General features: G+C 61.7%; 58 protein-coding genes, 1 other RNA gene and 1 pseudogene (1 of these 60 only partly in view). 19 read left to right on the forward strand and 41 right to left on the reverse strand.

Annotated elements, in window-relative coordinates:
• Nucleotides 1-268: group II intron maturase-specific domain-containing protein (locus BMZ43_RS20570; protein WP_305881736.1), on the forward strand; the 268-nt coding region annotated here is incomplete at its 5' end.
• Between the two features lie 1,240 nt (nt 269-1,508).
• Here the strand turns inward: BMZ43_RS20570 and BMZ43_RS20575 are convergent.
• The 20 genes from BMZ43_RS20575 to BMZ43_RS20650 form a co-directional block, all read right to left on the reverse strand.
• Entirely contained in the window at nt 1,509-2,219 is a 711-nt protein-coding gene (locus BMZ43_RS20575) for a recombinase family protein (RefSeq protein WP_093256180.1), read from the reverse strand.
• A gap of 997 nt (nt 2,220-3,216) precedes the next feature.
• Nucleotides 3,217-3,666, reverse strand: a complete 450-nt coding sequence (locus BMZ43_RS20580; protein ID WP_093256183.1) for a hypothetical protein — start codon at nt 3,664-3,666, stop codon at nt 3,217-3,219.
• The gene (locus BMZ43_RS26200; protein ID WP_143075300.1) at nt 3,663-4,394 is read right to left on the reverse strand and encodes a Gp138 family membrane-puncturing spike protein; all 732 of its coding nucleotides are present in this window, start codon (nt 4,392-4,394) and stop codon (nt 3,663-3,665) included. Before BMZ43_RS26200 ends, BMZ43_RS20580 begins: the two co-directional genes overlap by 4 nt.
• On the reverse strand, nt 4,394-4,747 hold the full coding sequence (locus tag BMZ43_RS20585) for a hypothetical protein (protein WP_093256185.1): 354 nt from the start codon (nt 4,745-4,747) through the stop codon (nt 4,394-4,396). The genes BMZ43_RS26200 and BMZ43_RS20585 overlap by 1 nt, the downstream gene beginning before the upstream one ends.
• A gap of 32 nt (nt 4,748-4,779) precedes the next feature.
• Nucleotides 4,780-5,712: a hypothetical protein gene (locus tag BMZ43_RS20590; RefSeq protein ID WP_093256188.1), complete on the reverse strand. Its 933-nt coding sequence runs from the start codon at nt 5,710-5,712 to the stop codon at nt 4,780-4,782.
• Nucleotides 5,712-6,098 (reverse strand): phage baseplate plug family protein, encoded by a 387-nt coding sequence (locus BMZ43_RS20595; RefSeq protein WP_093256191.1) that lies wholly within the window; start codon nt 6,096-6,098, stop codon nt 5,712-5,714. Before BMZ43_RS20595 ends, BMZ43_RS20590 begins: the two co-directional genes overlap by 1 nt.
• Nucleotides 6,099-6,108: 10 nt before the next feature.
• Nucleotides 6,109-6,912, reverse strand: a complete 804-nt coding sequence (locus BMZ43_RS20600) for a phage baseplate protein (RefSeq protein WP_093256194.1) — start codon at nt 6,910-6,912, stop codon at nt 6,109-6,111.
• Between the two features lie 205 nt (nt 6,913-7,117).
• Nucleotides 7,118-9,334 (reverse strand): tape measure protein, encoded by a 2,217-nt coding sequence (locus BMZ43_RS20605; protein ID WP_093256197.1) that lies wholly within the window; start codon nt 9,332-9,334, stop codon nt 7,118-7,120.
• 5 nt (nt 9,335-9,339) lie between these two features.
• The gene (locus BMZ43_RS20610) at nt 9,340-9,774 is read right to left on the reverse strand and encodes a hypothetical protein (RefSeq protein ID WP_093256201.1); all 435 of its coding nucleotides are present in this window, start codon (nt 9,772-9,774) and stop codon (nt 9,340-9,342) included.
• A gap of 32 nt (nt 9,775-9,806) precedes the next feature.
• Nucleotides 9,807-9,983: a hypothetical protein gene (locus BMZ43_RS26585; protein WP_177344839.1), complete on the reverse strand. Its 177-nt coding sequence runs from the start codon at nt 9,981-9,983 to the stop codon at nt 9,807-9,809.
• Nucleotides 9,980-10,480 carry a hypothetical protein gene (locus tag BMZ43_RS20615; protein WP_143075301.1) on the reverse strand — a complete coding sequence of 167 codons (501 nt, stop codon included), beginning with the start codon at nt 10,478-10,480 and terminating at the stop codon, nt 9,980-9,982. Before BMZ43_RS20615 ends, BMZ43_RS26585 begins: the two co-directional genes overlap by 4 nt.
• A gap of 345 nt (nt 10,481-10,825) precedes the next feature.
• Nucleotides 10,826-11,254: a hypothetical protein gene (locus tag BMZ43_RS26205; protein WP_143075302.1), complete on the reverse strand. Its 429-nt coding sequence runs from the start codon at nt 11,252-11,254 to the stop codon at nt 10,826-10,828.
• The gene (locus tag BMZ43_RS20620) at nt 11,255-11,749 is read right to left on the reverse strand and encodes a hypothetical protein (protein WP_093256207.1); all 495 of its coding nucleotides are present in this window, start codon (nt 11,747-11,749) and stop codon (nt 11,255-11,257) included.
• Nucleotides 11,746-11,940: a hypothetical protein gene (locus BMZ43_RS20625; protein ID WP_093256209.1), complete on the reverse strand. Its 195-nt coding sequence runs from the start codon at nt 11,938-11,940 to the stop codon at nt 11,746-11,748. The genes BMZ43_RS20620 and BMZ43_RS20625 overlap by 4 nt, the downstream gene beginning before the upstream one ends.
• A complete protein-coding gene (locus tag BMZ43_RS26210) occupies nt 11,937-12,278 on the reverse strand; it encodes a hypothetical protein (RefSeq protein ID WP_143075303.1) in 342 nt (113 codons plus the stop codon). The genes BMZ43_RS20625 and BMZ43_RS26210 overlap by 4 nt, the downstream gene beginning before the upstream one ends.
• 11 nt (nt 12,279-12,289) lie before the next feature.
• On the reverse strand, nt 12,290-12,799 hold the full coding sequence (locus BMZ43_RS20630) for a hypothetical protein (protein ID WP_093256211.1): 510 nt from the start codon (nt 12,797-12,799) through the stop codon (nt 12,290-12,292).
• A gap of 11 nt (nt 12,800-12,810) precedes the next feature.
• On the reverse strand, nt 12,811-13,119 hold the full coding sequence (locus tag BMZ43_RS20635) for a hypothetical protein (RefSeq protein WP_093256213.1): 309 nt from the start codon (nt 13,117-13,119) through the stop codon (nt 12,811-12,813).
• A 180-nt stretch (nt 13,120-13,299) separates the two neighbouring features.
• Nucleotides 13,300-13,653, reverse strand: a complete 354-nt coding sequence (locus tag BMZ43_RS20640; RefSeq protein ID WP_093256215.1) for a hypothetical protein — start codon at nt 13,651-13,653, stop codon at nt 13,300-13,302.
• 845 nt (nt 13,654-14,498) lie between these two features.
• The gene (locus tag BMZ43_RS20645; RefSeq protein WP_093256218.1) at nt 14,499-16,001 is read right to left on the reverse strand and encodes a tyrosine-type recombinase/integrase; all 1,503 of its coding nucleotides are present in this window, start codon (nt 15,999-16,001) and stop codon (nt 14,499-14,501) included.
• A gap of 88 nt (nt 16,002-16,089) precedes the next feature.
• Nucleotides 16,090-16,629 (reverse strand): type 1 glutamine amidotransferase domain-containing protein, encoded by a 540-nt coding sequence (locus tag BMZ43_RS20650; protein WP_017640748.1) that lies wholly within the window; start codon nt 16,627-16,629, stop codon nt 16,090-16,092.
• 220 nt (nt 16,630-16,849) lie between these two features.
• On the opposite strand from BMZ43_RS20650, the gene BMZ43_RS20655 reads away from it, so the two are divergent.
• Genes BMZ43_RS20655 through BMZ43_RS20665 form a run of 3 tightly spaced genes read left to right on the forward strand, consistent with a single transcriptional unit; the run spans nt 16,850 to nt 18,884 of the window.
• On the forward strand, nt 16,850-17,674 hold the full coding sequence (locus BMZ43_RS20655; protein ID WP_177344841.1) for an HDOD domain-containing protein: 825 nt from the start codon (nt 16,850-16,852) through the stop codon (nt 17,672-17,674).
• A gap of 26 nt (nt 17,675-17,700) precedes the next feature.
• Entirely contained in the window at nt 17,701-18,513 is an 813-nt protein-coding gene (mutM, locus tag BMZ43_RS20660; RefSeq protein WP_093256224.1) for a bifunctional DNA-formamidopyrimidine glycosylase/DNA-(apurinic or apyrimidinic site) lyase, read from the forward strand.
• Nucleotides 18,510-18,884, forward strand: coding sequence for a c-type cytochrome (locus tag BMZ43_RS20665; RefSeq protein ID WP_017640745.1), 375 nt, complete (start codon nt 18,510-18,512; stop codon nt 18,882-18,884). The genes mutM and BMZ43_RS20665 overlap by 4 nt, the downstream gene beginning before the upstream one ends.
• Nucleotides 18,885-18,892: 8 nt before the next feature.
• Here the strand turns inward: BMZ43_RS20665 and BMZ43_RS20670 are convergent, their stop codons facing one another.
• Genes BMZ43_RS20670 through BMZ43_RS20685 form a run of 4 tightly spaced genes read right to left on the reverse strand, consistent with a single transcriptional unit; the run spans nt 18,893 to nt 23,630 of the window.
• Complete coding sequence (locus BMZ43_RS20670; protein ID WP_093256226.1) at nt 18,893-20,419, reverse strand: DHA2 family efflux MFS transporter permease subunit; 1,527 nt, start codon at nt 20,417-20,419, stop codon at nt 18,893-18,895.
• 54 nt (nt 20,420-20,473) lie between these two features.
• Entirely contained in the window at nt 20,474-21,685 is a 1,212-nt protein-coding gene (locus tag BMZ43_RS20675) for an HlyD/EmrA/EmrK family protein (RefSeq protein WP_093256228.1), read from the reverse strand.
• A 16-nt stretch (nt 21,686-21,701) separates the two neighbouring features.
• Nucleotides 21,702-23,156, reverse strand: coding sequence for an efflux transporter outer membrane subunit (locus BMZ43_RS20680; RefSeq protein ID WP_093256231.1), 1,455 nt, complete (start codon nt 23,154-23,156; stop codon nt 21,702-21,704).
• Nucleotides 23,157-23,159: 3 nt separating this feature from the next.
• A complete protein-coding gene (locus BMZ43_RS20685; protein ID WP_017640741.1) occupies nt 23,160-23,630 on the reverse strand; it encodes a MarR family transcriptional regulator in 471 nt (156 codons plus the stop codon).
• Between the two features lie 182 nt (nt 23,631-23,812).
• On the opposite strand from BMZ43_RS20685, the gene BMZ43_RS20690 reads away from it, so the two are divergent.
• The gene (locus tag BMZ43_RS20690; RefSeq protein WP_017640740.1) at nt 23,813-24,751 is read left to right on the forward strand and encodes a phospholipase BipL; all 939 of its coding nucleotides are present in this window, start codon (nt 23,813-23,815) and stop codon (nt 24,749-24,751) included.
• Between the two features lie 6 nt (nt 24,752-24,757).
• Here BMZ43_RS20690 and BMZ43_RS20695 read toward each other — a convergent pair whose 3' ends face one another.
• Entirely contained in the window at nt 24,758-25,495 is a 738-nt protein-coding gene (locus tag BMZ43_RS20695) for a DUF2059 domain-containing protein (RefSeq protein ID WP_017640739.1), read from the reverse strand.
• 178 nt (nt 25,496-25,673) lie between these two features.
• Here BMZ43_RS20695 and BMZ43_RS20700 point away from each other — a divergent pair, with 178 nt between their 5' ends.
• Both BMZ43_RS20700 and BMZ43_RS20705 read left to right on the forward strand, forming a co-directional pair.
• Entirely contained in the window at nt 25,674-26,306 is a 633-nt protein-coding gene (locus BMZ43_RS20700) for a 2OG-Fe(II) oxygenase (protein ID WP_064307892.1), read from the forward strand.
• 220 nt (nt 26,307-26,526) lie between these two features.
• Entirely contained in the window at nt 26,527-27,021 is a 495-nt protein-coding gene (locus BMZ43_RS20705; RefSeq protein WP_093256234.1) for a 2-thiouracil desulfurase family protein, read from the forward strand.
• Here the strand turns inward: BMZ43_RS20705 and BMZ43_RS20710 are convergent.
• The 11 genes and pseudogenes from BMZ43_RS20710 to osmE form a co-directional block, all read right to left on the reverse strand.
• Complete coding sequence (locus tag BMZ43_RS20710; protein ID WP_068383394.1) at nt 27,018-27,218, reverse strand: hypothetical protein; 201 nt, start codon at nt 27,216-27,218, stop codon at nt 27,018-27,020. The genes BMZ43_RS20705 and BMZ43_RS20710 overlap by 4 nt on opposite strands.
• A gap of 120 nt (nt 27,219-27,338) precedes the next feature.
• Nucleotides 27,339-28,697, reverse strand: a complete 1,359-nt coding sequence (locus BMZ43_RS20715) for a nucleobase:cation symporter-2 family protein (RefSeq protein WP_093256237.1) — start codon at nt 28,695-28,697, stop codon at nt 27,339-27,341.
• A 113-nt stretch (nt 28,698-28,810) separates the two neighbouring features.
• Nucleotides 28,811-29,515 carry a methyl-accepting chemotaxis protein gene (locus BMZ43_RS27495; RefSeq protein WP_371913896.1) on the reverse strand — a complete coding sequence of 235 codons (705 nt, stop codon included), beginning with the start codon at nt 29,513-29,515 and terminating at the stop codon, nt 28,811-28,813.
• A gap of 153 nt (nt 29,516-29,668) precedes the next feature.
• Nucleotides 29,669-30,697 (reverse strand): annotated as a pseudogene (locus BMZ43_RS27500) (cache domain-containing protein); the annotation flags it as partial.
• Nucleotides 30,698-30,879: 182 nt separating this feature from the next.
• Nucleotides 30,880-31,647: an ATP-binding cassette domain-containing protein gene (locus tag BMZ43_RS20725; protein ID WP_085984308.1), complete on the reverse strand. Its 768-nt coding sequence runs from the start codon at nt 31,645-31,647 to the stop codon at nt 30,880-30,882.
• Nucleotides 31,647-32,729 (reverse strand): ABC transporter permease, encoded by a 1,083-nt coding sequence (locus tag BMZ43_RS20730; protein ID WP_059315992.1) that lies wholly within the window; start codon nt 32,727-32,729, stop codon nt 31,647-31,649. The genes BMZ43_RS20725 and BMZ43_RS20730 overlap by 1 nt, the downstream gene beginning before the upstream one ends.
• Before the next feature lie 98 nt (nt 32,730-32,827).
• Complete coding sequence (locus tag BMZ43_RS20735) at nt 32,828-33,856, reverse strand: sugar ABC transporter substrate-binding protein (protein WP_093256241.1); 1,029 nt, start codon at nt 33,854-33,856, stop codon at nt 32,828-32,830.
• Between the two features lie 63 nt (nt 33,857-33,919).
• Nucleotides 33,920-35,113, reverse strand: a complete 1,194-nt coding sequence (locus BMZ43_RS20740; RefSeq protein ID WP_231356057.1) for a maltoporin — start codon at nt 35,111-35,113, stop codon at nt 33,920-33,922.
• Nucleotides 35,114-35,586: 473 nt separating this feature from the next.
• A complete protein-coding gene (gene ilvD, locus BMZ43_RS20745; RefSeq protein WP_064307899.1) occupies nt 35,587-37,422 on the reverse strand; it encodes a dihydroxy-acid dehydratase in 1,836 nt (611 codons plus the stop codon).
• A gap of 230 nt (nt 37,423-37,652) precedes the next feature.
• A complete protein-coding gene (locus tag BMZ43_RS20750) occupies nt 37,653-38,174 on the reverse strand; it encodes a hypothetical protein (RefSeq protein WP_017640726.1) in 522 nt (173 codons plus the stop codon).
• 192 nt (nt 38,175-38,366) lie between these two features.
• The gene (gene osmE, locus BMZ43_RS20755) at nt 38,367-38,705 is read right to left on the reverse strand and encodes an osmotically-inducible lipoprotein OsmE (RefSeq protein ID WP_017640725.1); all 339 of its coding nucleotides are present in this window, start codon (nt 38,703-38,705) and stop codon (nt 38,367-38,369) included.
• A gap of 279 nt (nt 38,706-38,984) precedes the next feature.
• Here osmE and BMZ43_RS20760 point away from each other — a divergent pair, with 279 nt between their 5' ends.
• Together BMZ43_RS20760 and BMZ43_RS20765 are read left to right on the forward strand one after the other, a co-directional pair.
• Entirely contained in the window at nt 38,985-40,205 is a 1,221-nt protein-coding gene (locus BMZ43_RS20760; RefSeq protein WP_017640724.1) for an N-acetylmuramoyl-L-alanine amidase, read from the forward strand.
• Nucleotides 40,202-40,606 carry a hypothetical protein gene (locus BMZ43_RS20765; RefSeq protein WP_017640723.1) on the forward strand — a complete coding sequence of 135 codons (405 nt, stop codon included), beginning with the start codon at nt 40,202-40,204 and terminating at the stop codon, nt 40,604-40,606. The genes BMZ43_RS20760 and BMZ43_RS20765 overlap by 4 nt, the downstream gene beginning before the upstream one ends.
• A 7-nt stretch (nt 40,607-40,613) precedes the next feature.
• Here BMZ43_RS20765 and BMZ43_RS20770 read toward each other — a convergent pair whose 3' ends face one another.
• Nucleotides 40,614-41,270 (reverse strand): sulfite oxidase-like oxidoreductase, encoded by a 657-nt coding sequence (locus BMZ43_RS20770; RefSeq protein ID WP_093256243.1) that lies wholly within the window; start codon nt 41,268-41,270, stop codon nt 40,614-40,616.
• Between the two features lie 147 nt (nt 41,271-41,417).
• Between BMZ43_RS20770 and BMZ43_RS20775 the strand changes: the two genes are divergently transcribed.
• Nucleotides 41,418-41,654 (forward strand): DUF2171 domain-containing protein, encoded by a 237-nt coding sequence (locus BMZ43_RS20775; protein ID WP_017640721.1) that lies wholly within the window; start codon nt 41,418-41,420, stop codon nt 41,652-41,654.
• 61 nt (nt 41,655-41,715) lie between these two features.
• Here BMZ43_RS20775 and BMZ43_RS20780 read toward each other — a convergent pair whose 3' ends face one another.
• From BMZ43_RS20780 to BMZ43_RS20795, 4 genes are read right to left on the reverse strand one after another with little or no spacing between them, the layout of a single operon-like run.
• A complete protein-coding gene (locus BMZ43_RS20780) occupies nt 41,716-42,288 on the reverse strand; it encodes a BON domain-containing protein (protein WP_017640720.1) in 573 nt (190 codons plus the stop codon).
• Entirely contained in the window at nt 42,285-42,878 is a 594-nt protein-coding gene (locus tag BMZ43_RS20785; RefSeq protein ID WP_007162067.1) for a phosphoheptose isomerase, read from the reverse strand. The genes BMZ43_RS20780 and BMZ43_RS20785 overlap by 4 nt, the downstream gene beginning before the upstream one ends.
• A 32-nt stretch (nt 42,879-42,910) precedes the next feature.
• Nucleotides 42,911-43,285 (reverse strand): YraN family protein, encoded by a 375-nt coding sequence (locus BMZ43_RS20790; protein ID WP_017640719.1) that lies wholly within the window; start codon nt 43,283-43,285, stop codon nt 42,911-42,913.
• Nucleotides 43,282-45,069, reverse strand: coding sequence for a penicillin-binding protein activator (locus BMZ43_RS20795; RefSeq protein ID WP_093256245.1), 1,788 nt, complete (start codon nt 45,067-45,069; stop codon nt 43,282-43,284). Before BMZ43_RS20795 ends, BMZ43_RS20790 begins: the two co-directional genes overlap by 4 nt.
• A 125-nt stretch (nt 45,070-45,194) precedes the next feature.
• Here BMZ43_RS20795 and rsmI point away from each other — a divergent pair, with 125 nt between their 5' ends.
• The 9 genes from rsmI to mraY form a co-directional block, all read left to right on the forward strand.
• The gene (rsmI, locus tag BMZ43_RS20800) at nt 45,195-46,037 is read left to right on the forward strand and encodes a 16S rRNA (cytidine(1402)-2'-O)-methyltransferase (RefSeq protein WP_371913897.1); all 843 of its coding nucleotides are present in this window, start codon (nt 45,195-45,197) and stop codon (nt 46,035-46,037) included.
• 61 nt (nt 46,038-46,098) lie between these two features.
• Nucleotides 46,099-46,454, forward strand: an RNA gene (gene rnpB / locus BMZ43_RS20805) — RNase P RNA component class A.
• 289 nt (nt 46,455-46,743) lie between these two features.
• Nucleotides 46,744-47,199 (forward strand): division/cell wall cluster transcriptional repressor MraZ, encoded by a 456-nt coding sequence (gene mraZ, locus BMZ43_RS20810; protein WP_007162063.1) that lies wholly within the window; start codon nt 46,744-46,746, stop codon nt 47,197-47,199.
• A gap of 2 nt (nt 47,200-47,201) precedes the next feature.
• Nucleotides 47,202-48,143: a 16S rRNA (cytosine(1402)-N(4))-methyltransferase RsmH gene (gene rsmH, locus BMZ43_RS20815; RefSeq protein WP_017640715.1), complete on the forward strand. Its 942-nt coding sequence runs from the start codon at nt 47,202-47,204 to the stop codon at nt 48,141-48,143.
• Nucleotides 48,140-48,433 carry a cell division protein FtsL gene (gene ftsL / locus BMZ43_RS20820; RefSeq protein WP_017640714.1) on the forward strand — a complete coding sequence of 98 codons (294 nt, stop codon included), beginning with the start codon at nt 48,140-48,142 and terminating at the stop codon, nt 48,431-48,433. The genes rsmH and ftsL overlap by 4 nt, the downstream gene beginning before the upstream one ends.
• A 59-nt stretch (nt 48,434-48,492) precedes the next feature.
• Nucleotides 48,493-50,193 carry a peptidoglycan D,D-transpeptidase FtsI family protein gene (locus BMZ43_RS20825; RefSeq protein ID WP_371913898.1) on the forward strand — a complete coding sequence of 567 codons (1,701 nt, stop codon included), beginning with the start codon at nt 48,493-48,495 and terminating at the stop codon, nt 50,191-50,193.
• Complete coding sequence (locus BMZ43_RS20830; RefSeq protein WP_093256249.1) at nt 50,190-51,659, forward strand: UDP-N-acetylmuramoyl-L-alanyl-D-glutamate--2,6-diaminopimelate ligase; 1,470 nt, start codon at nt 50,190-50,192, stop codon at nt 51,657-51,659. The genes BMZ43_RS20825 and BMZ43_RS20830 overlap by 4 nt, the downstream gene beginning before the upstream one ends.
• Nucleotides 51,652-53,019: a UDP-N-acetylmuramoyl-tripeptide--D-alanyl-D-alanine ligase gene (gene murF / locus BMZ43_RS20835; protein WP_093256251.1), complete on the forward strand. Its 1,368-nt coding sequence runs from the start codon at nt 51,652-51,654 to the stop codon at nt 53,017-53,019. The genes BMZ43_RS20830 and murF overlap by 8 nt, the downstream gene beginning before the upstream one ends.
• Nucleotides 53,019-54,021, forward strand: the 5' portion of a protein-coding gene (mraY, locus tag BMZ43_RS20840; RefSeq protein WP_017640710.1) for a phospho-N-acetylmuramoyl-pentapeptide-transferase. It continues 80 nt past the right edge of the window; 1,003 of the gene's 1,083 nt are visible here — the first part of the coding sequence; its start codon is at nt 53,019-53,021; its stop codon lies off the right edge, out of view. Before murF ends, mraY begins: the two co-directional genes overlap by 1 nt.

Below are 54,021 nucleotides of genomic sequence, written 5' to 3' on the forward strand. Positions count from 1 at the left end.
GCCTGTTGTGGAGCTGGACGGCTGGGTCAGACACAAACTTCGCTGCGTCATCTGGCGCCAATGGAAGCGGCCCTCTACGAGGGCCCGCAACCTGATGCGCTTGGGGCTGGGCGAAGAGCGTGCCTGCAAATCGGCCTTCAACGGTCGCGGCCCATGGTGGAACTCTGGAGCGCCACATATGAATCAGGCGCTGCCGAAGAAGCTCTGGGATCGACTCGGGCTTGTCTCGATACTGGATACGATCAACCGGCTTAGCCGCATGACCTGAACCGCCGTGTACGGAACCGTACGCACGGTGGTGTGAGAGGACGGCGGGTGTGAACCCGCCTCCTACTCGATCTATGGAAGACGTTTTCAACTTTTTATCAGCCCCGCCCCAAATTTTGGGAAGCACTTTTTCAAAGACAAACAAATGCCCCCGCCAAAATTCGGGCACTCACTGCGTTCGCAGGACTTCTACACAGGCTGTTTAACACTGCCCCGTCTGATTCGTCTGGAGCTGTAGGATTTCTCGAATAGCTGACAGTTTTCCGTGCTACTCAGCAAGTGCTCTGTCTTGACTGTCAAGCACCGAGCTTTATCCAGAACACTTAGCACCAGCATTCCAGCGATAACCTGAGCTGTAGGATTCTGGAAAACACTTCGATACTCCAGCTGCTAAGCAAGCGACTTACCTGCATCATCAAGCAGCCATCAATTCCCAAGTATCTGACGCTGACTCTTTTTAGAATAACCTCTGTCAATACTACTCAACAGCGTGCTATCTGCATCACTTGACAAGGGACAATTATTAGAATCCCTGAGTCTGTATGAATTTAGAATAACCTCGCCTGTCCTGAGGTTCTTAACAGACGACCTATCTGCATCATCAAGCAGCGTATGAATTTAAAACCTCTGACGCTGTATGATTTCAGGACCCGTAGACATTGGCGAGCTATCAAGCAAGCCCTCTATACAGGCTGCTCAACAGTCAGGATTATTAGAACCCGACAGTGTGTATGATTTTAGTATCCGTCGCCTGTCCAGAAGCATCAAGCAAACGCCCCTGTAGGGCACTCAGATGCTGTGTAATCTGGAAACCCGTATCTACCTACAGCGTTTAGCAAGCGCCTCTCTGGCGAGCTTGTAGGCGCCTTAAATTTCAAATCCGCCATCTATCCGAGGTATCAAGCAAGCCCCAACATAGGCAAGCGAAAGTCGTAGGAATTCTAGTAACACCTTCACCCCTCTCGAATTACTCAGAAGCTGAAGCAATGCTTCACGTTCCTCGCTTCGCTCGCATGTGGACACACACACGAGGGGCAACAGATACTCCGAACGCAGTGAGACACTTTCTCACAGGCATGAAAAAGGGGAGGGCAACTCTCGTTGCTCTCCCCTCAATCATCAGTATTCATGCTGGATGCTATCTCAGCTTAAGCCCGTACCAAACCACGCCAAACCCTACCCTGACGCACCCTACCAAACCGCGTAGAAGGGATGGACGATACTGTAAACATCTCTATCTGTCAACGTGATTCGAAGGTTAAAGATAGCTTCTCCATCATCCTTGATACAGTCATAGGCTTGAATGCAGAGCCGCGCTCTGTGGTGACACCCTTCGCATTCAAGCATGTCGCGATTGCAGAATAGCTCTTGCAGCCATCATAGAGGCATGCCTTGATGTGATGAGCCATCTTATCGGCCCGTAGCGAGGCGTTAACGCGCTTTGCAGCTACAGCAGCACCATTACCCAAAGTCCAAGCCTTCGCCCTTCCAGCGTCCCTTGCAGCGACTTTAGCGAGGGCTTCAGCATCACCGGCTTCCGCCTTGGCCTTGAGTTCCTTTAGGCCATCACGAGTACGCTGACGAATCTTGGATAGCTCCTCTTCAGCCAACAGAGATTTGATGCTACGGATCAACTTGTTACCATGGGCATCACTCGCTTCGATGATTTGGTATCGCTTCTGGACCGTGACGAAGTGAGCGTGGTCACGGCCCAATCGGTCAATGTGATGTACCACGAGAGGGCAGGCCAGCCCTTTAGCCATAGCCAGGGCCAAACGGCACTGAGGACGCTCAAGGGGATCAATACTCCCACTGACACCCTCATCCACGAAGCGAGCAACAATCTCCCAGCCATGAGCCAAAGCGGCAGCTTCGATAGCAGCGAATTGACCACCTACAGAAAGACTCTGCTCATCGGTAGACATCCGTGCGTATGCGACTACTTGCTTCATCTGACTGACCCTTGGTGACTGATGAGCCATCTTAACACATTGCTGACGTTCGTCTACGAAATGTTAAGCAGGTATAGGATGGACGGGATGCACATCAGCTACGCAGAGTCAATAGGAACACAGACGCTAAAGCAGGCTTTACACAATCTTTACACTTGGAGGGGTAGACAAATGGCATAGAATGTGCTACTCTTGGAGCTGAAAGCCACCGAGCGAAGCGAGGTAGGGAAGCTGATACTTCTGAGTAGGCTGAAGGAGTCGTCTACGACTCGTCTGTGATAGCCAGAGGCAATGCCTCTGAGACATACCATCTAAGGGATACAGCGACCACCAACAATCACTTGGTCGCTAAAGAGAATGCTCTACGTCCTATCTACAGGCGATGCCTGTGAAGGGTAATGCTCTCCCTCAGAGCGAAGCTCTTGTGTTGGGCCACCTTATTGGTGGTTGGCCCTGGGCAACCTAAGACAATCCCTCTTGAGGCATCGCCTCAGGCACTCTCATCCCCCATTGTCATAATCCTGTTCCCTGCGACAGCAGAGAAGGCTACAGACGTGCTACAAGGGGCCATCTGACGATTTGAGAACAGAAATCACATGCTCACATACATTCGAGCTGGTGTATCTGGATTGCATTTGCAAAAAATGATCGCAGAGTGAGCAAGCTTAACAAAACACCACCTGCATAGCGTCAGTCGAGCAGAATCGCGTAGAACAGTGCTCTCTCCGGGGGTAGCGGTGTTTCTGGTAGGAATTCCCCCTCACAGGCCAGCCTGTGGATAAGTGGGCCACTGACGTGCTACATCTGGCTTCCAGCCATGTCAGCAGCTTCATTTCTTCACCATCTGGCACAGGGTTGAATGCCCACGAACAATCCTGAGGAATGCCTATGTTACATTGTAAAGCCTATTGTTATAATACATAACGATTAACTCACACAGACATTGAAAATCGGAGATGTTGCAGGCATAGAGAAGCCCCGCATAAGCGGGGCTTTGTCATTTCCGTATCTTGTATTTCACGCTGCTGAGCATCTTGCCTGTATAGAGCAGCGGATCATCGAATCCCTTGATGGCAACCCAAGCTCTGCTGTTGCTGCCTGGATAGTCTTCAATGTTCACCTGAATCACACCCTTCATCTCTTCACCTAGGCGTTTGAGGATGGGTTGTACAGGCTTGCCATGGATAGCAGCTTGCACAGCTTGAGTGATGAAGTTCGCGTACCAGTTGTAGTTCTCCGCATTCAGGAAGGATGGGGCCATGAATTCACGGCGGGGTACTCCGATTCCCCGGTCATTCCAATAGGCCACCTGAGCAACCTGTAGGAAATCGTTCTCTGCTCCATACCGATCCTCAGCGAAGAATCCCGCTTCCACTCTTGTACCGTCCAGCGCTTCCATACGCTTGATCAAAGATTTAAGTTCTCGATAGTCGGCGGTGAACTTCATACGGGGGTTCCAGTTGTGCCGCTTCCAGGCTGAACACCAATGTGTTTGTGGGTGTTCATGTTGATTCCAGCAAGGGTAAGGATGCCTGAGATGCTTACATTACCTGTGATGACAGTGTTGGCCGCTTTGACATTGACAGCTTGGGCTGTGACGTTGGCATTTCCTTTCGCTGTGACGTTCACATCTTGAGCGTTAACGTTCACGGTGTAATCTGTGTTTACCGTGATAGTGCCGCCTGGAGTCATCCGAATCTCACACTCACTGCCTGAGCCGGTATTCATACTGACTACAAGGTCTTTGGGATCATGTGGCCACTTACGAGCAGCTGGATTATTCAGGCTGCGTGGAGAGGTATAGAGTCCGGGGATAGCAATAGCATCCTGCATGTCGAATGTTCGAAGTGTCTCGGCGGGAGTGGACTGCCCTGTTGCTGAAATGCTCCAGCTATCAATGTCGCTCTGACAGAACATCAGAGTTACGTTGTCGCCAACTTGCACCGGGATACTGATTAGGCTGTTTTGGCTTCCTGGCATTACGACAGGAACATCCAAGATCACAGAGTATTCTTCTGTTGACCCATCCTCGAATTTGCGAGGGATGGCAGGTTGAACGTCTGCTCTCATTCGCTCGTAATCCATTCGTACAACCACGCCCGGCATGGATGTGGAAAGATTACTTTGGAATCGGTCGATTGCTTGTTGTGCAATAAGTTGTGTTGCTTCAAACATTATTCCCCTCCGTGCATTTGGGCGAGTTGGATACGTTGGCGATCTTTGATGGCTTGTTCGAATAGAACTATCTGGCGTTCAAACTGATTCTTCTGGTAGGTGTCAGAAGTGAGCATTTCCACAGCGCCTTCTACCCGAACAAGGCGAGCAGTGACGCTGCTGGGACTACTTGATGGGCTATTGCGGAGGGATTGAAGCTCGCTCTGCATCGTGTCGATTTTGCGGTCAATCTGTTCGAACGCAGATGAGGCGGTGTAGCAGGTGTACAAACTGAACACGAGGCTCAGAATTGCAATGAATGGAATTAGGATGTTGCTGAGCCATCGGCCCAACTTAGATGCTGTCAGGGCCATTGGTGGTCTGATCCTTGTGATGTGGGGGAGGGTTAGCTCCCCGTTTTCTTGTTGGGGGTGATGTTGTCTACAGACAGTGGATCGCGTAGTAGCAAGTCGCAATACCAGTTGTTGCTGTCCATCTCTCCAAAGTATCGAGCTGTGTACACTCGGAAGAATCCGTTGAACTGCTCGCTTTCGAGTTTCACCAGCTGTCCAGGGTAGATGGAGGCATCACACAGAATCCGAGCTTGGATGCCAAACTTGCGTGTCTTGTCCTTCGTGGATTTCGAAGAATCCAGAGCTACCCGGAAGGGGCTTCCAACCAACCCCGTATCTGGGGTCAGCAGCGGGGCCTCTGCTTGGCTGTTGGTAGCCTTGCCTCTGTCAGTGAGGGTAAGCACGTTATTGGCGATGCTGTATTCGATCCCGTAGGTCTGGGCCAGCGCGTTAAGTTGATCCCGTACAGGGCCAGGACGTAGCGTGTGGCCGCGAACCAATGGATTGTTCAGGTTGGTTCCAATCCATGGCCCTCTGGCGATCCCTGGCATCTGCTTCAGAATCTCGCTGAAGGCGTCAGCAACAGTCCGGCCTGGACCTACAGTGGTAGCTTTGATACGGCCATGGTTCACGGCAACGTAGCCTTCTCCCAGCACCAGCTGAGTCACCTTGTCTGGCCCTTGGTCACGAGTACCGCTCTCGGTGACTTCCCCTTGTACGAGGACCTTGAGTCCAGTGGTCTCATAGCCCACCTCAAGCTTCACAGTGAGGAAGCTGCCATTCAGGCGGTTGCGATGCTCTGCACTCAAATTCCAGACTTCGATAGCGGCAGAGTTACCCCCACGCTTGTTGTCTGCTGAGCGGCTAACATCAAAGCTCATGTTGAGCCCGTCTACTTCAAAACCTTCCCCTGTGTTGACGTCGCCTACAGTCAGTTTATAAATGCGGCCTTTGATGGGAAGATTGTCTTGATCACTTGTAGCCATCAACCATCCTCCTCATCGTCGTAGGCATAGAACAGCTGGTAATACGTGGCAAGCGCTCTTACATCTTGTGTCGTATCTGGCAGAGCGTATTGCAATGAGCCTGGACGATTATCTGCACTGTTAGACTCTGGGGTGATTGGCAACAACCAAAAAGCTCCTGTGATTCCATGATGTTCCAAGGCGTAGTCAAGAAGCATTGGATAGGATGGGACAAGGCCGATGCCCATTGCAATCTCTGTTCCTGTGCTGGTCTTGAGATTCATGTGCCACTTGCCATAATAGCTTGAATAGATAAATGTCAGGACATACAGCGTTCCCTGAAGAGTAACCAACTGCTCATAGTAGGCGTCTGTCTTGAGAGGGATTTCTTGAAATACGATACTCATTTATGATTCCTCATTGCTCTTTTTTACCTCTGCCAGTGGTGTCAGCTGCTTTCTGAAGTTGTTTGTCTTTCGGGCTCAGATTACTCAAATCGTCTTTCTCATCTGTTGCTCGATCAACTTTCTTGTCTTTCGTGCTGACGTGGCCCTTGGCTTTTTTCTGACTCGTTGGCACCTTCATCAGCTCGTGAGGAATAACAACCTTCTTGGAGTTTGCATAACGAACACGCTCGAAGGTCATGTCAGGATAAAAAGCATCGCCGCTATCTGGATCAATGTTGTCTGTGATGGATGTGATAATCAGATCATCATAAACTTTGTACGATCCAGACCCGTCCTCGCGATACTCGATGACCTTTACCGTCTCTCGTTGCTTATGCATTCGCTTTAGTGCTTGCATGGCTGTTGCAGCGGGGAATGTCTTGGGCTGCGCTTCCATGGTAACTGTGGGTGTGTTGTTGCCAAGAAACTGAGTGGCACTTGCCGGAAGAAGATTAGCAAGTTGGGTTGGCCCAAAGCTGATTAATGGCGACTTCTGTACTGGGTCGTAGTTGATGAATTGCTTGTAGCGAATTTCATCATCCAACTCCGTGCCAGTGAGGCCGGTGCGAATAGGAGGGCGATCATGGTTGAAATCTGCGTCAGTCAGTACACCGCGAACACGGAATTTATCGTTCTGTTCGATTACGTGGTCACTGATGTTGACGCCAGTTTCTACAGCATGTGACGTTACGTTGGCTTGATAGGTCTGATCCCACTGGATCGTAGCATCAAGGAAGATTAGGTCTGTTGTCCCAGACAGGATAGCGATAGACATGTGGTGTCCTTGTATTTTGCTGGGGCAGGCTATTAAACCCTCCCTCTGCTATTAATTCGTTCTGTAAGGCCCTTAGGAGGCCCTGTAAGAGGTGTTCTTTGTATACCCCGTACTACCCCCTTACCAGTACATAAATGGGCCTCTACAGCCCAGTAGTGGCAGGGGGTAGATTAGGGGTTACTTGGCATGAACTACTGTGAGTAGATTACTTAGGAACATCGCCTGAGGTTGCACGGGTCATCATGTCTCGGTCTCGCTGGTCGAGAGCTTGAGTGATTTCTCTGCGAACACCTTCAGTGTCATTTGAGGTGATGTTGAAGGTATTGTTGGAAGTGTTGGCGACGTTAGTAGTATTGCCGGTGTTGGTGTTGTTCGTCACAACGTTCTGCACTTGCTGGCCCGCTTGCTGGTTCACTTGGTTGTTCCGTAGAACACCCTCTTTAAACTTCATCAGCTGAGCACGATCAATCTGAAGACTTGGCATCAGAGTGGTGTTTACAAGGCTGCTGTCTGTCTGTTTGACAGCTGTATTGTCGTCCAGCATGGTGCCGCTGTTTAGGGATGACATCCAATCTTTGAACTTGGTGAGCAGTCCTACACCTTGTCCAGGCTGCTTGAACTTCTCAGGATCACCACTAACAAGCTTGACGTAATCATCCGCTGTAGGAGCCGTACCTGATCCAATTGCACCAGACCCGGTGACAGAGGTTTTGCCTGCGTCTTCAGGTTTTCCATTACCTGTTAGAGCGTTGATCCAGTGAGCGAGCCCAGAGATTGCTCCAGCATTGAACGAAGCGAATGCTCTTTGTACTGGTAGCATTGAGCGATACAGCTCTGTCTGTGCATCTCGAAGGTCTTTAGTAGCCTTCAGCAACTCAGGATCGGTGTTAACTTCCATCTGCTGAACATACTTGGCGTTCTGATAGCGATTATCAGCAGCCATCGGACTATCTTGATACGCTTTAAGCGCCTGTTGGTTCTGGGCGACAATCAGGCGGAAGGCACTCATAACCATTTCTGGTTTGATTTGGCCTGCCTTCTGTGCGGCTGCGTAGGCTTCCCCGACGTTGTCACCCTTGTAGTTCGTGGACGCAGCCCAAGCCTTTTGCAGGTAGGCACGGAGGGAGCTGATACCACCACCTTCGACCAAGGCATCAAGGTCGTCGCCCTGGAGGCGTCCTTTACCCCACACCTGACTCAACTGCGTGGAGATGTTCCGGGCCTGCTCAGTGGTGCTGTGGAAGATCGACTGCACTTCCATGATGCTACGAGTGTTGTCCAGGGCCTGGCGTGTACCCATCCCGTTTTCACGTTGGACACGTACCAGAGAGGAGGCCGGTTCAATCGTCGATTCGAGATTGGCTCCCAGCTCATTCGCTGTGTCTGCCAGCCACTTTCTGTAGTTCTCTTGGCGGGTTTCGCTACCTTCTACCGCGTTCCCGGCGACGATCTTGGTACGGTCAAATGCGGCGATGTTGGCGACTGTCTGGTTAAGCTTGTCGTTGATGCCGGTTAGGGCACTGGCAATACCGTACACAGCCAATCCAGCAGCTCCAGCACGAGCACCAAAGCCCCCGGCTGTTAGGTCGAATACGTCAGGCTCATACGATCCTCTCGCCTTGCGAGCATCCCGCTCCTGTTGGCGTTGCTTCCAGACAGCGTGCTTTTCCTCTGCCATCCGATAGCGGCCACGGCGCTGCTCTGCTCCATCCTGAGCGCGAGACTCCCGGCTAAGCTGAAGTTGACGGCGCTCCATGGCTTGTTGACGTTGGCGATCACCACGTTCCCGCGTTTGATCCAGGGCGAGCTGTTGACGCTGTGTCTGTGTGAGCGATTGGAGATAGCGCTGCTGTGATACTGCTGCTCGATCACGTGCCGCTGCCAACAGCGCGTCAGCTCGAAGCTGTTTGGCCTTAGCCTGAGCAATACGCTCTTCCAGGGCGACAGCGGTAATACGCTCCTTGTTGGCTGCTGCCTGAGCTGCTGCCTGCTTAGCTGCCAGAACAGCCGACTCCTGTTGAGCCTTGAGGCCAGCTGTGGTGAGCATCACCTCATCGCGTCTACCGGCGAATGCCAGCTTCTGCTGCTGTAGCTCAGCCGCGAAGGTTGCTTGGCGAGCCTGCTGACTTGCACGCTCCAGACGCTGGGTCTGCATGTCATGTCGATGGGATGTCTTCGCTCTGACTTCGGGGGCGACAATACCCATCTGCTTACGAACCTTGGCCTCAAGCTCACGCATTTGTTTGTCAAATGCTTTGGTGTCGAGCTGTACAGCAATCTTGAGAGGCTTCTCAGCGAACTTACCAAACGCTCTCAGTTTTCGTTCTGTTTTCTGAAGCTCAGCGAACAGCCGTTCAAGCTGTGTCAGGTCTACCTTAAACTCTACACCACCAATCAAGTTGGCTACTTGTTTATCACTCATCTGTGTTAATCCTTATTCTTTGCAGCCGACAAAATGAGACGGCTCTTGGTGCGGGAGTCTTTTGTGAGACGACGGACTGACGTCAACGGGGCTGCGAGCTTGAACAACATGTCAAGGTCGCTGAATTCTGTGATGAGGGATTCGTCAAGAGACTCATGTAGGCGGTATGTAAGGTGACGGCGGTGACTTTCTGGAATGGTTACAACGAACACAGTGCCAGCCTGTACAGAGACCTTCAGGGCGTGAACCTCACAACCTGTACGCTCGAAGTTTCGTAGTAGCTTGGCTACCGTAGCTTCATCATTCTCTGCTTGGATGATGTAGCCGTAACCTACGTCAGGGGTGGTCACTACCTTCTCAAGGCGCTGTAGAATCTCTGTGGCGTAGGTGTCGTACGGGATAATTCGACCGTTGAAGTTACGAGTCTGAGAGGTTTTCATTTGGGGTCTCCGTTGATGCAAGAGACGCTAAATCAAAGCGTCTCAGAAGATTGTTTGGTAGGGATAGTGTCGCTCTGGTGTTCGTTGTGAACATTAGCGCTCACTTCCTTTGTATCGGGATCGGCCATTAGGTGGCGGATGTACTGCTGTACCTTCTCGTCTCCTTGTGGCTGTTTGATTAGTTCACGTAGCTTTTCAGCGAATGTCATTGCGTCGTCTCCTCTGGAGCGAATAGGGAAATGATTGCTTTGAAGGCATCAATGATGTCTGTGTGTTTACTCAGGATCGTCAGTCCGCTGTTCTCCACAGCTTCCGCTAGGAACGTATGTGGTAGGCGGGGCACTTGGTTTACATCGTCAGGGATAGCCCCGTGTGCGATTGCTACCACCACAAAACCATCACGACGGCGAACAACGTAGTTCGTGCCTCTGTAACGGTCAGCCGAAAACAGGACGTTCTCAATCAGGATGTCTTGGTTGTCGCGGCAGATGTAAAAGGCGGGAGAGGGGAAGGTGCCTTCCAATGCTCCAGCAAGGAAGACGATTGACTTGGAGATTTCAGTGCGGAAGGGATGTTGCTTGAGGAGGGCTACTGTCTGGCGTTTCAGCTGGGATGGCAGGTTAGGGAGCCAATCGAATTGCCAATCTCGGATGGCGTACAGAATGTCGCTGAATTCTGTGTGGTATCCCTTGGCGTCAATCGTCATAGATTCCGTCCCGATCTCTTCGAACGTCGTAAGCGTGCCATGCTGTAGTGGGTTCTGGGGCTGTGTAGCCTCGACCAATCAACTCATTGCAAGCTGTTATAAATTTGTCTGGCGTTGTCTGTGTGTAGCCTTGAGCTACCAGCGACGGAACATCCTTGAATCGGCAATACCCGATGCTGCCTTGACTCAGGACGACGCTGTAAGGCTCGCTAGTGTGGATTGGGGCGAAGTAACGTGCTGGCTCTCCGTCTGTCCATCCGATGCCCATCACGTTACAAGCTTCGATGACGTCGATTGGTTCGTCTTGGGTACGGCACACAACAACAATTTGTTGCTCAGATAGTTTCATTTGACGCTCTCTGCTATCTCTTTGATTAGTTGTTTGGCTACGTTCATAGCCTCTGTTGGGCAATTGCCGTTGTACAGGAATTCTTGTGAGCGTTGCTCGAACCACTTTTCAAGAACAGGACTGACCACGTGGCCTACGTGCATCACATAGATGTCTGTTCTGGCTGGCTTCATCCTGTTAAAGGCAATCTTGTGAAACTTGAAATGTGTAGCTCGGACCATGTGGCTAAAGGCTTCCGCATACTCTGCTGAGCCTTGATTCTGTGACCAACCATTAACCATCAAGGATCGAGAGGCACGGAAGATTAGGTAATGCCCTTTTGTGCGTAGCAAGAACCCTACTTGCCGTAATTCTTCTTTCTCATTGATGCTCGGAGGGGAAGGAGGCGGAATGATCGCCTCCCTTGTCTGGTTAGAAAGTGCCATTTACAACGTACCATCCAGATAACCCCGCATCAGACGAATCTTTTCCTCTGGGCTACCGGCAATCTCCATAGTCGCCAATACAGCCGCCATTTTCTGTAGCTCTGCACTGTCTTCGTGAGTGACGCCGTCTGTGCTGTGGAAGGCTTTCTTGATGCCTGTTGCTTTGGCTTTCTCGGCCTCTCTGCGAGCGACTACGGCCTGGGCTTGGGCGATGTCATCTTCCAAGCTTGTCGCCTCGTCAGTAGGTGCGGCGAACATCATTTCGTTAAACAGTTGCTGTTTGGCTTTAGCGTTATCGGCTGCAAGGGATTGTGTTGTAGTAGCACCCGAGTTTGCTTCACGATAGGACTTATCAAACTCCATCCGTAGAAGGTGAGTAGTCATGTCAATGTTTTGCAAACAGGCATTGTCTGCGTTGGCTTTCGCATAGGCTGGGTCATGCTTCATCTTCAGTAGGTGGAGCGTCTGGTCTTGAACTTTAGTTGCGTTACTCATTCGTCTCTTCCGTCTGGAAAATCAATTGCATCAACGATCTTTGCTTCAAGCTGAATGAAAGTTTCCAGCTCCCCGGCAATGCCGGGGCTGTATTGCACGCCATACCCAATAGAATCTTGCAGGGCACGCAGTTCAGGGGCTGTCAGCTTCAGCACTACAGTTGTGACGCCGCCTGTGCTTGGATTTGTCATGCTGCGTTCTCCTGTGCTTCGGCTAGACGTTTCTGTGCATACTCAAGGCGGGCTTGAGCAAGTAGCAATTCTACTGCTTGATGCTTTTCTCTTTCTTGATGTCGCTGTTCTTCCAATTCTTGCTTAACTTGCCAGCACCACAGTTCTTCTTCTATTTCTGCATTCATGGCATGAATCTTGAGGAAGACTTCGCGGTAGTAATCGAACATGTCAGGCCGTGAGCGGCGGGCTTCACGGATAGCGCCGTCAATCCATAGTAGGTCTTGAGCGCTGAGTTTGATGTTGCCTTCGTAGATCATGGATTGGGCTTTAGCGGTGTAGGCTTCTTGGTTAGTCATTGTCTTTGTCCTCAAACAGTTTTGGATTTGGTGGTTTTCTTGGCAGCTGGAGCGGGCTCATCGAACTGTTCCATTACAATTGCCAAGGCTTCAGCGTAACGGCGAGCCTCCTCAGCTTCGCGAACTTCCTGTTCTGCTTTCAGCTGTGCAGCTACCAGCGCTTGAGTCTCTTGCTCTATGTATGCAGCTTTAGCAGCAGTCACACGTTGTTCCTCAGCTGCGATCAGGGTTTTCCGGTAAGCATCAACTTGAGCGTCAATCTCTGATTGCAGGCGTTTCATAACGAATCGACCACTTCCAATTACGCTGAAGGTGGGCACAAGGTGCATAGGGATGTTGCCTACTTCATCGGTATAAAGCTCTCGGCCATCTTTGACCATTTGCTGAAGCTTTATTAGCGCCTCAGTTGAGGATGTGTATTGAACATCCTCTGTCTTTGGGACGGAATAGGCTGTATAGGTCTCAACAGCTGCATCAACAGATTGCTGATTGAAGGTGAGTTGATCTTTGGTGATTGTCATGATTTGGTTCCTTATGCGGTAATTGGTTGTTTGTACATCGCGACCATCATTCTTACGTGGTCTAGAGTGATGTGGGCTTCGATGCCCATAGTGTTTGTAATTCGGTGATAAGCTTCGTAGAACGCTTGGTTCACTTCGATGATTGCCATGTTGGAAATCTCTCTAACTTCCTCATCAACCGTCTCAAGACATCTCTGGAGCTTGATTCGCTCTTGCTGGATGTCGTCAGAGGGCTCACAGTGCATCACCAATCGAGATTCGAAGTGTTGGTCAGCGTCTTCGTCGTAAAGGTCTAAGCTTGAGAGGAGGGCGACATACATCAGTCACCCCGCTTCCATTCTCTGTCCCGACGTTGCTGTCTGAATTGCTTTGTCTGTTTCCGGTATTGACGCTGCTCACGTTCGAACTCAGCGTCTTCGCGATTTCTGTTGTCTGCTTTGGCTTTTAAAAGCATTTCAATTCCTTCAACATGCCGATTGCATAGAAGACACAAATTGCAGTTACCATTGCAGGTCCTCCTCACGAATGATCTTAGGCTCAATGTCTGTTTGTCTTACTGCTCCGTAAGGTAGGAACGGCAGCCCGGCATTGGTTAGCGTTTCAATCTTTCGGTATTCTTGCTCAGTGACCAGAATTACCCGAATAGTGAGGCCGTCTGCGTCAGCTCGGAGTTGTTGGGCTTCATTTGTCGATAGAAGCTTGGGATGTTCAATCCCACCACCAGAAACGAAATAGCTATCAGGGCCGATGCTGATTACGGTGTGGTAGTAATGTGTTGTTTGGTGCATTATCTTTTCCTCAGATACGTTAATGTGGTTTGTGTAGCACAATGTCTGTATGCTCAGAATGAGCATGAATCTTTCCTCAAGACATAGAAAAACCCCATCCGAAGATGAGGTCATCTATTGTCTGAGGAAGTAGACATTGCATCCGAACACCGGGGATCAATCCGCTGTTCAAGAATGGGGGTGGTCAGTCGGGTGGAGTTGGCCCGGCATACATACCACTCGTTGCGAGTAGTAGGAGAGCTTTTAAGACTTGACCTTTGTCTAACAGGGTGGCGCCCTGCACGAGATAATTAGGGGTTCGTTCCATAATGCGGCTTCCAGGGACATCATGCTGGTGAACCTAACCAGATGCAGCTCAGTGGACAAAGACCGAACAAGGCACATTTCACTGAGTCTGAATGAGGGCCTGTTCTGTCTATGTCTGTTAGGACATCTCTGACGCGGAAGGCCAGCGCTTCGCTTGTGGAAGCACATCCGCAAACAATCGACGAAGCTAATAGGCATCGATTGAATTCTAAAGAGGTGTCAACACCACTGAGGAGGGCAGTGTGTTGACTGACAAAGACTGTGAAGGAAAGGACACAGTCTTCATCGGGGCAACAGGGCTACGAGACCTGTAGAAAAGGGTCCAGCGAATGAGCAACGCTTTTCCAACCTTTCCTTGACCATTCTACATGATGAATCCGATTTTGTCAATACCCTGCTTGTGTTATTTTCATCTTTTCATCATCTTTTTTCATGCTGTAGATTGACCGCAGAAACCCTTCCGAATGGAGGCTGGAAAACCCCGGATTCCGTGTTTCAACCTCAGTGTTTACGGGGCTTACAGAGGGGCAAAAATGGCGGGCTGTAGGGTAGGGTCACTTGCCACTTTTAACGCCCTCTGAGGCGCTTGTAGGGGCTTTTAGGAACTAATACCGCACACTCTCAACCGCCCGTTGTAGTTGGTCCATGCTGTGGCCTTTGGCGTAGACGTCATACGTGATCGTTCCGGTGGAGTGGCCTGCCAGCTCAGCGATGATGACGCCGGACGTATCGGCCCGCTGTAGTTGGGTGATGAAGGTCTTTCGCAGGCTGTGGAACACAAAGCGTTCGTCATACCCCAGCTCCTGCTTGAGCAATGAGAATGCCTTTGAGAACGTAGGTGAACGCTTGCCGTACTTGTCACCCGTTTTCTTTCTGGCCGACTGGAGCAGATGGCCGTCTGTGGTGGTTCGGATCAACTCATCGACTAACGCTTCCAGTTCGCTATGGATGGGCACGGTACGAACCCCGGCCCTTGTCTTGGCGTCTGCGATGCGGAACGCCCTAACGCCATCTTCAGTGACGACGGAATCCACAGTAAGAGCGCACAGCTCCTCGATACGCATACCGGTATAGGCGCCCATCCTCACCAGTGCTTGCAGACTTGGCTTAGGTTTGGCCACTTCTATCAAGCGGAGGACATCCGAAGGGGCGAATGCTTGGCGCTCGATGGCTGATGAAGCTGCTACGGAGAGACGGGGGAGGTCGTGCTTCTCGAATGGGTTCGGCGTTGTACCGTGATCCTGGGCAAACTGATCGTTGTACCGAATCATCCACCGCCACCATGCGGAGCCGACTTTGAGATACCCGGCAACTGTCTTTGGTGCGAGCGTACTGCCCTCTATCCATTGGGCCATGGTCTTCCATGTCAGGGGGAGAGCGGATTGCTTGAGGAAGGCGGCGATGCCTTCGAGTTGCTGGACCTCAAGGGCTACGGTCTTGGGTGGTAGTCCACGGCTCTCACGGAAGGCCCTGTAGTCCGCTATACGCTGCTTTGTGATCGGGTGAGGGGCGACATACTGCCTTGGGTTGAGAACGTAAGTACGGGCCTCCTGGGCCTCCTCTGGCGTCAATGCGGCACCACGTTGCAGAGTGTCCATTGCCATCTGCTGGACGTAGTCCTTGTTCTCTTGGACGTGTTTCACCTTCACCTCAAGGGGAAGGGCGCCAGGATGGGCTTTGGCATCTTCTAAACGGTTTTCAAGGATGCCGAGGAGGGTCAGCGCCTCAATGGGTGGCGCCTTCATGATCCGCTCACGCAAAAGGGCCAGAGATGCCTCCAGCGTCCTACCGCTCCCAGCACGCATACCCATGGCCGTCTGGAGTTGGCGCTCTGCCATCTGGTGGGCGAGAGTACCAATCTCAGCAGCAACGCCTGGAAGGTTTGCTCGCTTATCTGCCGCAGCCTGACGGGCCTGGGCTATCTGCTGGTGCCACTCAGCAAGGATGGCGTGACTACGTTTCTCGGCAAGACGGACGTCACTGGTGCCGGTGGTTTTGGTGATCGTTGTTCGACCATCGAAGGCATGGCGGACGTCCTTCGGAATCACGATTCGAACGTAAATCGTAGACTCGCCCGCCTTGCGGATACAACTCCTTGGCAACCCCATTTTTACTACTCGTTTTTACCACTGGTTTTACTACTCTGCCTCTCTGGAGGCCGCATTACCAGTGGTTTCTGGGGTTGCAGGGCAGTGGTTAGCCTGCCAGCAGCTTGATGAACTCGCGATTGAAGGCCGGAATGTCGTCCGGCTTGCGGCTGCTCACCAGTTGACCGTCGACGATGACCTCCTGGTCCTGCCAGGTGGCGCCAGCGTTCTTGAGGTCGTCGGTCAGCGAGGGCCAACTGGTCAGGGTCTTGCCCTGCACCAGGCCCGCGGAGATCAGCAGCCAGGCGCCATGGCAGATGACGGCCACCGGCTTGCCGGCATCGGCGATCTGTTTGGTCAGCTGCTGGGCCTGCGCGTCGATGCGGATGGTGTCGGCATTGACCACACCACCGGGCAGCAGCACGGCGTCGTAGTCACCGGCATTGGCTGCGGCGAAGGTGAGGTCAACCGGAAAGCTGTCGGCCGGCTCGGTGCCGTCCCAGCCGCGCACCTCACCGCTCTCGGCGGAGATGATGTGGGTCTGGGCGCCGGCCTGTTCCAGGGCCTGCTTGGGGCCGGTGAGCTCGGCCTGTTCGAAGCCGTCGGTGACCAGGATGGCGATTTTCTTGCCGTTCAGGGATGTAGCCATGGTTGCGGATACCTCGATTGGAATTCGGTCGGGCTAGCCTTTTGCCAGCGCTCCTAAATCCGTCTCGCTTTACCCCTCTGAAGTTCCTTCGTCGCGCACGATGGCATCGGCGCACGGCGCGGAGTAAATTTGCGACATCCATCGCAGAGTAGTCCCCATGTCCCAAGCGTCCCCTCAGCTGACCGAGGAGCAGATCCGTCAGGCTCTGCAAGGCATCAGCATTCCTCCGCAGCCGCAGATCATGGTGGATCTGCAGCTCGAACAACTCATGCCCAGCCCCGATCTCAAGGTCATCTCCCGCTTGATCGGTCAGGACCCGGGGCTGTCGGGCGCCCTGCTCAAGCTGGTGAACTCGCCGTATTTCGGCCTCAGCAATCGCATCACCTCGATCCAGCGCGCGGTCAATCTGCTGGGCAGCCAGTCGGTCATCAACCTGATCAACGCCCAGTCGATCAAGGGCGAGCTCACCGACGAGACCATCGTCATCCTCAACCGCTTCTGGGACACCGCCCAAGACGTGGCCGAGACCTGCCTGAGCCTGGCCAAGAAGACCGGCTACCCGACCCCGGACGAGGCCTATGCCCTGGGCCTGTTCCACAACTGTGGCATCCCGCTGATGCTCAAGCGCTTCCCCAACTACATGGCGGTGCTGGAAGAGGCCTATGCCAGCGTCAACGAGCAGGTGCGGGTGGTGGACGTGGAGAACCGGATATTCAACACCAACCACGCCGTGGTGGGCTATTTCATCTCCCGCTCCTGGCGCTTGCCGGAGCACGTCGGCCAGGCCATCGCCAATCACCACAACGCCCAGTCGGTCTTCGACGAGGATTCGACCACCGATATCCAGATCAAGAATCTGCTGGCCCTGCTGAAGATGGCCGAGCACATCTGTGGCTGCTATCGCGCCCTGGGCAGCCAGGACGAGGATCACGAGTGGCAGGCCATCGCCCCGCGGGTGCTGGATCACGTCGGCCTGTCCGAGTACGACTTCGAGTCGCTCAAGGAGACAATCCTTGAAATGGGCAGTGGTCGGATCAATTACTAAGGCGTCCGCAATCCTCCTGGATCCTCATGCCCGAATTACCTGAAGTCGAAACCACTCGCCGGGGCATCGAGCCCCATGTCGTCGGTCAGCGCGTACGCCGGGTCATCGTCCGCGATGGTCGGCTACGCTGGCCCGTCCCCGAAGACCTGGACGTGCGCCTCTCCGGTCAGCGCATCGAGGCCGTGGAGCGACGGGCCAAGTACCTGCTGATCCGCGCCGAGAGCGGCACCCTGATCGGTCACCTGGGCATGTCCGGCAGCCTGCGCCTGGTGCCGGCCGACCAGCCGCCGGCCAAGCACGAGCACGTCGACATCGAGCTGGAATCCGGGCTGTCGCTGCGCTACACCGATCCCCGGCGCTTCGGTGCGTTGCTCTGGACCCAGGATCCCCACGCCCATGTGCTGCTCAGCAAGCTGGGCCCTGAGCCCCTGACCGAGGCCTTCGACGGCGGTCGGCTGTTCGAGCTGTCGCGTGGACGCAGCATGGCGGTCAAGCCCTTCATCATGGACAACGCCGTGGTGGTGGGGGTGGGCAACATCTACGCCGCCGAGGCACTGTTCGCTGCCGGCATCGATCCCCGCCGGGCCGCTGGCAGCGTTTCCCGGGCGCGCTACGAGCGCCTGGCCGTCGAGATCAAGAAGGTGTTGGCGCGCTCCATCGAGAGTGGCGGCACCACCCTGCGCGACTTCATCGGCGGCGACGGCGCGCCGGGCTATTTCAAGCAGGAGCTGTTCGTTTACGGCCGCAAGGGCGAATTCTGCAAGGTCTGCGGGACGGGCCTGCAAGAGATCCGCCTGGGCCAGCGCGCCAGCGTCTATTGCCGGAAGTGCCAGCGATGAAGGGCCTGGCTGGGCTGGCCGTGCTGGCATTGCTCAGTGGTGAATTGGCCTGGGCCGATGCCGACAACGGCCGCAATCTCTTCCTGCGGCGCTGCCACAACTGCCATTCGGTGGGGCCCGGCGCCCAGTCCGGCTTCGGCCCCCAGCTCAACGACCTCTTCGGCCGCCAGGCCGGCAGTCTGGCCGGCTACAACTACTCCGAAGCCATGCGCCAGGCCGGTTTCGCCTGGGATCGCGAGGCCCTGGCGGCCTTTCTGCGTGATCCCGAGCAGAAGGTGCCAGGCACCAAGATGAGATTCTGGGGCATCGGTGACGCCGAGGATCTAGGCGACATCGCCGACTACCTGCAGACCCAGCATCACGCGCCCTAGACCCTGTCCTAGTGGTCGCCACCGCCGGCCCCCGGCTTGGCCGCAAAGGGCGGCTTGGCCAGCCAGATGATCAGGAACAGCCCCATGAAGATCCAGCCGAGCAGGGTGAAGTAGTCCACCGTGGAGAGCATATAGGCCTGGCCTTCCACCACCTTGTCCAGCTGGGCATAGGCCTGCTGCGACGGCCCGCCGAGGGCGTCCAGGTAATGCTGTGTGGCCGGGCTGTAGACGGTGACGTCCTCGGTCAGCTGGGCATGGTGATGGATGGCGCGACGCTGCCACAACCAGGTGGTCAGGGAGGAGGCGAAGCTGCCACCCAACACCCGCAGGAAGGTCGCCAGACCGCCGCCGTCCGCCAGCTCCGACGACTTGAGGCTGGACAGCAGGATGCTGGTAGTGGGCATGAAGAACAGCGCCACGCCCAGGCCCATGAAGGTCTGTACCTCGGCGATGTGGCGATAGTCCACCTCGTTGTTGAAGGTGGCGCGCATGAAGCACGAGGCCCCGATCACCAGGAAGGAGCCCCCGGCCAGCAGGCGCAGGTCGGTCTTGTGCGCGAACTTCCCTACCAGCGGCGAGAGGATGACCGGCAGGATGCCGATGGGCGCCGCGGCCAGGCCCGCCCACACCGGGGTGTAGCCGAGCTGGGTCTGCAGCCACTGGGGCAGCAGCAGGTTGATGCCGAAGAAGCCCGAATAGCCCAGCACCAGCGCCAGGGTGCCGAAGCTGAAGTTGCGATAGCGGAACAGCCGCAGGTTGACGATGGGATGCTTGTCGGTCAGCTCCCAGATCACCAGGGCGGTGAGGGCCACGGCGGAAAAGGCCGCGCCCAGGCAGATCAGGTTGGATTCGAACCAGTCCAGGTCGTTGCCCTTGTCCAGCACCACCTGCAATACGCCCACACCCAGCACCAGGAGGATCAGCCCGACATAGTCGATGGGCTGGTGCACCAGCTTTTCCGGCTTCTTGCCCAGTTGGCTCCAGACCACCAGGGTGGCGAAGATGCCGATGGGGATGTTGATGAAGAAGATCCATGGCCAACTGTAGTTGTCGGTGATCCAGCCGCCGGCGATGGGTCCGATGATGGGCGCCACCACCGTCACCATGGCCAGCAGCGCCAGGGCCATGCCGCGCTTGGCCGCCGGAAAGATCGCCAGCAGCAGGGTCTGGGCCATGGGGTAGAGCGGGCCGGCGACGAAACCCTGCATGGCGCGGAAGATCACCAGCTCCGGCATGGAGGTGGCGATGCCGCACAGGAACGAGGTGATGACGAAGAGCACCACGGCGGCCATGAACAGCTTGACCTCGCCGAAGCGGCGCGCCATCCAGCCGGTCAGCGGCAGGGCGATGGCGTTGCTCACGGCAAAGGCGGTGATGACCCAGGTGCCCTGTTCCGAACTCACCCCGAGGTTGCCGGAAATGGTGGTCAGGGCGACGTTGGCGATGGTGGTGTCGAGCACCTGCATGAAGGTGGCCAGGGACAGGCCCACCGTGGCGAGCAGCAGGCTCGCCGGGCGAAAGGCGTTATCGCTCATGACGGATTACCAGAAGGGGTGGGCGGGGAGGCTCGCAGGGAGCCTCCTTGGCTGTCAGCGCTTGGCGACACCGGCGGTGCGGGCGGCCGGACCGTTGTTGTGGACGATCTGCTGGATCAGCTGATCGGCCTCGGCCAGCTGGTGATCGTAGACATCGGTGCTGTAGCGCGGCTGCTGCGGCGTGGTGGTGGGCAGGCGGGCGCCGTCCTGGTCGTGCAGGTCGACATCGACCACGGTCGACAGGCCGATGCGCAGCGGGTGCTTGTCCAGGTTGTCGCCTTCCAGGCGGATCCGCACCGGCAGGCGCTGGACGATCTTGATCCAGTTGCCGGTGGCGTTCTGCGCCGGCAGGAGCGAGAAGGCGCTGCCGGTACCCACGCCCAGGCTTTCCACCACGCCGCGATAGCGCACGTCGTCGCCATAGAGATCGGAATGGATTTCCACCGGCTGGCCAATACGCATCTCGGCGAGCTGGGTTTCCTTGAAGTTGGCGTCGATCCAGATCTGGTCCAGGGGCACCACGGCCATCAGCGCCGCGCCGGGCTGCACACGACTGCCGACCTGCACCGAGCGCTTGGCGATATAGCCGCTGACCGGTGCCACCAGGGTGCTGCGGGCATGGTTCAGATAGGCCTGGCGCAGCTGGGCGGCGGCGGCCTTGACGTCCGGGTGCGAGGCGATCTCGGTGTCGTCCACCAGCGCCTGGTTGGTGTCCAGTTGCTGCTGCGCGGAAGTCAGGGAGCTCTGCGCCGACACCAGGGTGTCACGGGCGTGGGCCAGTTCTTCCTTGGAGATGGCGCCGCCCTTGGCCAGCTGCTGGCGGCGGGCGTAGTCGGCGCGGGCCCGTTCGACCTCGACACGCCGGGCGGCCACCTGGGCCTTGTAGCTGTCGACGTTGCTGTACAGGCCGCGCACCTGGCGCACGGTCTTGGCCAGATTGGCCTCGGCGCTCTGCTGGGACACGGCGGTGTCGCTGGGATCGAATTCCACCAGCGGCTGGCCCTGGCGAACGTAGTCGCCATCGTCCACGGCGATGCGGGTCACGGTGCCGACGACCTGGGGCGTGATCTGCACCAGGTTGCCGTTGACGTAGGCGTCGTCGGTGCTGGCATGGAAGCGGCCATAGAACAGGTGGTAGCAGTAGACGCCCACGCCGGCCAGGATCACCACCAGCAGCAGGAGCAGCAGGAAGAGTTTGCGTTTGCCGGAGCGCTGCGGCTTCTGCTCCTGGGCATTGTCGTTGGGGGTTGCGGCGGAATCGGCCATGGTCGGGCTCTCGGTATCAGTGTGTGGCCGCGGCGGCGGGCGCCGGCGGCAGTGTGGACGGTTGGAAGCCGCCACCCAGGGCCTGCATCAGCAGCACGCCGCTGTCGATGCGATCGGCCTGGAGGCTGGCCAGCTGGCGCTCGGCCTGCAGCAACTGCTGCTCGACGGTCAGGGCGTCGAGGTAGTTGCCGATGCCGGCGCCATAGCGCTGCATGGCGATGTCGAAGGAGCTCTTGGCGATGTCGCGGGCCCGTTGCTGTTCGACGATCTGCTGGTCCAGCGAGCGCTGGCGGGTGATGGCGTCGGCGATGTCGCCCAGCGCCTGCACCAGGGTCTGGTTGTACTGGGCCACCGCGAGGTCATAGTCGGCATCGCGGCTGGCGAGATCGGAGCGACGGCGACCGCCATCGAAGATCGGCAGGGACAGCGCCGGACCCACGTTGAAGAAGCGCGCCGGCCCGCCGAACAGGGCATCGCCGAGGATGGCCTTGCTGCCGGCGGCCACGGTCAGGTTGAGGTTGGGATAGAAGTTGGTCTTGCTGGCGGCGATGTCCTTGCTCGCGGCCTCCACCCGCCAGCGGGCGGCGATCAGGTCCGGGCGGCGACCGGCCAGTTCGGCGGGCAGCTGGCCGGGCAGATTCACCGCGGCAGGGGCGATCAGCTTGGGTCGGGGAATCTCGGCGCCGCGGTCGGGCCCCTTGCCCAGCAGTACGGCGAGGCGGATCTGCGCCGTACGCACCTGCTGTTCGGCGGCGGTGTGGGCCGCGGCGGAGCTGGCCTCCAGGCTCTGGGTCTGCTGCAACTGGTAGTCGCTGTCGAGGCCGGCGTCCACCCGGCGCTGGGCCAGGTCGAGCATGCCGCGGGTACGCTCCAGGTCCTGCTGGGCCACGTCCATATTGGCATAGGCCAGGCCGAGCTGGTTGTAGGCGCGGCTGACGTCGGCGGCCAGCGTCAGGCGGGCGGCCTGGCGATCCACCTCGCCGGCGCGGGCGCGACCGAGCGCAGCTTCCCAGGCGGCGCGCTGGCCACCCCAGAGATCGAAGCTGTAGCTGCCGCTCACATCGAACTGGCGCAGGGTGCTGTAGCGCTCGCCCTGGCCGACGGGGTCATCCGGCCGTGCCAGGCGCGAGCGGGTCACGCCGCCGTTGGCGTTGATCTGTGGATAGCGATCGGCATCGGCGGCGAGCACGGCGGCATCGGCCTGGCGGCTGCGCGCATCGGCTTCCTGCAGCGAGGGGCTGTCGCGCAGGGCCTCGCGGATCAGGTTGTCGAGCTGCGGATCGCCCAGCCGGGTCCACCAGTCGGCGCTCGGCCACTGGGCGGGAGAGAGGCGATCGCTGGCAAAGGTGGCGTCGCCCTTGAGCGTCGCCGGATCCACGGCGCGTCCCTGGGTGTGCAACCCCTCGGACGACACGCAGCCGGCCAGCAGCAGGGCGGCGCAGAGGGCGGTCAACGGCAGGCGAAAGGTCATGGGTCAGAGGTCTCCAGAGGTCTCCGGCAGCAGGCCGGAGGGGCTGAGCAGGCGGCGCAGCAGGCGTTCGAGGTCATCCAGCTCCTGGCGATCCAGGCAGTGGGTGAGGTCATTGAGGGCATCCACGCCGATCTGCATGAGTTCACTGCTCAGGGCCTGACCCTGGGCGGTCAACTCCAGCCGCACCTGGCGGCGATCGCTCAGGCTGCGCACCCGGCGCAGCAGGCCCTTGGCTTCCAGGCGATCGAGCATGCGGGTCATGGCGCCGCTGTCGAGGGACAGGCAGCGGCTGAGTTCGGCCGGGGTGTCGGTCTGGTCGCGAGCAAGCAGCAGCAGCACCTTGAACTGGGCAGCGGTGATGTCGTAAGGCGCCAGGTGGCTGTCCAGCACGCGATCCTTGTATTGGTTCGCCAGGTGGATCAGATGACCTACGGAGTTGCGCAATGGAAAGTTGCTACGGTCGAAATGTGACATTGCAGTATCTGCCCAGGCAATCAAGCGCATCCAGAATACTGCCTAGGCAGTGAAATATTCAGACACCTTTGCGCAGGGGAGAGTTGCGCATTCTGAAACAATTGGAAAAGTCTGTTGGCGGCCCCTTGTCCCGTGGCGGTCTGGACGCTGATCATGGTGGCAACTTCACCTTGAACCGACCCATGATCTCTTCCTTCGATCTAGACCGACTGCGCGGGACCCTGGTGCCCCTGCACCGCGACCTGCCCGCGGCTGACGACCACCTGGGTTATCGCGCCCATTACCGCCTGGCGGACAGCCGGACGCGACCCGAGGTGACGGTGGCCTTGGGCGCGCTCGCGGCCGGTGGCTATCAGCTCGCCATCCAGGGCTGGTGGCCGCGCGAGCCGCGGGGCAGCCTGCTGATGCTGCACGGCTACTACGATCACATGGGCCTCTATGGCCATGTGGTGGACTGGGCCCTGTCGCGGCAGCTGGCAGTGCTGGCCTGCGACCTGCCTGGGCATGGGTTGTCCAGTGGCGCCCGCGCCAGCATCAACGACTTCGCCGAATACCAGACCGCCCTGACGGCGCTGATCGCCGAGGCCCGGCGCCTGGACCTGCCCCGGCCCTGGCACCTGCTGGGCCAGAGCACCGGCGGCGCCATCCTGCTGGACTATCTGCTGCGCGGCGAGCCTGCCCCCGAGCTGGGCGAGACGATCTTGCTGGCGCCTCTGGTCAGGCCCCACGCCTGGCGCCAGAGCCTGTGGACCTATCGGCTGGTGAAGCCCTTCGTGCGGGCCCTGCCGCGGCGCTTTTCGGTGAATTCCGGCGATCCGGCCTTTCTCGATTTTCTGCAGCAGGACAGCCTGCAGCCCAGGGAACTGCCGGCCCTATGGGTCGGCGCCCTGGCGCGTTGGATTCCGCAACTGGAAGGGGCGCCGGCCAGTACCCGTAGCCCGCTGGTGATCCAGGGCGAGCAGGATTTCACCGTCGACTGGCGGCACAACCTGGGGGTGCTGGAGGCCAAGTTCACCCGGCCCGAGGTCTTGCGCCTGCCGGAGGCGCGGCACCATCTGGTCAACGAGACCGAGGCCCTGCGCCAGCGCTACTTTCGCTGGCTGGACGAGCGTCTCGCCTGAGCCGTCTTACTGCCCGCCGCTGCCCAGACCGGCGCGCAGCGCGGCCACGGCGGCCCGGTAGTAGGCACTGCCGTTGGGCGAACTGGCGAAGTCGGCGAACTGACCGAGTTCGTTGTCGTTCAGGGTGCGGTAGACATAGAGCAGGGTGTTCTCCAGGTCACCGGCATTCATCTGCTGGATGAAACGCTGGCGCTGCTGCTCGATCATGCCGCCGGACTGCTGCTGCCCCATCAGGCCCGGCAGCATCGAGCTCAGGCTGTCGGCGGCGAGGCCCGCCAGGGCCACGCTGACCTCGGCGCCGGCTTCACGCACGGGCAGGGCAGTGGCCAGGCGCTTGGCCTGGGCGCGCCGGGCCGGGCTGGCCTGCACCTGGGGGACGCCGTTGGCATGCTTGGCCAGCTGATCGCTGCGGGTGGCGGCGATTTCCGCGGCGACCACCTTGCGCCCGACGGGCGACTGGAAGAACTGCAGTGCGGGGCCTTCGGCGGGCAGACTCTGGCGCAGCGCGGCCAGGGCCCGCTGGTCGATGGCCGCGGCGGTATAACGCTTGTTGCTGTTGTCCACCAGGCTCTGGTAGAGCGCCGGCGGCAGGCTGTTCTGATAGCGCTGCTGGGCGGCCTGCAGGGCGTCGCGGAAGTGGCCGCGCTGCTCGGGCCAACCTGCGGCCTGATAGAGGCTGACCGTATCGTCGGCCAGGGCGGGCAGGCTGATGGCGAAAAGCAGGGAAGCGAACAGAACGCGCATGGACACCTCGGGCAGCGGCACGGAGCCGGAAAGTCCGCCATTGTCGGCAACCCCAGGCTGGCTGTCGAGGCGCTCATCCCGGGCATTCGTCGCCTGGTCAAGGCAGGCGCGCAGCCGTGGCCGACTTCTCTTACACTCGGCATCCCGCCGGCCTGGTCCGGTTCCTACGGTTCCCGCGATGGCTCTGCACCCCGAGCATCCCCTGCTGCAACGTATCGTCGACGATCTCGCCAGCCATGGCTGGTCGCGGCAGAGCATCTTCCTGCCGCCGGACCTCACCGCCGAGCTGGCCGCCGAATGCCGGCTGCGCCATGCCCGCGGCGAACTGGAGCGCGCCGGCATCGGCCGTGGCGACAGCCCGCTGATCCGTGAGGGCGTGCGTGGCGATCACATCGCCTGGCTGGAACCGGACGATGCCCATCCGGGCGTGCAGCGCTACCTGCACCTGATGGATACCCTGCGCGAGGCCTTCAACCGCACCCTGTTCCTGGGCCTGGAAGACTACGAGAGCCACTTCGCCCTCTATCCGCCCGGCGCCTTCTATGCCCGCCATCTGGATCGCTTCCGCGACGACGACCGGCGCATGGTCTCCCTGGTGCTCTATCTCAACGACGCCTGGTTGCCGGAGCAGGGCGGCGAGCTGCGCCTTTATCTGGATGAGCAGCGCCAGCAGGATGTCCTGCCCCTGGGGGGCAGCCTGGTGTGCTTTCTCTCCGGGCAGTTGCCCCACGAGGTGCTGCCGGCCACCCGCGAGCGGCTGTCGCTGACCGGCTGGTTCCGCCGCCGTGGCGAGAATCCGCTGCAGGCTTAGGGCTTGTCTGAAAAGTCGCTGAGCGAAGGCTAGGCAAGGCAAAAATCCGTGAGGAAGCGGATCGGACTCGCGCTCGAGTTTACGAGTGGTAAATGAGCATTGCGACGGGGCCGCCTAGGCCGGGCTGGCGACCCAGCGGATTTTTAACGCAGCATGGCCGAGCGCAGGCACTTTTCAGACAAAGCCCAGGGCGTAGACTGGCGGCGGACCGGGAGGGTGCATGGAAAAGATACTGGTGAGTCGCTGCCTGCTGGGGCATCGGGTGCGCTATGACGGCGGTGCCCATGGCCCCTTCGATCTGCTGGGCGCCTGGCAGGCGGAAGGGCGCATCGTGCCCCTCTGTCCGGAGGTGGCCGGTGGCCTGCCCACGCCGCGTCCGCCCGCGGAGATCCCCGGCGGCCAGGGCGGGGCGGTGCTGGACGGTCGGCTACCGGTCATGACCGAGACAGGAGAGGACGTCAGCGCCGCCTTTGTCGCCGGTGCCATGGTCGCCCTCGAACTGATCGCGCGCCATGGCATCCGCGTGGCGGTGCTCAAGGCCCGCAGTCCCTCGTGCGGCAATGTGGAAAACTACGATGGCCGCTTCAGCGGCACCCGGGTAGCCGGTGAGGGCGTCACTGCGGCGGCGCTGAAGCGCGCCGGGGTCGCCGTCTTCAACGAGACCGAACTGGCCGAGGCGCAGCGCTTTCTCGCGGCGCTGGACGGTAACCCCTAGAGCGTTTCCGGCTGGCGGCCCAGCAGCATCTGGAAGTACGCCTTCTGCACGAAGCAGCCCTTGGGAAAGCGCCAGCCGACCAGTTCGCCCGGCTGCTTCTCGAGGTTCTGGGCAAAGACGGTGGCGCCCATGGCGCGCGCCAAGGCGGCATATTCGCGCAGCGGGACCTTAACGACAGGAACATCCGGGCTGATCATGGGCGCTCTGCTGGGTGGGTCGCTCACGATCGAAACGACGATCGTGGCGAGTCCACAGGTGACTTGCCCAGGCTATCGGCACCCCCGCGTGGAACTTCAGCCCGCGGATGAAAAATCGGTCTAGCCAGCGGCTTTGGGCGTCTCCGGCAGGAACCAGTTCATCAGCAGGGCGCACAGGCCGCCGGTGGTGACGCCGGATTCCAGCACCGCTCTCAGGCCCGCAGGCATATGGGCGAGAAATTCCGGCACCTGGGAAATGCCCAGGCCCAGGGCCAGGGACACGGCGATGATCAGCAGCGCGCGTCTGTCCAGTTCGACACTGGCGAGGATGTTGATCCCCGAGGCGGCGACCGCGCCGAACATCACCATGGCCGCGCCCCCGAGCACCGGCTCGGGCACCGCCTGGATCACCCCGGCCACCGCTGGGAACAGCCCCAGCAGGACCAGGATGGCGGCGATCCAGAGGCCGACATGGCGACTGGCGATGCCGGTCAACTGGATCACTCCGTTGTTCTGGGCGAACACCGAACTGGGAAAGGTGTTGAAGAGCCCGGCCAGCAGCGAGTTGGCGCCGTTGACCAAGACGCCACCCTTGATCCGCTGCATCCACAGCGGGCCTTCCACCGGTTCGCGGGAGACCTTGCTGGTGGCGGTGATGTCGCCGATGGCCTCCAGCGAGGTCACCAGATAGATCACCAGCAGGGGCACGAACAGCGACCAGGAAAAGCCCAGGCCGAAGTGCAGTGGCATCGGGATCTGCACCCAGGCGGCCTCGTGCATGCCAGTGAAATTCAGCCGGCCCAGCCAGGCCGCCAGGGCATAGCCCAGCAGCAGGGCGACGACGATGGCGCTGCTGCGCAGGCCACGGAGCGGCAGGCGATTGAGCACCACGATGGTGGCCAGCACGGTGCCCGACAGCAGCAGGTTCTCGCCGTTGGCGAAGGTACCGTTGCCCAGCGCCGCGAAGCCGCCGCCCATGCTGATCAGGCCGACCTTGATCAGCGTCAGGCCGATCATCAGCACCACGATGCCGGTCACCAGCGGGGTAATGAGGCGCTTGACGAAGGGCAGCACCCGCGACACCCCCATCTCGACGAAGGAGCCGGCCATGACCACGCCGAAGATGGCCGCCATCACGGCTTCCACCGGCGTGCCGTTCTTGACCATCAGCGCGCCTCCGGCGATCAGCGGGCCGACGAAATTGAAGCTGGTGCCCTGGACGATCAGCAGCCCGGCACCGAAGGGACCGAAGCGGCGACACTGGACGAAGGTGGCGATGCCCGAGATCACCAGCGACATGGACACGATCAGGTTGGTGTCGCGCGGCGAGACACCGAGGGCCTGGCAGATCAGCAGACCGGGGGTGACGATGGGCACGATGATCGCCAGCAGGTGTTGGATGGCGGCGAGCAGGGCGATCAGCGGGCGCGGTCGGTCCTGGGGACCGTAGAGCAGTTCGGAGCGGGAGGGCTGGGACATGGCGGAGTCGTCACGGAAAAAGCGCCGATCTTACCGGATGCCCGCCCCGTGGCGCAGGGTCTTCGGCCTGGAGAAAGCCGCCGACCTGGGGGGCGGCGGCTATGCCTTACGTCTTACAGGATGAAGCGGGCCACGTCGCGATTGAGATCGGCGGCGTGATGCTGCAGGGAGCGCGACTGACGTTCCGAATCCTCGGCGCCGCTGGCCAGGGTGTCGCCGAGGCCCTTGATGGTGATGACGTTGCGGGTGATCTCCTCGGTGACCGAGGTCTGCTCCTCGGCCGCCGTGGCGATCTGCAGGGACATTTCGGAGATGACGCCGGCGCTCTGGGCGATCTCTTCCAGGGCGCTGGAGGCGCGTTCCACGTCGGCGACGCTGCGCTCGGCGATGGCCATGCTGCTGTCCATGCGCTGCACCGCCTGGCGGGTCATCTGCTGCAGGGTGCCGATGGTCTCGTTGATCTCCCGGGTCGAGGCCTGGGTCCGCTGCGACAGCGTCCGCACCTCGTCGGCGACCACCGCGAAGCCGCGACCATGTTCGCCGGCGCGGGCCGCCTCGATGGCCGCGTTGAGCGCCAGCAGGTTGGTCTGCTCGGCGATGCTCTGGATGCTGTCCAGCACCTTGGCGATGGCCTGGGAGTGGTGATCCAGCTCGCCGATCACCCGGGTGGCGTCGTCGACTTCCCGGGCCAGGCTGTTGATGGATTCCTTGCTGGTCTGCACCAGCGTCAGACCCTGGGCGGTGCTATCGGAGGACTGGCGAATGGCCGCGGCGGTCTGCTCGGCATTGCGGGCGATCTCCTGGGTGGCCGAGGACATCTCCGTCACGGCGGTGGCCACCAGGGTGATCTCCTGCTGCAGACGTCCCAGCTCCTGGGTAGCCGCGGCGCTGCGCTGCAGGACCTTTTGCGATTCGGCGTCCACGCTCTGGGCATGCTGGCGCACGCCACCGATCAGGCCGTGCAGGCTGGCCACGAACTGGTTGAAGTGGCCGGCCAGGCCGCCGACTTCATCGTTGCTCTGTACGGCAATGCGCCGGGTCAGGTCGCCTTGGCCGTCGGCGATCACCTGCAGACCGGTCGAGACCACGCCCAGCGGCCGCAGCAGATAGCTGCACAGCAGGTTGATGAGCAGCAGCGAGCCCCCCAGCACCACGGCCAGGATGACGATGCTGATCCAGAGTTGCCGCTGTAGCGGTGCCAGCAGGACGCCGCTATCGACGATCATCACCAGGGTCTCGCCGTCGCGATTCATGGGCGCGGCATAGAGCCGCTGGCCGGCGTTGGTCTCGACATAGCGCTCGCCGGGCGCCTGGGCCAGCCGCTGGAGGGTGTCCGCGGTGAGCTGGGGATAGAGCTCGGTGAGCGGTTTGGCCAACAGGGCGGTGTTTTCATGCCCCAGCACGATGTTCTGGCCGTTGACCAGTACGGCACTACCGGCACCCGGCAGCTGCACCCGCTTGAGCTGATCGAGGATGTCGCCGATGCTGACGTCGGCGCCGAGGATGGCGCTGGTCTTGCCACCGGACTGCAACGCCCAGCCCAGGGACAGCACGTTCTGCTTGGTCGCCGCCGCCACCGTGGGTATGGAGAAGAACACCTTGCCGGGATTCTGCTGCGCCTGCTGGTACCACAGCCACTTGCGCGGATCGTTGTTGTCCGGCGGCAGCTGGACGCCATTGGCATTGACCTGGCTGCCATCGCCGCGGGCATAGAAGACGTTGTCGAAGCCGCCGGAACGCTTGACCTGATTGAGAGCAGCCGGAAGGTTCGTCTCCTGGGTGTCCGCCGCCAGGGCGCGCAACGCTGCGGCCTTGCCGTCGAACCACTGGCGGACACCGCCGTTGAAGACGAAGCTGACGGTCTTCAGCTGTTCGATCGTGGAGGCTTCGAGGGCCGCACGGGTGTTGAAGAAGTTGATTGTCGTCAGACCTACACCCACCACTAGCACGGCCGCGGTGGCAGACAACGAGAGTTTCTGTTTCAACGACAAGGCAGGCACGTTGTGTAGCTCCGAAATAATTATTCAGGCTTTATCGGTGCAAGTGCGCGATAACTTGAGCGTTCGGTCAGATTTTCGTCGCAGAAGCGACGATCCGCTTCTGGGTAGGCGGCCCCACCCGGGTCTTCCAAGGCGACTGCCGGCTGGAAGACCCGGGAGGGTGCCTGGTCAGTCGAAGTCGACTAGGCGGCCACCGTCTGGGCACCGGTCATCAGGGCCACGGCGTCGGCCATGGAATGCTCGCGCGGATCGATCACCGTCAACCGGCGACCCAGCCGGTGGATGTGGATGCGATCGGCGATCTCGAACACATGGGGCATGTTGTGGGAGATCAGCACGATGGCGATGCCGCGGGCCCGCACGTCGAGGATCAGCTCCAGCACCTTGCGCGACTCCTTCACCCCCAGCGCCGCGGTGGGTTCGTCGAGGATGATCACCTTGGAACCGAAGGCCGCCGCCCGGGCCACGGCGACGCCCTGGCGCTGGCCACCGGACAGGGTTTCCACCGCCTGGTTGATGTTCTGGATAGTCATCAACCCTAGCTCGGAGAGTTTTTCCCGGGCGATGCGCTCCATTTCCTTGCGGTCCAGGGTCCGGCAGAGGGTGCCCAGCAGCCCCGGCTTGCGCAGTTCGCGACCGAGAAAGAGGTTATCGGCGATGGACAGCGCCGGCGACAGCGCCAGGTTCTGGTAGACCGTCTCGATGCCGGCGCGCCGCGCGGCGATGGGCGAGGCGAACTGCACTGGCTGGCCCTCGAAGCGGATCTCGCCCTCGTCCGGGCGCAGGGCACCGGAGATGGCCTTGATCAAGGAGGACTTGCCGGCGCCGTTGTCGCCGATCACGGCGAGGATCTCGCCGGGCAGCAGGTCGAAGTCGGCGTGGTCGAGGGCGGTAACGCGGCCATAGCGCTTCACTAGGCCGCGCGCCATCAGCAGGGGTTCGGTAGTCATCAGCTGGCCGCCTTTCTGATCCATTGGTCGATAGCCACGGCCGCGATGATGAGCGTGCCGATCAGCAGATAGGTCCATTGCACGTCGGTGCCCAGCAGCCGCAGGCCGAGGGCGAAGACGCCGACGATCAGGGCGCCAAACAGCATGCCGAGGATGGAGCCACGGCCGCCGAACAGCGAGATGCCGCCGATCACCACGGCGGTGATGGACTCGATGTTGGCGAACTGGCCGGCGGTGGGCGAGACCGAGCCGATGCGGCCGATCAGCACCCAGCCGGCGAAGGCGCAGATGAGCCCCGACAGGCCGTACACGGTGATCAGCATGCGCCGGACGTTGACCCCGGCCAGCGCCGCGGCCTCGGGATCGTCGCCCACGGCATAGAGATGACGCCCCCAGGCGGTGTGGTTGAGCACGTACCAGAGCAGGGCGACCAGCACCACCAGGGCGATCACGCCGTAGGTGAAGACCGCGCCACCCAGGCGGAAATTGTCGCCGAACACCTGCAGCAGCGGCGCGGTCGCGCCGATTTCCTGGGCGCGGATGGTCTCGTTGCGCGAATAGAGGAAGTTGGCCGCGAGCACGATCTGCCACATACCCAGGGTGACGATGAAGGGCGGCAGCTTGATGCGGGCGATCAGCCAGCCGTTGGCCATGCCGCACAGGGTGCCCACCACCAGGCCGCAGAGGATCGACAGCTCCACCGGCAGGCCATAGCGGAAGGTGAATTGGCCCATGACCACCGAGGACAGCACCATGATGGCGCCTACTGAAAGGTCGATGCCGGCGGTGATCACCACCAGGGTCTGGGCCGCGCCGACGATCCCGGTGATGGCGACCTGTTGCAGGATCAGGGTGAGGGCGAAGGCGGAAAAGAATTTGCCGCCCAGCAGGGCGCCGAAGATGCCCAGCGACAGCAGCAGCACCAGCAGGGAGACCGCCGAGGGGCGCGAATGCAGGAAGTGGCGGAATTTGACGAGCGGGCTGCGCTCGTCACGGGCGAAGGAGGCGACTTCCGTGGCGCTGTGCTTGAGCACCTGTTCGAAGGGCTGGCCGGACGAGGAGGGCGAGGTCGGATCGCTCATGGCAATCTCCTGATAGCGGGAAAGCGGCCGAGAGGCGATCGCCCGCGCCGGCGCGGCTGGCGGGGCGATCGGTCTGCTCTAGCGTAGACGAGGGGCCATCAGCCCCAGCATTTCTGCAGGGCGGTCTTGCTGTCGATGGACTGGATGCCGGGTACCGGCTTGTCCGTCACCAGTTTCACGCCGGTGTCGACGAAGCTCTTGCCTTCGGTGGCGGTAGGCTTCTTGCCCGTGTCGGCAAAGGTCTTGATCGCCTCGATGCCCAGCGCGGCCATCTGCAGCGGGTACTGCTGGGAGGTGGCACCGATGACGCCGTCGGCGACGTTGTGCACGCCCGGGCAGCCGCCGTCGATGGAGACGATCAGCACGTCCTTCTCGCGACCCACGGCCTTGAGCGCCTCGTAGGCACCGGCGGCGGCCGGTTCGTTGATGGTGTGCACCACGTTGATGGTCGGGTCCTTCTGCAGCAGGTTTTCCATCGCTGCGCGGCCGCCTTCCTCGTTGCCGTTGGTCACGTCGTGGCCGACGATGCGTGGATCGGTCTCGTCGCCGATGCGGCTCTGATCCTTGGGATCGATGCCGAAACCGAGCATGAAGCCCTGGTCGCGCAGGACGTCCACCGAGGGCTGGGAGGCGTTCAGGTCGAGAAAGGCCACCCGGGCGTCCTTGGCCTTGTCACCCAGGGTCTCCCGCGCCCACTGGCCGATCAGCTTGCCGGCCAGGAGGTTGTCGGTGGCGAAGGTCATGTCGGCCGCGCTCACCGGATCCAGCGGGGTGTCCAGGGCGATCACCAGCAGGCCGGCCTCACGCGCCTTCTGCAGGTTGGGCACGATGCCCTTGGTGTCCGACGCGGTGATGAGGATGCCCTTGGCACCGTCGGCGATGCAGGTCTCGATGGCGGCGACCTGGCTTTCGCTGTCGCCGTCGATCTTGCCGGCATAGGCCTTGAGCGTCATCCCCAGCTCCTTGGCCTTGGCGCTGGCGCCTTCCTTCATCTTCACGAAGAAGGGATTGGTATCGGTCTTGGTGATGAGGCAGGCGGAAACGGGTGCTGCCTGGGCGGTGCCGCTGGCGAGGGCGGCCGCCAACAGGCAACCGGCGAAGGACGCGAGGGAGACGGTTCTTTTCATTGTTGTGCGCTCAGTTTCGGAGACAGGAACGCGACCGGCAGCACGCCGGTCGCGGTGAAGCTGTTACCACCACTGCTCGATCTGGAAGCCGATGTTGGAGCCGTGCAGATCGTTGCCGAAGGTGCCGGTGCTCGACAGCGCGGAGCCGGCGTCGAAGTCGTCGGCCGCTTGTTGAGCTGCCCGGTTCCAGGCGGCATAGGTGTAGAACAGGCGGAATTCGGGACGGGTCTTGAATTCCGGGCCCTTGGGCGACCAGGTAGGCGCCAGGGTCAGCTTGGTCAGCTTGCGGGTGCCGCCGGGAGCCTGCACCTGATCATGGCCCAGTTCGGTGGAGAACTTGAACTGGTCGGTGATGCCGTACACCAGACGGCCACCCAGCGAGGTCCAGCGTAGGTCATTGCCGTTGGGACGTTCGTCCTTCTGGTAGACCGCGGCGATCTGGCCACCCCAGTAGCGGCTGATCTGCCAGTCGAAGAAGTCGACGACGCGATAGGAGACGTCGGCGCTGCTCAGGGTCGGATCGCCGGTGCTGCCCAGCGCCGTGCCCGGGCCCTGGCCGCGCTGTACGGCAAAGGTGTTCACGCCGCCCCAGCCCATGAAGTTGGCCTGCTTGTGCTGCAGCGTCACGGCTACACCACTGTTGGCGTTGGGCTGGTTGGTGGGTTTGTCCAGGTAGCTGACGCCGATCTCCAGCGAGCCATTGGGGTTGGTGTTGAAACCGGCGACGTTGAAGTCGAGGCGGTTCTGGAAGTCCTTCTGGTTCTGGTTATCCTTGCGCGAGAAGGCCAGGCTGTACTTGAGACCGCCGATGTTGACGTCCTCGATACCGCCGCCGGTGGCGCTCTGGTTCCAGTAGAAGAAGTCGGAGATGTGGATGTCGTTCCGCTTGTAGTAACGGCGGCCGGCCCAGAGATTACCGCCGTTCAGCGCGGCGATGTTGTTCCAGTAGGCATAGGCCTGGACGGCACGGATCTCGCCATTGTCCCCGTTGAAGGTCGGGGTGCGGTCGTAGCGGTTGAAGAAGCTGCCCATGCCGTATACGCCGACTGCCGAGCCGTCGTTGAGGGTCAGGACGTCCTGCTTGAGTGCCAGTTCGCCGTACTGTTCGCACTCGTTGCCCAGGCGGTACTTGGACTGCGCGCCCTGCAGCTTGAAGCAGCGCATGGAATCGGAACCGGAGGAATCGCCGAGCCCGGTACGGAAGTACCCGATCGTTTCCAGGGCGTGTGCCGAAGGAATCAGCAGGAGGGTGCTCATCAAGGAGGCGACCGAAACCCTGGCCAAGGGCATAGCCTTTTTCTTATTCATTTATGTTCCCTGTTTATTGTTGTTGTGTGACGCGTGCCTGGCCTACACCTGACCCGCCGTGCTCCAGCGGAAGATCAGCATAGGTGTGACCATTGGGGCTCAACCTGACTACAAACTTATCGCTGAATCAATTCAGCGGCAGACGGAGGGTAGCCTTTGATCACTCAACGGCCTAGCGGCTCGCTAATCGCGAGGTGTGAGCTGAATCACAGGTTGCGCTTCTACAAAATTAGCAAGCCAAGCAACTGTGGAACCCCTCTGGAATGGGGGTTACCCGCGCGGAGGCTGTAAGGAAGGCAGGGGCAGGCGGAGTGGCGAGGAGAGAGCGTAGCTAGAGGGGTGAAATAGAGCGTGGAGAGTAGAGGGGAGTGATGGAGCAGTGCTGCGAGGCGACGGCAGCTGCCATCGCCTCGCAGTAACGGTCAGCCCAGCAGCGCCTTGTCGCGCACGCCGCCCTTGTCGGCGCTGGTGGCCAGCAGCGCATAGGCCTTGAGCGCCGTGGTCACGCGGCGGGCACGGGGTTGTGCCGGCTTCCAGCCCAGCTTGTCCTGCTCGATGCGGCGGTGGGACAGCTCTTCGTCGCTCACCAGCAGGTTGATGCTGCGCTGGGGAATGTCGATCAGCACCTTGTCGCCATCCCGCACCAGGCCGATGGCACCACCGGCTGCAGCTTCCGGAGAGGCGTGGCCGATGGACAGGCCCGAGGTGCCACCGGAGAAGCGACCGTCGGTGAGCAGGGCGCACTGCTTGCCCAGGCCCTTGGACTTCAGGTAGCTGGTGGGGTAGAGCATCTCCTGCATGCCCGGACCGCCCTTGGGCCCTTCGTAGCGGATGATGACGATGTCGCCGGCCTTGACCTCGTCGGCGAGGATGCCGCGCACCGCGGCGTCCTGGCTCTCGAAGACCTTGGCATTGCCCTCGAACACATGGATGGATTCATCCACGCCGGCGGTCTTCACCACGCAGCCGTCCAGGGCGATGTTGCCGTAGAGCACGGCCAGACCACCTTCCTGGGAATAGGCGTGCGCGACACTGCGGATGCAGCCCTCGGCGCGGTCATCGTCCAGGGTGTCGTAGCGAGTCGCCTGGCTGAAGGCTTCCTGGGTCGGGATGCCGGCGGGACCGGCGCGGAAGAAGGTCTTCACCGCCTCGTCCTGGGTCAGGGTGATGTCCCACTGCTCGATGGCTTCGCCCAGGGTCCGGCTGTGCACGGTGGGCAGGTTGGTGTGCAGCAGACCGCCACGGGCCAGTTCGCCCAGGATGCTGAAGATGCCCCCGGCGCGATGCACGTCTTCCATGTGGTACTTCTGGATGTTCGGCGCCACTTTGCACAGCTGCGGCACCTTGCGCGACAGGGCATCGATGTCGCGCAGATCGAAGTCCACCTCGGCTTCCTGGGCGGCGGCCAGCAGGTGCAGGATGGTGTTGGTCGAGCCGCCCATGGCGATGTCCAGGGTCATGGCGTTCTCGAAGGCCGCATGGCAGGCGATGTTGCGCGGCAGCGCCGACTCGTCGTTTTCCTGATAGTAGCGACGGCAGAGGTCGACGATGGTGCGGCCGGCCTGCAGGAACAGTTCCTTGCGGTCGGCGTGGGTAGCCAGGGTCGAGCCATTGCCGGGCAGGGCCAGGCCGAGGGCCTCGACCAGGCAGTTCATGGAGTTGGCGGTGAACATGCCCGAGCAGCTGCCACAGGTGGGGCAGGCGCTGCGTTCGTATTCGGCGACCTTCTCGTCGCTGGCCGAGCTGTCGGCGGCGATGACCATGGCGTCGACCAAGTCCAGGCCGTGGCTGGCCAGCTTGGTCTTGCCGGCTTCCATGGGACCGCCGGAGACGAACACCACCGGGATGTTCAGGCGCAGGGCGGCCATCAGCATGCCGGGGGTGATCTTGTCGCAGTTGGAGATGCACACCAGGGCGTCGGCGCAGTGGGCATTGACCATGTACTCCACGGCGTCGGCGATGATCTCGCGACTCGGCAGCGAATAGAGCATGCCGTCGTGGCCCATGGCGATGCCGTCGTCCACGGCGATGGTGTTGAATTCCTTGGCCACGCCGCCAGCCTTCTCGATCTCCCGGGCGACCAGCTGGCCCAAGTCCTTGAGATGGACATGGCCCGGCACGAACTGGGTAAAGGAGTTGGCGATGGCGATGATGGGTTTCTTGAAGTCTTCGTCCTTCATCCCGGTGGCGCGCCAGAGCGCTCGGGCGCCCGCCATGTTGCGGCCCTGGGTGGAGGTTTTCGAGCGATAGTCAGGCATGAAGCGTCTCTCCGAGGCGGCTTTCTAGATCACGGTTCTGGTCATCGTGAGCGCGGACGAGGCACGGTGCAAACGCGAAGTGACGATTGCCGGGCCGGAGGGCAACGACGCCATGCGGGATCTCCACAGGGGTGCCGGGGCTCACGAACCCGCCGGAGGATGCTGGCGGAGGGGAATCCGGATCATACACCCGGGCGCCAGCACTGCACAGCAGCGCGGGCGCCGGTGGATCAGGGCGCTTCCTGTTCGCCGTCGGGAGCGTCTTCCAGGTATTCGTCCATCGGTTCCTGGCCGGCCAGGGTCTTGAGACTCAGGTCCACGGCTTCGGGCAGGGTGATGTCGACGCGCTGCTTGTCGCTGCCTTCCAGCGAGGACTCGTAGCTGAGCGCATGGCGCAGGTGGCCGTTTTCGAGGATGGCACCCACGCTGGCCAATTGAGCGGCGGCCGGAGCCAGGCGTTCGAGAGCGGCTTTGGGCCAGGTGGCCTCGACGGTCGCATTGCAGGTATAGAAGCCTGCTTCGCCACTGTCCGAGGGTTCTTCCTGGGTCTTGATGTCGACCAGCGAGATCTGGTTGGCCTCCAGCGCGGGCTGGCCGGCGGCGATGTCGTCCGCATAGATCTCGTTGATGGTCTGGGCGTATTGCTGACGAACCAGTTCGGCGGTCTTGGCCGCATCGCAACTGTAGTCATAGCCACCGCAGCCAGTCAGGGAAAGCACCGCAGCTGTGAGTATGAGGTGACGTCTGGACATGCCTGAATTCCTTGGAACGATGGGTAGAGCCTGGCGGCGCTGGCCGTGCCTGCGTCGATCCGCAGTGCAGGACGTCGGCGCAACGTTCATGGATGGCGAGGGCTTAGGGTGCTGCCGCTCGCCGATCCTGTCCATCAGACGCCGCCAGCGTCCGTCAGGACACCCGGCCTGGCTGGCCGGTCAGATCCCCGATCAGGCGCGGTCGGCGCTTTCGCAGGTCTCGAAGTCCTTGCTGTCGACGCGGTTCATGCTGTCGAAGCCGATCGAATAGACCTGCTCCTTGCCGTCCTTGTTGAGCACATAGTTGTTGCAGGTACCCGGACGATACTTGCGAGTGTAGGTGCTCGACGGGGTGCCGCCGATACGCAGGACGTCAGCCTTGGCCATACCCTTTTCCACCTGCTTCACCAGCGGCTGCTCGCGAAATTCCACGCGACCCACGGTGTAGTCGGCGGTGTTCTTGACCGAGGAACAGCCCGCCAGCACGGTGCCGGCCAGCAGGGCGGTCGCGACTGCAATCTTCTTGTTCATGGTGTGATCCCTTCAAAGGCGGAAGTGCCTGACACTTCGACGATGACGGCGCCGATAAATTCGCTCTCCGTCGCACTTCTCGCCGTTCGCGCCTTTGACGGGTCGGCTCGCGAGAGCGGCAAGTGACTGTATCTAAAGCTGATTCTGCAAACGAACGCTATGCCCTGGTTTTCTAAGGAATATTTTGTCCGAATGGCAGTTGACAGGGGCCAGGTGGCAGGCGATCTTTAGCGTTATGTTGTAACTTCCCAGCCGTTTCTCGTTTCTCGCGAGGACCCCATGAATCGCCGTCGTCTGCTCAATCTGATCCTGGCTGGCATGACTTTGCCCGTCGGGTTGCCGGCGTTTGCCGCCCGGCAGCAACTCAAGGGTGCCCGGGCCTGGCAGGACGCTGAGAAGCTCCGCCTGGTCTTCGATCTCACCGGACCGGTGCGCTACAAGACCTTTACCCTGGTGGCGCCGGATCGCATCATTCTCGATCTCGCCGATACCCAGGCGCCCGCGGTGCTCAACCACCTCGCCCTGCAGGGGTCGCCGGTGCGCGCCGTGCGCAGCGCCCGCTATGGCGCCCAGGACACCCGGGTGGTGCTGGAGCTGGCCCATCCGGTGGAGATGGAGAGCTTCATCCTCGGCCCGGGCGAGGGCGCGTCCAACCGCCTGGTGCTCGATCTCAAGCGCGCCGGGACGCCGGCAGTGGCCGCACGCAAGCCGGTCGACGCCGAGCCGCCGCTGGAGGTCAAGCGTGGCAAGGGCCTGGCCACGGGGCGCGACATCATGGTGGTGGTCGATGCCGGGCATGGTGGCAAGGATCCCGGTGCGCTGAGCGCCCGCGGTGATCGGGAAAAGGACATCGCCCTGATCGTGGCGCAGAATCTGGCGCGGCGCATCAACCTGCAGAAGGGCTTCAAGGCCAAGCTGGTGCGCAACGACGACTTCTTCGTGCCGCTGCGCAAGCGGGTCGAAGTCGCCCGCAGCTACAACGCCGACATGTTCGTCTCGGTGCACGCCGATGCCGCACCGCGGCGTACGGCCTATGGCGCCTCGGTCTATGCCCTGTCGGAGCGAGGCGCGACCTCCACCACGGCGCGCTTCCTGGCCGACAGCGAGAACAACGTCGACCTGATCGGTGCCAACGAGATTCTCAAGGGCCGCGATCCCATGCTGGCCGGCGTGCTGCTGGACATGTCGATGAACGCCACCATCTCGTCGAGCCTGGACCTGGGCCACAAGGTGCTGGGGCAATTGGCGAACATCACCAACCTGCACCAGAAACGGGTGGAGCAGGCGGGGTTCGCTGTGCTCAAATCGCCGGACATCCCCTCGATCCTGGTCGAGACGGGCTTCATTTCCAATGATCGCGACTGTCGGCGCCTGCTCGACAGTCGCCACCAGAAGCAGCTGGCCGATTCGATCTTTGCCGGACTGCATGGCTATTTCCAGGAGCGCCCGCCGTTGGGCACCTACCTGGCCAGCCTCAAGAACACCCAAGGAGTGACATGAGTTTGCAAGACAAGGCGCGTCGTTACTGGCGCGTGGTGGTGCTGGTGATAGGCGCGCTCTGTGTCGTGGCCGGGCTGATCGGCTACGGGCAGGGCGGTGGCGACAAGCAGGGCAGTGCCCAGGAAGGCTTCGTCAACAAGGTCTGGCAGATCAAGACCAGCAACAGCATCGAGCCGGGAATGCTCTATGTCTTTCTCAGCGATGGCACCCTGGTGATGGCCTCGCCGAGCAGCCAGCCCTCCCTGGGCCGCTGGACGCGCACCGAGAAGGGCCTGAATCTGATCGAGGAAGGCATCACCTATCCCACGGAAATCCTCGGTCTCACCCGCGACGAATTCCGTATCCGCAGTCTCAACCCCGGCGATCCGGTGGAGCTGCAGTTGGCCCCCGCCGCACGCTGAGCGAGCCTCAGGCGTCGTCGTCGGAGTAGCGCTGCTCCTGCCAGGGGTCGCCCCGGTCGTGATAGCCGCGCATCTCCCAGAAGCCAGGCGTGTCGCCGACCCGGAAGTCGATGCGCCTGAGCCACTTGGCGCTCTTCCACAGATAGAGGTGCGGGATCAGTACCCGCACCGGGCCCCCGTGCTCGGCGGTCAGCGGCTGGCCTTCCCAGCTGTGCACCAGCATGGCGCCAGGTGCGGCGAAATCGGCCAGCGGCAGGTTGGTGATGTAGCCGTCGTAGCTGTGCAGGAGCACATGGGTCGCTTCGTCCCGCGGCTGTACCTCGTCCAGCAGTTCGCTTACCGGCAGGCCGATCCAGTGATTGTCATAGCGTGACCAGGTGGTGACGCAGTGCATGTCGCTGATGGCCTGGGTGGTCGCCCGCGCCGCGAAGGTCTCCCAGTTCCAGCGTAGCGTCTTGCCGACCGCGCCGGTCACCGCCAGTTGCCAGCGTTCCTGGCTGACTTCCGGGCGTACCCCTAGATCCAGGACCGGCCAGTTGCTGACCCGATGCTGGCCGGGCGGCAGGCGTTCGCTGTCCGGGCGTGCGCCCTGGCCGGTAAGGAAGCGGCCCTCCTGGGCCCAGCGTTCCTTGGAACGGGTCAGCTTGCTTGGCTCATCACTCATCGGTGGATCCTCTTCGCAGTTCTCGGGCTTCTGACCTCAATGATGGCCTTTCGTCGGCACAGGCCGAACCCAGACGGCTGCTCACGCCTCCTATCCTGCAGGCACTCAGAGAGGCGCCTCCTTTTCTTAACCTGCCGGAGAACCACCATGGTAGATGCAACCCAGATCAAAGAGCATGCGGAAGTTGTCGGTTCGGACGGCCAGCACGTAGGCACCGTCGACCACATGGAGGGCGCCGATCGCATCAAGCTGACCAAGCGCGATCAGGACGCCGATGGCAAGCATCACTACATTCCGCTGAGCTGGGTCCAGTCCGTGGAAGGCAGCCAGGTACGCCTGTCCAAGACCCGTGACGAAGCCGAAAGCGAGTGGCAGGCCGCCTAAGGCACGCCGCCCAACAAAAAGCCCCGCATTGCGGGGCTTTTTGTTGGGCGGCGAATAGGGATCAGTTGATGTATTCGAACAGCTTGACGATGCGCTGCACACCCGAGACGCTCTGGATCAGCTGCACGGCATGGGCGGCTTCCTGCTGGGTCACCAGGCCCAAGAGATAGACGATGCCGTTTTCCGTGACCACCTTGATGCGCGAGCCTGGGATGTCCTGGTCGGCAAACATCTGGGTCTTGATGCGGGTGGTCAGCCAGGAATCGTTGCTGCGCGCCAGCAGCGAGGAGTTACCGGTCACCTGCAGTTCATTGTGCACGGTCTTGACCCGCTGCACGCTGCGCACCGCCTGTTCGGCCTGGGCCTTGAGATCGGCGCGCGGTGTCTGGCCGGCGATCAGTACCACGCCGTTGTAGCTCACCACCACGATGTGCGAGCTGGCCAGGTCGGCATTGGCCTTGGAGATGTTGACCGCGGCCTTGGTTTCGATCAGGGCGTCGTCGACGGTGCTGCCCAGGGTACGGGTGCCGCGGTTGTCGTCGATGGGCTTGTCGCGGCTGGCGGTGACCACGTTGCTGCAGCCGGCGACCGCAAAGGACAGCGCCAGGATGGCGAGCAGAGGAGCCTTCTTCATTCTTCGCTTCCAAACAGTTGCTGATCGATCTGGTCGCACAGGCAGTGGATCACCAGCAGGTGCACTTCCTGGATGCGGGCGGTGACCTTGGCGGGTACGCGGATCTCGACGTCCTCGGGCAGCAGCAGCGAGGCCATGCCGCCGCCATCGCGGCCGGTGAGCGCGACCACGGTCATCTCGCGGTCGTGAGCGGCCTGGATCGCCTGGATCACGTTGGCCGAGTTGCCGCTGGTGGAGATGGCCAGGAGGATGTCGCCGGGCTGACCGAGAGCGCGGATCTGCTTGGAGAACACCTCGTTGTAGCTGTAGTCGTTGGCGATGGAAGTCAGCGTCGAGGTGTCGGTGGTCAAGGCCAGGGCCGGCAGGCTGGGCCGCTCGCGCTCGAAGCGATTCAGCAGTTCCGAGGAGAAATGCTGGGCGTCGCCGGCGGAACCGCCATTGCCACAGGTGAGAATCTTGCCTTCGTTGAGCAGGGCCGCGACCATGACCTGGCTGGCCAGATCGATATGCGGAATCAGGACTTCCATGGCCTGACGCTTGGTTTCGATGCTGTCCCGGAAGAGTTTCTGGATGCGGGCGTGGGTGTCCATCGCGATATCTTTGACCTGTGCTGTGGAGGGCCTCAGGCCTCGAAGGCCTGTTTGATCCATTCGAGTGCCTGAGGGGATGCGTCGGCCCCGGGGCCGATCGCGATCACGTCGAAACGACAGGGCCGCTTGGCCCAGCGCGCTTCGGATTGCAGAAAGAGGGCGGCGCTGTTGACCAGTCGCTGCCGCTTGCGGGCATCTATGCTTTCCGCGGCGCCGCCCCAGGCGGTGTGCCTGCGGGCGCGTACCTCGACGAATACTACTGTATCGCCGTCGAGCATGACCAGATCGAGCTCACCGCCACGCCAGCGCCAGTTACGGGCGATCAGGCGCAGACCGTGCGTCTGCAGGAACTGCAGCGCACGGTCCTCGCCTTGCTTGCCGCGCTGGAGGTGCGGGGCCTGCTTCACGGCGTGCTGAGCGAGGCCGGCACGCTGGTGGTGGGCAGCGGTGCATTGTTGGCTGGTAGCGGCTGGGCCACGCCGTTGCGGAATTCCGCCCAGGGCAGGTGACGCACCACACGCTGATCGGGCGCCACGCTCAGATTGCCGGACAGGCCGGGCAGCTCGGAGTTGGGCAGGGCCTTGAGCTGCTGCAGGTGTAGCGCCAGCAGGTAGGCATCGGCGCCCATGGCATAGAGGCGACCGATGCTGGTGCCGGCCTGGGGCCACTGGGCGGTGATCTTGGCGCGCAGCGGATTGCTCGGGTCCAGCAGCCAAGGCGTTTCGCAGAACAGGATGCCGTTGAGATCCTGGTTGACGCCGGGTTCGTTGACCCCGCTGTTGAGGTTGGAGGTGGCATACACCGGCAGATCGCGGGCGTTCTGGTAGACCAGGATCGGCTTGATCTGGCGGGCCTGCGCCGGCGTCGAGGCGAGGAAGATGAAATCCATGCCCTGGCGCATCTGCAGGAGGCTGGTGATGCGGTTGGCGATCTCGACCGGCTGGCCGATGCGCTCGGCGGCGACCAGGCGGCCACCCAACTGCTGCCACTCGTTCTGAAAGGCGGCCAGCACGCGGGCGCCCCAGTCGCCCTGGGGCACCATGGCACCGGCACTGCGCTTGCCATCGGCCCAGGCACGGCGGGCGGCTTCACGGGCCTCGTCCTCGGCGGCCAGGCCGAACTGGAAGAGCTGCGGCGGCTGGGCGCCCTGGCTGTCGCCATAGTTCAGCGCCAGGGTGTTGAGCGGCAATTGCGGGCGATCGCTCAGCTGCTTGACCAGATTCTTTTCCAGCGGGCCGACCACCAGCTGGATACCGGCGGCCTGGGCCTGACGGTAGAAGGCGTCCAGCGAGCCCATCTGGGTACTGTCGTAGACGGTCACGGCCGGGGCGGTCTGGCCCGTGGCCAGGGCTTCGTAGCGGGCGGCCATGAAGCCGTCCTGCAGCGCGCGGGAGACGCCGGCGAGCTGGCCCTGCAGGGGCAGCAGCAGGGCGACGCGATTGAGTGGCTCGCGCACCAGGGTCTTCAGGCGTTCCAGGTCATCGGGCAGATTGCGCGCGGCGGGATGGCCGGGGTGCTGCTGCTGCCATTCCTCGATGGCCGACAATTGCTGATCCAGCGCCAGGTTGCCGCGGGTGATGGCGGCCAGGGCCAGCCAGCCATTGAGATCGGCATCCTTCACGCTCTGGCGCAGTTGCGCATCCGGCAGGCTGGTCACCAGCTGCCAGATATGCTCGCGGTTGTCGTGGCCGGCATCGCCTTCGAGCAGCGGCCCCAGGAAGATGCGCTCCTGGGCGGCGGCGAGCGGCTGGCCATTGGCGGCCTGGGCCTCGGCCTTGGTCAGGCCGCTGCGGATCTGCTGCTGAGCCGGCAATTCGCCCAGTTGGGCGAAGCTGGGATGGTCGAAACGCTTGAGGGCCTGGGCCGGCTGCTTGTCGAGCAGATCGAGCTGAGCCAGCAAGGTCTGGGCGAACATCTGCTGCGCCGGCTTCAAGCCTTCCAGATTGATGGAGCCCAGGATCTGCCGCGCTTCGCGGGCGTTCTGCTGGGCATAGGCCTTGTCCGCGGCGGTCAGACGCAGCAGATTGGCCTGTTCGGACTGACTGGCGCCGGCCTGGTTCAGCAGTTGCTCGATGCTGGCCTGGCTGGGCTGAGGCAGCGCCCCGAGGCTGCTCGTGGTGGGCGAGCTGCTGCAGGCGGCGAGCAGGGCGAAGGCGGTGGCGCAGAGCAGCGGACGCAGGCGGAACTTCATGCGGTGGTTCCTGAGCAGAGTTCGGGAAAGGGGCGATTGTCTCACAGCACCCAGGCGCTGCGAACGCCGAGGGCGAGAGCGGCGTACACTGTTGGGCTATTTCCAGTCCGTCAGGTTTCATCATGATTTCGCCGGGTACTCTTTATGTGGTTGCCACCCCCATCGGCAACCTGGACGACATCACCACCCGTGCCCTCAAGGTCCTGCGCGACGTGGCCCTGATCGCCGCCGAAGACACCCGTCATTCGGCGCGCCTGTTGCGCCATTTCGGTATCGAAACGCCGCTTGCCGCCTGTCACGACCACAACGAGCGCGATGCCGGAGGTCGCTTCATCACCCGCTTGCTGGCGGGAGAGGACGTCGCCCTGATCTCCGATGCCGGTACGCCGCTGATTTCCGATCCGGGCTTTCACCTGGTGCGCGCCGCGCGCGCCCAGGGCATCCGGGTCTCGCCGATTCCCGGTGCCTGCGCGCTGATCGCGGCGCTGTCGGCGGCCGGGCTGCCTTCGGACCGCTTCAGCTTCGAGGGCTTCCTGCCAGCCAAGGCGGTGGGTCGGCAGGGGCGGCTGGCGGCCCTGCGCGAAGACCCGCGCACCCTGATCTTCTACGAGGCGCCCCATCGCCTCGACGACTGCGTGGCCGACATGGTGAGCACCTTCGGGCCCGAGCGGCACATCGTGCTGGGGCGCGAGCTGACCAAGACCTTTGAGACCCTGCGCGGCCTGCCCGCGGGCGAGCTGCAGGCCTGGATTCGCGAGGATCTGGATCAGCAGCGCGGCGAGTGCGTGTTGCTGGTGGCCGGCTGGACCGCGCCGGAAGACGCCGAGGTCGATGCCGAAACCCTGCGCATCCTCGATCTGCTGCTGGCCGAGCTGCCGGTCAAGCGCGCCGCCGCCCTGGCCGCCCAGATCACTGGCGCGCGCAAGAACCTGCTCTACCAGCTAGCGCTGGAGCGCAAGGGCGAGTAGGGCGAATTAGTGGGCATCTTTCCTTGTTATCCGCCCCCAGTCTCTATACCCTTGCGCCGCGAGAGCCGACCGGGCAGTCGCTGTCGTGATCCGCAAGGGTCGCGAGGGAGGAAAGTCCGGGCTCCATAGGGCGAGGTGCCAGGTAACGCCTGGGAGGCGTGAGCCTACGGAAAGTGCCACAGAAAATAACCGCCTAAGCGCGCAAGCGCCGGTAAGGGTGAAAAGGTGCGGTAAGAGCGCACCGCACGGCTGGCAACAGTTCGTGGCTAGGTAAACCCCACCTGGAGCAAGACCAAATAGGAATCCATAGGCGTGGCCCGCGCTGGATTCGGGTAGGTCGCTAGAGGCAATCAGCGATGGTTGTCCCAGAGGAATGACTGTCCTCGACAGAACCCGGCTTACAGGTCGGCTCTCGCACTCCCTCCCTCCCGGGCCTCTACGCCTGGGGTCTGAGACCTCTTCTTAAGACATCACTTTAATCAATTGAGCCAATCAATTGACTTCATTTCCGTTTGTCGGAAATCGATGTCGTTCGTCTTGGTCGTGAACTCGTGCAATTTGCTCGAAATCCGCGTCCCACGCGGCCTGGGAACCCCCTCGCTTACCTTGACTGAAAGTGGCCCTCCTCAATATAGTGGCGGCCGGTGGTACGAAGTGGGGCGAAGTGGGATTTAATGGCAAGGACAGCCTATTAGAGGACGCGAAATTGTTCCGGGGAGCGAACGCCATCAGTCTCGACGCCAAGGGGCGCGCCGCGATGCCGAGCCGGTATCGTGACGAGCTGCTGGAGCGTTGTGCCGGCCAGCTCATCGTGACGATCGATGCCGTCGACCCCTGCCTTTGCGTCTATCCACTCCCGGAATGGGAAATCATCGAAAGCAAGCTGCGGCAGTTGCCCTCGCTACGCGAGGAGACTCGCCGCTTGCAGCGCTTGCTGATCGGCAATGCGGTGGATCTGGAGCTCGACGGCAGTGGCCGTTTCCTGGTTCCGCCGCGCCTGCGTGAATACGCCAAGCTGGACCGGCGCGTGATGCTGGTCGGGCAGCTCAACAAGTTCCAGTTATGGGATGAGGATGCCTGGAGCGCCGTGTGCGACGCGGATCTCCTGGCGATTAAGGAACCCGGCGGTATGCCGGATGAAATGCGCGATTTGATCCTGTGACCATGAACCCAGTCTTCCACCACGTCTCCGTTCTCCTGGACGAGGCCGTACAGGCATTGGCCATCCAGCCTGCCGGCCGTTATCTGGACGGCACCTTCGGCCGCGGCGGACACAGCCGGGCCGCGTTGCGCCTGCTGGGTGGGGAAGGGCGGTTGCTGGGTTTCGACAAGGACCCCCAGGCGATCGCTGCCGGCCAGGCCCTGGCCGCGGAAGATCCGCGTTTCGAGATCGTCCAGCGCAGCTTCGCCGAGCTGGGCGATGAACTCGTCAGCCGTGGCTGGTCCGGCCAGGTCGATGGCGTGTTGCTGGATCTGGGCGTCTCCTCGCCCCAGCTCGACGATCCCGAGCGCGGTTTCAGCTTCATGCAGGACGGTCCCCTGGACATGCGCATGGATCCGAGCCGGGGGCAGAGCGCCGCCGCCTGGATCGCCACGGCTGCCGAGGCCGATATCGCCCAGGTGTTCAAGGAATTCGGCGAAGAGCGCTTCGCCAAGCGCATGGCGCGCGCCGTGGTGCAGCGTCGTGAGATCCAGCCCTTCGAACGCACCGGTGATCTGGCCAAGGTGCTCACCGAGGCCAATCCGGCCTGGGAAAAGGGCAAACATCCCGCCACCCGCGCCTTCCAGGGGCTGCGTATCTACATCAACCGCGAACTGAGCGATCTGGAGCAGGGCCTGCAGGCCGCCTACGAGCAGTTGGCGGTGGGTGGCCGGCTGGTGGTGATCAGCTTCCACTCCCTGGAAGATCGCATCGTCAAGCAATTCATGCGCCGACTGGCCAAGGGCGAGGCCGACCAGCTGCCGCGCGACCTGCCGATCCGCGCCACGGTCTTCGAGCCTTCGCTGCGCCTGTTGGGCAAGCCGGTCTATGCCAGCGAAGCCGAACTGGCCGCCAATCCCCGCGCCCGCAGCGCCGTGATGCGCGTTGCCGAGAAGCTGAAATGAGCCGGCTCTTCGTCAAGAAACTGCCCCTGGGCAGCAGCGTCATGCTGGTGCTGTTCGCTGGCGTGCTGCTGTCGGCGGTAGCCGTGGCCTATAGCGCCCACTGGAATCGCCAGCTGCTCAATACCCTCTATGGCGAGATGGCCATCCGCGACAAGGCCCAGGCCGAGTACGGTCGGCTGCTGCTGGAGCAGAGCACCTGGACCGCCCACAGCCGCGTCGAGGCCCTGGCCAGCGGTCAGCTGCAGATGCGCATTCCCGATCCGACCGAAATCCGGATGGTCAATCCGTGAAAGGCCTGATCGCGCGCCTGCCCTGGCGCTTCAGCCTGATTATCGGGCTGTTGCTGGTCATGGTCGGCACCATCATCTGGCGCATCGTCGATCTGCACGTGATCGACCGGGCCTTTCTCAAGGGGCAGGGGGATGCGCGCAGCGTGCGCACCATTCCTATCCCGGCGCACCGTGGCCTGATCACCGATCGCAATGGCGAACCCCTGGCCGTGAGTACGCCGGTCACCACCCTGTGGATCAATCCCAAGGAGCTGCTGGGCGCCGAGGATCGCTGGCCGACCCTGGCCGATGCCGTCGGCCAGCCGCGTGCGGAACTGGCCAAACGCATCGAGCAGAACGCCAGCAAGGAATTTCTCTACCTGGCCCGCGGCCTGACGCCCGAGCAGGGCGAAGCGGTGATGAGCCAGGTCAAGGCGCACAAGATTCCCGGTGTCTACGACATCGAGGAATTTCGGCGTTTCTATCCGGCGGGTGAGGTGGCGGCCCATGTGGTCGGCTTCACCGATATCGACGATCACGGCCGCGAAGGCATCGAACTGGCCTTCAACGAATGGCTGTCCGGCGTGCCGGGTCGTCGCCAGGTGGTCAAGGATCGTCGCGGTCGGCTGATCCGCGATGTGCAGGTCGCCAAGAACGCCAAGCCGGGCAATACCCTGGCGCTGTCCATCGACCTGCGTCTGCAGTATCTCGCTGCCCGCGAGCTGCGCAATGCCCTGACCCAGTTCGAAGCCGAGGCCGGCAGCCTCACCATCGTCGACGTCAAGACCGGCGAAGTCCTGGCGATGGTCAACATGCCCACCTACAACCCCAACAACAGACGCAGCCTCGAACCGGCCGCTATGCGCAACCGGGCGATGATCGACGTCATGGAGCCCGGCTCGGTGATGAAGCCGATCTCCATGACCGCGGCGCTCGCCAGCGGTCGCTGGAAGCCCACCGACAAGGTCAACGTCTATCCCGGTTCGCTGCAGATCGGCCGCTACACCATCAAGGACGTCTCCCACAGCGATGGCGCCCTGGACCTGACCGGCATCCTCATCAAGTCCAGCAACGTCGGCATGAGCAAGATCGCCTTCGATGTCGGTGGCGAGAACATCTACAACGCCATGCGCGCCGTCGGCCTCGGCCAGGACACCGGTCTGGGCTTCCCCGGCGAGCGGGTCGGCAATCTGCCCAACCACCGCACCTGGCGTCCGGCCGAGACCGCGACCCTGTCCTATGGCTACGGCCTGGCGGTGACCGCCGTGCAGCTGGCCCATGCCTATTCGGTGCTGGCCAACGACGGGCGCTCGGTACCGCTATCCATGGTGCGCCTGGATAAGGCTCCGGCCAGCGACCAGGCGGTGGACGAGCGCGTCGCCAAGACCCTGCAAGGCATGCTGCAACAGGTCGTGGAAGCTCCCGGTGGTGCCTTCCGCGCCCAGGTGCCGGGCTACCACGTCGCCGGCAAGAGCGGTACCGCGCGCAAGACCAGCACCGGTACCCGGGGCTATGCCGAAAATTCCTATCGCTCGCTGTTCGCCGGCTTCGGCCCCACCAGCAATCCGCGCCTGGCCGCGGTGGTGGTGATCGACCGTCCCAGCAAGGGCGGCTACTACGGTGGTGTGGTGTCGGCGCCGGTGTTCAGCCGCGTGATGTCCGGCGCTCTGCGCCTGATGAACATCCAGCCGGACAATCTGCAGCCGCTGCCGGTGCAGCAGGCCCAGGCCCAGGCCCAGGCTGCCGCCAAGCCGCTGCTGGTCGGGGAGCGTGATCGATGACCCGTCTGCTGACCGAACTCCTGTCTGAAGCCAGCGCTGCCGTCGACATCGACGGCCTGGCGCTGGACAGTCGCGACGTTCGGCCGGGCTCGCTGTTCCTCGCCATTCCCGGCTTGCACAGCGATGGCCGTACCCATATCGCCAGTGCCGCCGAACGGGGTGCCGCAGCCATCGCCTACGAGGTGAAGGACGCTCCCGCGCTGCCGAACCTGGACATCCCTCTGATCGCCGTCGAAGGGCTGGCCGGCAAGCTTTCCGCCATCGCCGGTCGTTTCCATGGCGAACCCAGCCAGCGCCTGGCGCTGGTCGGCATCACCGGCACCAACGGCAAGACCAGTGTCAGCCAGCTGATCGCCCAGGCCTGCGACCTGCTCGGTCAGCGTTGCGGCATCGTCGGCACCCTGGGCAACGGCTTCCATGGCGCCCTCGCCGAAGGCCGCCACACCACCCCGGACCCCCTCAAGCTACAGGCGACCCTGGCCGAACTGGCCGCCGGTGGCGCCGCCAGCGTGGCCATGGAGGTCTCTTCCCACGGCCTGGTCCAGGGCCGGGTGGCAGCGCTGGCCTTCAAGGTCGCGGTCTTCACCAATCTTTCCCGCGACCACCTCGATTATCACGGCACCATGGCCGCCTATGGCGAAGCCAAGGCCCAGTTGTTCGCCTGGCCCGGGCTCGGCACCCGCGTCCTCAATATCGATGATGCCTTTGGCCGCGAGCTGGCAGCTCGCCCCAGCCCGGCAGCGACCCTGACCTACAGCCTGAGCGATCCGGCTGCCAGCATCCATTGCCAGGCTGTCCAGTTCGACGACCACGGCGTGCGCGCCCAGCTGGTCACCGCCCAGGGCACCGGCGAGCTGCGCAGCCAGCTGATCGGACTCTTCAACCTGAGCAATCTGCTGGCCGCCATCGGTGCGCTGCTGGGCTTGGGGCATGGCCTCGACGCCATCCTTGCCATCCTCCCGCAGCTGCAGGGCCCGGCCGGACGCATGCAGCGCCTGGGCGGCGCCGGGCGGCCGCTGGTGGTAGTGGACTATGCACATACCCCCGACGCCCTGGACAAGGTGCTCACTGCCCTGCGGCCCCATGTCGGTGCCCAGGGTCGATTGGTCTGCGTGTTCGGCTGTGGCGGCGATCGCGATCGCGGCAAGCGGCCGGAGATGGCCGCGGTGGCTGAGCGCCTGGCCGACCAGGTGGTGGTGACCGACGACAACCCCCGTACCGAGGATCCGGCCGCCATCGTCGCCGACATTCGCGCGGGCTTCGCGCAGCCCGAGCAGGTGAGCTTCGCCGGCCGGCGCGAGGTGGCAATCGCCCAGGCCGTGGCCGCGGCGACCGCCCAGGACATCGTGGTGCTGGCCGGCAAGGGCCATGAGCCCTACCAGGAAATCGCCGGTGTCCGCCATCCCTTTTCCGATCTCGACCAGGCCGAGCGGGCCCTGACCGCCTGGGAGCGACAGCATGCTTAGATCCTTCACCCTCACCGAAGTGGCCGAGGCCCTGACCGGCAACCTGCTGGGCGCCGATGCCCTGTTCGATGGCGTCGGCACCGACAGTCGCAAGGCCGTGGCCGGACAACTCTTCGTCGCCCTGAGCGGGCCGCGCTTCGATGGTCATGCCTATCTGGCCGACGTGGCCGCCCAGGGCGCCGCGGCAGCCCTGGTGGAGCGCGCCGTTCCCGAGGTTCATCTGCCCCAACTGGTGGTAGCCGACACCCGCCTGGCGTTGGGTCGCCTCGGCGCCTTCAATCGTGATCTGTTCCAAGGCAAGCTCGCCGCCGTGACCGGCTCCAGCGGCAAGACCACGGTCAAGGAACTGCTCGCCGCCATCCTGCGTCAGCAGGGTGCCACGCTGGCCACCCAAGGCAATCTGAACAACGAACTCGGCGCACCCCTGACCCTGCTGCAACTGGCCGCCGAGCACGCCTTCGGCGTCATCGAGCTGGGCGCTTCCCACGTCGGGGACATCGCCTATACCGTGAGCCTGACACGCCCGGATGTCGTTATCATTACCAACGCCGGCCAGGCCCATGTGGGCGAGTTCGGCGGCGTCGATCGTATCGTCGAGGCCAAGGGCGAGATCATCGAAGGCGTGGGCGAGGCGGGCACCGTGGTGCTCAACCGCGATGACGCCGCCTTCGAGACCTGGCAACGCCGTGCGGCCGGGCGCCAAGTCATCGCCTTCGGCCTGGATGCCCGCGCCGATGTCCGCGCCACCGAGGTGAGCCTGGATAGCCAAGGTCGTCCGAGCTTCACCCTGCACACTGCCCAAGACGACGTATGCATCACCTTGCAACTGCTGGGTGCCCACAACGTCGGCAATGCCCTGGCCGCCGCGGCGGCCGCCCTCAGCCTGGGCCTGGACCTGACCACCGTCGCCCGTGGCCTGGCCACAGCGGCACCGGTCCAGGGCCGCACCCTGACCCGCACCAGCCAGCGCGGCGCCCAGGTCATCGACGACAGCTACAACGCCAACCCCGCCTCGGTGAAGGCCGGGATCGATCTACTGGCTGCCCTGCCGGGCCGTCGGGTGGTGGTCCTGGGCGACATCGCCGAGTTGGGCGAATGGACCGAACAAGGCCATCGCGACGTGGGCGAGCATGCCCGCGGCAAGGTGGACGCCTTCTACAGCGTCGGTCCCTCCATGTCCCATGCGGCCCGCGCCTATGGCGCCGAAGCCCGACATTTCGCCGAGCGCGAACAGCTGATCGAGGCCCTGGCGGACGAGGACCGGGCCGGAACCACCCTGCTGATCAAGGGATCCCGCAGCGCCGCGATGGATAAGGTCGTCGCCGCGCTCTGCGCTCTCAACACCGAGGAGAAACACTGATGCTGCTGCTGTTGGCGGAGTTCCTGCAACAGTTCTACAAGGGCTTCGCCGTCTTCCAATACCTCAGCCTGCGCGGCATTCTGGGCGTCCTGACCGCCCTGATGCTGTCGTTGTGGCTCGGCCCCTGGATGATCCGCACCCTGCAGATCCGCCAGATCGGCCAGGCCGTGCGCAACGATGGCCCCCAGTCGCACCTGTCCAAATCCGGTACCCCCACCATGGGCGGCGCCCTGATCCTGACCACCATCGGCATCAGCACCCTGCTGTGGGCCGATCTGCACAACCGCTATGTCTGGACCGTGCTGGGGGTGACCTTCCTGTTCGGCGCCATCGGCTGGGTCGACGACTATCGCAAGGTGATCGAGAAGAACTCCCGGGGCCTGCCCAGTCGCTGGAAGTACTTCTGGCAATCGGTGTTCGGCCTGGGGGCGGCGATCTTCCTCTACATGACGGCCAAGGCCCCAATCGAAACCACCTTGATCCTGCCGCTGCTGAAGAACATCGAAATCCCGCTGGGGATTTTCTTCGTTGTGCTGACCTACTTCGTCATCGTCGGCTCCAGCAACGCGGTCAACCTCACCGATGGCCTCGACGGCCTGGCGATCATGCCCACCGTGATGGTTGGCGGCGCCCTGGGCATCTTCTGCTACCTGTCGGGCAACGTGAAGTTCGCCGACTACCTGCTGATTCCCTATGTGGAAGGCTCCGGCGAGCTGATCGTCTTCTGCGGCGCCCTGATCGGGGCGGGTCTGGGCTTCCTCTGGTTTAACACCTATCCGGCCATGGTCTTCATGGGTGACGTCGGCGCCCTGGCGCTGGGCGCCGCCCTGGGCACCATCGCCGTGATCGTCCGCCAGGAAGTGGTGCTGTTCATCATGGGTGGCGTCTTCGTCATGGAGACCCTCTCGGTGGTCATCCAGGTCGCCTCCTTCAAGTTGACCGGCAAGCGCGTCTTCCGCATGGCGCCGATCCACCACCATTTCGAATTGAAGGGCTGGCCCG

It is taken from the genome of Pseudomonas sp. Snoq117.2, assembly GCF_900110545.1.
Taxonomy (GTDB): Bacteria; Pseudomonadota; Gammaproteobacteria; order Pseudomonadales; family Pseudomonadaceae; genus Chryseomonas; species Chryseomonas benzopyrenica.

Bases quoted from the DNA above. Each gene is read 5' to 3' on its own strand.
- ilvD (WP_064307899.1), bottom strand. From the start codon at position 37,422: ATGCCTGACTATCGCTCGAAAACCTCCACCCAGGGCCGCAACATGGCG.
- BMZ43_RS20710 (WP_068383394.1), bottom strand. From the start codon at position 27,218: ATGATCAGCCCGGATGTTCCTGTCGTTAAGGTCCCGCTGCGCGAATAT.
- BMZ43_RS26210 (WP_143075303.1), bottom strand. From the start codon at position 12,278: ATGACTAACCAAGAAGCCTACACCGCTAAAGCCCAATCCATGATCTAC.
- BMZ43_RS20630 (WP_093256211.1), bottom strand. From the start codon at position 12,799: ATGACAATCACCAAAGATCAACTCACCTTCAATCAGCAATCTGTTGAT.
- BMZ43_RS20620 (WP_093256207.1), bottom strand. From the start codon at position 11,749: ATGAGTAACGCAACTAAAGTTCAAGACCAGACGCTCCACCTACTGAAG.
- BMZ43_RS20770 (WP_093256243.1), bottom strand. From the start codon at position 41,270: ATGAGTGATGAGCCAAGCAAGCTGACCCGTTCCAAGGAACGCTGGGCC.
- BMZ43_RS20665 (WP_017640745.1), top strand. From the start codon at position 18,510: ATGAAGGGCCTGGCTGGGCTGGCCGTGCTGGCATTGCTCAGTGGTGAA.
- BMZ43_RS20575 (WP_093256180.1), bottom strand. From the start codon at position 2,219: ATGAAGCAAGTAGTCGCATACGCACGGATGTCTACCGATGAGCAGAGT.
- BMZ43_RS26585 (WP_177344839.1), bottom strand. From the start codon at position 9,983: ATGACATTCGCTGAAAAGCTACGTGAACTAATCAAACAGCCACAAGGA.
- BMZ43_RS20625 (WP_093256209.1), bottom strand. From the start codon at position 11,940: ATGACAAATCCAAGCACAGGCGGCGTCACAACTGTAGTGCTGAAGCTG.
- BMZ43_RS20585 (WP_093256185.1), bottom strand. From the start codon at position 4,747: ATGGCCCTGACAGCATCTAAGTTGGGCCGATGGCTCAGCAACATCCTA.
- BMZ43_RS20690 (WP_017640740.1), top strand. From the start codon at position 23,813: ATGATCTCTTCCTTCGATCTAGACCGACTGCGCGGGACCCTGGTGCCC.
- BMZ43_RS27495 (WP_371913896.1), bottom strand. From the start codon at position 29,515: ATGTCCTCGGCCACCCAGGAGATCGCCCGCAATGCCGAGCAGACCGCC.
- BMZ43_RS20705 (WP_093256234.1), top strand. From the start codon at position 26,527: ATGGAAAAGATACTGGTGAGTCGCTGCCTGCTGGGGCATCGGGTGCGC.
- BMZ43_RS20795 (WP_093256245.1), bottom strand. From the start codon at position 45,069: ATGAAGTTCCGCCTGCGTCCGCTGCTCTGCGCCACCGCCTTCGCCCTG.
- BMZ43_RS20735 (WP_093256241.1), bottom strand. From the start codon at position 33,856: ATGAAAAGAACCGTCTCCCTCGCGTCCTTCGCCGGTTGCCTGTTGGCG.
- BMZ43_RS20760 (WP_017640724.1), top strand. From the start codon at position 38,985: ATGAATCGCCGTCGTCTGCTCAATCTGATCCTGGCTGGCATGACTTTG.
- murF (WP_093256251.1), top strand. From the start codon at position 51,652: ATGCTTAGATCCTTCACCCTCACCGAAGTGGCCGAGGCCCTGACCGGC.
- BMZ43_RS20580 (WP_093256183.1), bottom strand. From the start codon at position 3,666: ATGAAGTTCACCGCCGACTATCGAGAACTTAAATCTTTGATCAAGCGT.
- BMZ43_RS26200 (WP_143075300.1), bottom strand. From the start codon at position 4,394: ATGTTTGAAGCAACACAACTTATTGCACAACAAGCAATCGACCGATTC.
- BMZ43_RS20695 (WP_017640739.1), bottom strand. From the start codon at position 25,495: ATGCGCGTTCTGTTCGCTTCCCTGCTTTTCGCCATCAGCCTGCCCGCC.
- BMZ43_RS20645 (WP_093256218.1), bottom strand. From the start codon at position 16,001: ATGGGGTTGCCAAGGAGTTGTATCCGCAAGGCGGGCGAGTCTACGATT.
- BMZ43_RS20740 (WP_231356057.1), bottom strand. From the start codon at position 35,113: ATGAGCACCCTCCTGCTGATTCCTTCGGCACACGCCCTGGAAACGATC.
- mutM (WP_093256224.1), top strand. From the start codon at position 17,701: ATGCCCGAATTACCTGAAGTCGAAACCACTCGCCGGGGCATCGAGCCC.
- BMZ43_RS20825 (WP_371913898.1), top strand. From the start codon at position 48,493: ATGGTCGGCACCATCATCTGGCGCATCGTCGATCTGCACGTGATCGAC.
- BMZ43_RS20610 (WP_093256201.1), bottom strand. From the start codon at position 9,774: ATGAAAACCTCTCAGACTCGTAACTTCAACGGTCGAATTATCCCGTAC.
- ftsL (WP_017640714.1), top strand. From the start codon at position 48,140: ATGAGCCGGCTCTTCGTCAAGAAACTGCCCCTGGGCAGCAGCGTCATG.
- BMZ43_RS20615 (WP_143075301.1), bottom strand. From the start codon at position 10,480: ATGACGATTGACGCCAAGGGATACCACACAGAATTCAGCGACATTCTG.
- BMZ43_RS20590 (WP_093256188.1), bottom strand. From the start codon at position 5,712: ATGGCTACAAGTGATCAAGACAATCTTCCCATCAAAGGCCGCATTTAT.
- rsmH (WP_017640715.1), top strand. From the start codon at position 47,202: ATGAACCCAGTCTTCCACCACGTCTCCGTTCTCCTGGACGAGGCCGTA.
- BMZ43_RS20785 (WP_007162067.1), bottom strand. From the start codon at position 42,878: ATGGACACCCACGCCCGCATCCAGAAACTCTTCCGGGACAGCATCGAA.
- BMZ43_RS20730 (WP_059315992.1), bottom strand. From the start codon at position 32,729: ATGAGCGATCCGACCTCGCCCTCCTCGTCCGGCCAGCCCTTCGAACAG.
- BMZ43_RS20750 (WP_017640726.1), bottom strand. From the start codon at position 38,174: ATGTCCAGACGTCACCTCATACTCACAGCTGCGGTGCTTTCCCTGACT.
- BMZ43_RS20670 (WP_093256226.1), bottom strand. From the start codon at position 20,419: ATGAGCGATAACGCCTTTCGCCCGGCGAGCCTGCTGCTCGCCACGGTG.
- BMZ43_RS20680 (WP_093256231.1), bottom strand. From the start codon at position 23,156: ATGACCTTTCGCCTGCCGTTGACCGCCCTCTGCGCCGCCCTGCTGCTG.
- BMZ43_RS20780 (WP_017640720.1), bottom strand. From the start codon at position 42,288: ATGAAGAAGGCTCCTCTGCTCGCCATCCTGGCGCTGTCCTTTGCGGTC.
- BMZ43_RS20640 (WP_093256215.1), bottom strand. From the start codon at position 13,653: ATGCTCATTCTGAGCATACAGACATTGTGCTACACAAACCACATTAAC.
- BMZ43_RS20635 (WP_093256213.1), bottom strand. From the start codon at position 13,119: ATGTATGTCGCCCTCCTCTCAAGCTTAGACCTTTACGACGAAGACGCT.
- BMZ43_RS20830 (WP_093256249.1), top strand. From the start codon at position 50,190: ATGACCCGTCTGCTGACCGAACTCCTGTCTGAAGCCAGCGCTGCCGTC.
- BMZ43_RS26205 (WP_143075302.1), bottom strand. From the start codon at position 11,254: ATGGCACTTTCTAACCAGACAAGGGAGGCGATCATTCCGCCTCCTTCC.
- BMZ43_RS20595 (WP_093256191.1), bottom strand. From the start codon at position 6,098: ATGAGTATCGTATTTCAAGAAATCCCTCTCAAGACAGACGCCTACTAT.
- BMZ43_RS20715 (WP_093256237.1), bottom strand. From the start codon at position 28,697: ATGTCCCAGCCCTCCCGCTCCGAACTGCTCTACGGTCCCCAGGACCGA.
- BMZ43_RS20675 (WP_093256228.1), bottom strand. From the start codon at position 21,685: ATGGCCGATTCCGCCGCAACCCCCAACGACAATGCCCAGGAGCAGAAG.
- osmE (WP_017640725.1), bottom strand. From the start codon at position 38,705: ATGAACAAGAAGATTGCAGTCGCGACCGCCCTGCTGGCCGGCACCGTG.
- BMZ43_RS20775 (WP_017640721.1), top strand. From the start codon at position 41,418: ATGGTAGATGCAACCCAGATCAAAGAGCATGCGGAAGTTGTCGGTTCG.
- BMZ43_RS20765 (WP_017640723.1), top strand. From the start codon at position 40,202: ATGAGTTTGCAAGACAAGGCGCGTCGTTACTGGCGCGTGGTGGTGCTG.
- BMZ43_RS20685 (WP_017640741.1), bottom strand. From the start codon at position 23,630: ATGTCACATTTCGACCGTAGCAACTTTCCATTGCGCAACTCCGTAGGT.
- BMZ43_RS20725 (WP_085984308.1), bottom strand. From the start codon at position 31,647: ATGACTACCGAACCCCTGCTGATGGCGCGCGGCCTAGTGAAGCGCTAT.
- BMZ43_RS20700 (WP_064307892.1), top strand. From the start codon at position 25,674: ATGGCTCTGCACCCCGAGCATCCCCTGCTGCAACGTATCGTCGACGAT.
- BMZ43_RS20605 (WP_093256197.1), bottom strand. From the start codon at position 9,334: ATGAGTGATAAACAAGTAGCCAACTTGATTGGTGGTGTAGAGTTTAAG.
- BMZ43_RS20650 (WP_017640748.1), bottom strand. From the start codon at position 16,629: ATGGCTACATCCCTGAACGGCAAGAAAATCGCCATCCTGGTCACCGAC.
- BMZ43_RS20600 (WP_093256194.1), bottom strand. From the start codon at position 6,912: ATGTCTATCGCTATCCTGTCTGGGACAACAGACCTAATCTTCCTTGAT.